Annotated in this window: 49 protein-coding genes and 1 riboswitch (1 of these 50 cut by a window edge); of the genes, 25 read left to right on the forward strand and 24 right to left on the reverse strand. The window is 63.3% G+C overall.

What is annotated here, in order from left to right; genetic code table 11:
- Both NEF64_RS08780 and NEF64_RS08785 read right to left on the reverse strand, forming a co-directional pair.
- Positions 1 to 1055, reverse strand: partial view of a PepSY domain-containing protein gene (locus NEF64_RS08780; RefSeq protein WP_235516310.1) — the 5' portion only. It extends 418 nt beyond the left edge of the window; the window shows 1055 of its 1473 coding nt (coding positions 1–1055); the start codon lies at positions 1053 to 1055; the stop codon falls past the left edge of the window.
- Positions 1027 to 3198 carry a TonB-dependent receptor gene (locus tag NEF64_RS08785; RefSeq protein ID WP_252574850.1) on the reverse strand — a complete coding sequence of 724 codons (2172 nt, stop codon included), beginning with the start codon at positions 3196 to 3198 and terminating at the stop codon, positions 1027 to 1029. The genes NEF64_RS08780 and NEF64_RS08785 overlap by 29 nt, the downstream gene beginning before the upstream one ends.
- A 168-nt stretch (positions 3199 to 3366) precedes the next feature.
- Positions 3367 to 3607, reverse strand: a riboswitch (cobalamin riboswitch).
- 507 nt (positions 3608 to 4114) lie between these two features.
- On the opposite strand from NEF64_RS08785, the gene NEF64_RS08790 reads away from it, so the two are divergent.
- The 3 genes from NEF64_RS08790 to NEF64_RS08800 all read left to right on the forward strand — a co-directional run bounded on the left by NEF64_RS08790 (position 4115) and on the right by NEF64_RS08800 (position 8344).
- Positions 4115 to 5509 carry a DUF4139 domain-containing protein gene (locus NEF64_RS08790; protein WP_252574924.1) on the forward strand — a complete coding sequence of 465 codons (1395 nt, stop codon included), beginning with the start codon at positions 4115 to 4117 and terminating at the stop codon, positions 5507 to 5509.
- Complete coding sequence (locus tag NEF64_RS08795) at positions 5509 to 7041, forward strand: DUF4139 domain-containing protein (protein ID WP_252574852.1); 1533 nt, start codon at positions 5509 to 5511, stop codon at positions 7039 to 7041. The genes NEF64_RS08790 and NEF64_RS08795 overlap by 1 nt, the downstream gene beginning before the upstream one ends.
- Positions 7042 to 7423: 382 nt before the next feature.
- Positions 7424 to 8344 (forward strand): VOC family protein, encoded by a 921-nt coding sequence (locus NEF64_RS08800; protein WP_056405987.1) that lies wholly within the window; start codon positions 7424 to 7426, stop codon positions 8342 to 8344.
- Positions 8345 to 8549: 205 nt separating this feature from the next.
- On the opposite strand, the gene NEF64_RS08805 is transcribed toward NEF64_RS08800, so the two are convergent.
- The 4 genes from NEF64_RS08805 to NEF64_RS08820 all read right to left on the reverse strand — a co-directional run bounded on the left by NEF64_RS08805 (position 8550) and on the right by NEF64_RS08820 (position 12474).
- On the reverse strand, positions 8550 to 9470 hold the full coding sequence (locus NEF64_RS08805) for a TonB family protein (protein WP_107045684.1): 921 nt from the start codon (positions 9468 to 9470) through the stop codon (positions 8550 to 8552).
- Positions 9471 to 9936: 466 nt separating this feature from the next.
- Entirely contained in the window at positions 9937 to 10776 is an 840-nt protein-coding gene (locus NEF64_RS08810) for a glycoside hydrolase family protein (protein WP_252574854.1), read from the reverse strand.
- Positions 10777 to 10829: 53 nt separating this feature from the next.
- Positions 10830 to 11597 carry an SDR family NAD(P)-dependent oxidoreductase gene (locus tag NEF64_RS08815; protein ID WP_056405991.1) on the reverse strand — a complete coding sequence of 256 codons (768 nt, stop codon included), beginning with the start codon at positions 11595 to 11597 and terminating at the stop codon, positions 10830 to 10832.
- 361 nt (positions 11598 to 11958) lie between these two features.
- Positions 11959 to 12474, reverse strand: a complete 516-nt coding sequence (locus tag NEF64_RS08820; protein ID WP_156360308.1) for a hypothetical protein — start codon at positions 12472 to 12474, stop codon at positions 11959 to 11961.
- A 549-nt stretch (positions 12475 to 13023) separates the two neighbouring features.
- On the opposite strand from NEF64_RS08820, the gene NEF64_RS08825 reads away from it, so the two are divergent.
- From NEF64_RS08825 to NEF64_RS08840, 4 genes are read left to right on the forward strand one after another with little or no spacing between them, the layout of a single operon-like run.
- Positions 13024 to 15174 carry a TonB-dependent siderophore receptor gene (locus tag NEF64_RS08825; protein WP_235516337.1) on the forward strand — a complete coding sequence of 717 codons (2151 nt, stop codon included), beginning with the start codon at positions 13024 to 13026 and terminating at the stop codon, positions 15172 to 15174.
- Positions 15171 to 15485 carry a hypothetical protein gene (locus tag NEF64_RS08830; protein ID WP_037531268.1) on the forward strand — a complete coding sequence of 105 codons (315 nt, stop codon included), beginning with the start codon at positions 15171 to 15173 and terminating at the stop codon, positions 15483 to 15485. Before NEF64_RS08825 ends, NEF64_RS08830 begins: the two co-directional genes overlap by 4 nt.
- Positions 15482 to 17077 (forward strand): PepSY-associated TM helix domain-containing protein, encoded by a 1596-nt coding sequence (locus tag NEF64_RS08835; RefSeq protein ID WP_056405982.1) that lies wholly within the window; start codon positions 15482 to 15484, stop codon positions 17075 to 17077. The genes NEF64_RS08830 and NEF64_RS08835 overlap by 4 nt, the downstream gene beginning before the upstream one ends.
- Positions 17074 to 17433, forward strand: a complete 360-nt coding sequence (locus NEF64_RS08840; protein WP_051916716.1) for a DUF3325 domain-containing protein — start codon at positions 17074 to 17076, stop codon at positions 17431 to 17433. The genes NEF64_RS08835 and NEF64_RS08840 overlap by 4 nt, the downstream gene beginning before the upstream one ends.
- 57 nt (positions 17434 to 17490) lie before the next feature.
- On the opposite strand, the gene NEF64_RS08845 is transcribed toward NEF64_RS08840, so the two are convergent.
- Positions 17491 to 19755: a WD40/YVTN/BNR-like repeat-containing protein gene (locus NEF64_RS08845; RefSeq protein WP_252574856.1), complete on the reverse strand. Its 2265-nt coding sequence runs from the start codon at positions 19753 to 19755 to the stop codon at positions 17491 to 17493.
- A 340-nt stretch (positions 19756 to 20095) separates the two neighbouring features.
- Between NEF64_RS08845 and NEF64_RS08850 the strand changes: the two genes are divergently transcribed.
- Positions 20096 to 20506 carry a hypothetical protein gene (locus tag NEF64_RS08850; protein ID WP_156360307.1) on the forward strand — a complete coding sequence of 137 codons (411 nt, stop codon included), beginning with the start codon at positions 20096 to 20098 and terminating at the stop codon, positions 20504 to 20506.
- 396 nt (positions 20507 to 20902) lie between these two features.
- On the opposite strand, the gene NEF64_RS08855 is transcribed toward NEF64_RS08850, so the two are convergent.
- From NEF64_RS08855 to NEF64_RS08865, 3 genes are read right to left on the reverse strand one after another with little or no spacing between them, the layout of a single operon-like run.
- Positions 20903 to 21808, reverse strand: coding sequence for an alpha/beta fold hydrolase (locus tag NEF64_RS08855; RefSeq protein WP_031393984.1), 906 nt, complete (start codon positions 21806 to 21808; stop codon positions 20903 to 20905).
- Position 21809: 1 nt separating this feature from the next.
- Positions 21810 to 22013, reverse strand: a complete 204-nt coding sequence (locus NEF64_RS08860) for a helix-turn-helix transcriptional regulator (protein ID WP_031393983.1) — start codon at positions 22011 to 22013, stop codon at positions 21810 to 21812.
- Positions 22010 to 22438 carry a hypothetical protein gene (locus NEF64_RS08865; RefSeq protein ID WP_043156791.1) on the reverse strand — a complete coding sequence of 143 codons (429 nt, stop codon included), beginning with the start codon at positions 22436 to 22438 and terminating at the stop codon, positions 22010 to 22012. The genes NEF64_RS08860 and NEF64_RS08865 overlap by 4 nt, the downstream gene beginning before the upstream one ends.
- Before the next feature lie 672 nt (positions 22439 to 23110).
- Here NEF64_RS08865 and NEF64_RS19365 point away from each other — a divergent pair.
- Positions 23111 to 23320: a chorismate mutase gene (locus NEF64_RS19365; protein ID WP_200912162.1), complete on the forward strand. Its 210-nt coding sequence runs from the start codon at positions 23111 to 23113 to the stop codon at positions 23318 to 23320.
- A 79-nt stretch (positions 23321 to 23399) separates the two neighbouring features.
- Here the strand turns inward: NEF64_RS19365 and NEF64_RS08875 are convergent, their stop codons facing one another.
- Both NEF64_RS08875 and NEF64_RS08880 read right to left on the reverse strand, forming a co-directional pair.
- A complete protein-coding gene (locus NEF64_RS08875) occupies positions 23400 to 23879 on the reverse strand; it encodes a DUF1203 domain-containing protein (protein ID WP_056405981.1) in 480 nt (159 codons plus the stop codon).
- 428 nt (positions 23880 to 24307) lie between these two features.
- Entirely contained in the window at positions 24308 to 25831 is a 1524-nt protein-coding gene (locus NEF64_RS08880) for a diguanylate cyclase domain-containing protein (RefSeq protein ID WP_252574860.1), read from the reverse strand.
- A gap of 351 nt (positions 25832 to 26182) precedes the next feature.
- On the opposite strand from NEF64_RS08880, the gene NEF64_RS08885 reads away from it, so the two are divergent.
- The 5 genes from NEF64_RS08885 (at position 26183) to NEF64_RS08905 (ending at position 29040) form a co-directional block, all read left to right on the forward strand.
- Complete coding sequence (locus NEF64_RS08885; RefSeq protein ID WP_338112129.1) at positions 26183 to 26485, forward strand: PadR family transcriptional regulator; 303 nt, start codon at positions 26183 to 26185, stop codon at positions 26483 to 26485.
- Positions 26486 to 26556: 71 nt separating this feature from the next.
- Positions 26557 to 27120: a hypothetical protein gene (locus NEF64_RS08890; RefSeq protein ID WP_252574861.1), complete on the forward strand. Its 564-nt coding sequence runs from the start codon at positions 26557 to 26559 to the stop codon at positions 27118 to 27120.
- Positions 27121 to 27316: 196 nt separating this feature from the next.
- Positions 27317 to 27706: a hypothetical protein gene (locus tag NEF64_RS08895; RefSeq protein ID WP_156360530.1), complete on the forward strand. Its 390-nt coding sequence runs from the start codon at positions 27317 to 27319 to the stop codon at positions 27704 to 27706.
- Positions 27707 to 27895: 189 nt separating this feature from the next.
- Complete coding sequence (locus NEF64_RS08900) at positions 27896 to 28405, forward strand: alpha/beta hydrolase family protein (RefSeq protein ID WP_156360529.1); 510 nt, start codon at positions 27896 to 27898, stop codon at positions 28403 to 28405.
- Positions 28402 to 29040, forward strand: coding sequence for an alpha/beta fold hydrolase (locus NEF64_RS08905; RefSeq protein ID WP_056409928.1), 639 nt, complete (start codon positions 28402 to 28404; stop codon positions 29038 to 29040). Before NEF64_RS08900 ends, NEF64_RS08905 begins: the two co-directional genes overlap by 4 nt.
- Before the next feature lie 306 nt (positions 29041 to 29346).
- On the opposite strand, the gene NEF64_RS08910 is transcribed toward NEF64_RS08905, so the two are convergent.
- Positions 29347 to 30183, reverse strand: a complete 837-nt coding sequence (locus tag NEF64_RS08910) for a helix-turn-helix transcriptional regulator (protein ID WP_056409925.1) — start codon at positions 30181 to 30183, stop codon at positions 29347 to 29349.
- 94 nt (positions 30184 to 30277) lie between these two features.
- Between NEF64_RS08910 and NEF64_RS08915 the strand changes: the two genes are divergently transcribed.
- A complete protein-coding gene (locus tag NEF64_RS08915) occupies positions 30278 to 31180 on the forward strand; it encodes an SDR family oxidoreductase (RefSeq protein WP_056409922.1) in 903 nt (300 codons plus the stop codon).
- Positions 31181 to 31337: 157 nt separating this feature from the next.
- Here the strand turns inward: NEF64_RS08915 and NEF64_RS08920 are convergent, their stop codons facing one another.
- Entirely contained in the window at positions 31338 to 31955 is a 618-nt protein-coding gene (locus NEF64_RS08920; protein WP_093401111.1) for a tyrosine-type recombinase/integrase, read from the reverse strand.
- A gap of 312 nt (positions 31956 to 32267) precedes the next feature.
- Here NEF64_RS08920 and NEF64_RS08925 point away from each other — a divergent pair, with 312 nt between their 5' ends.
- Positions 32268 to 33275 carry a hypothetical protein gene (locus NEF64_RS08925; RefSeq protein WP_156360528.1) on the forward strand — a complete coding sequence of 336 codons (1008 nt, stop codon included), beginning with the start codon at positions 32268 to 32270 and terminating at the stop codon, positions 33273 to 33275.
- Between the two features lie 204 nt (positions 33276 to 33479).
- A complete protein-coding gene (locus NEF64_RS08930; RefSeq protein ID WP_082447111.1) occupies positions 33480 to 34016 on the forward strand; it encodes a J domain-containing protein in 537 nt (178 codons plus the stop codon).
- A 152-nt stretch (positions 34017 to 34168) separates the two neighbouring features.
- Here NEF64_RS08930 and NEF64_RS08935 read toward each other — a convergent pair whose 3' ends face one another.
- Both NEF64_RS08935 and NEF64_RS08940 read right to left on the reverse strand, forming a co-directional pair.
- Positions 34169 to 35272: a sensor histidine kinase gene (locus NEF64_RS08935; RefSeq protein ID WP_082447110.1), complete on the reverse strand. Its 1104-nt coding sequence runs from the start codon at positions 35270 to 35272 to the stop codon at positions 34169 to 34171.
- Between the two features lie 103 nt (positions 35273 to 35375).
- A complete protein-coding gene (locus NEF64_RS08940; RefSeq protein ID WP_031395716.1) occupies positions 35376 to 36608 on the reverse strand; it encodes a sigma-54-dependent transcriptional regulator in 1233 nt (410 codons plus the stop codon).
- Between the two features lie 126 nt (positions 36609 to 36734).
- Here NEF64_RS08940 and NEF64_RS08945 point away from each other — a divergent pair, with 126 nt between their 5' ends.
- The 4 genes from NEF64_RS08945 (at position 36735) to NEF64_RS08960 (ending at position 43682) form a co-directional block, all read left to right on the forward strand.
- The gene (locus NEF64_RS08945; RefSeq protein WP_234387691.1) at positions 36735 to 38018 is read left to right on the forward strand and encodes an efflux RND transporter periplasmic adaptor subunit; all 1284 of its coding nucleotides are present in this window, start codon (positions 36735 to 36737) and stop codon (positions 38016 to 38018) included.
- Between the two features lie 8 nt (positions 38019 to 38026).
- On the forward strand, positions 38027 to 38707 hold the full coding sequence (locus NEF64_RS08950) for an ABC transporter ATP-binding protein (protein WP_031395714.1): 681 nt from the start codon (positions 38027 to 38029) through the stop codon (positions 38705 to 38707).
- Between the two features lie 126 nt (positions 38708 to 38833).
- Entirely contained in the window at positions 38834 to 41251 is a 2418-nt protein-coding gene (locus tag NEF64_RS08955; RefSeq protein ID WP_252574863.1) for an ABC transporter permease, read from the forward strand.
- A gap of 10 nt (positions 41252 to 41261) precedes the next feature.
- Complete coding sequence (locus tag NEF64_RS08960) at positions 41262 to 43682, forward strand: ABC transporter permease (protein ID WP_252574865.1); 2421 nt, start codon at positions 41262 to 41264, stop codon at positions 43680 to 43682.
- A gap of 198 nt (positions 43683 to 43880) precedes the next feature.
- Here the strand turns inward: NEF64_RS08960 and NEF64_RS08965 are convergent, their stop codons facing one another.
- The 4 genes from NEF64_RS08965 to NEF64_RS08980 form a co-directional block, all read right to left on the reverse strand.
- Entirely contained in the window at positions 43881 to 44033 is a 153-nt protein-coding gene (locus NEF64_RS08965) for a hypothetical protein (RefSeq protein ID WP_252574867.1), read from the reverse strand.
- Between the two features lie 314 nt (positions 44034 to 44347).
- On the reverse strand, positions 44348 to 45337 hold the full coding sequence (locus tag NEF64_RS08970; RefSeq protein WP_252574869.1) for a 2OG-Fe(II) oxygenase: 990 nt from the start codon (positions 45335 to 45337) through the stop codon (positions 44348 to 44350).
- Positions 45338 to 45386: 49 nt separating this feature from the next.
- Entirely contained in the window at positions 45387 to 45917 is a 531-nt protein-coding gene (locus NEF64_RS08975; RefSeq protein WP_252574871.1) for a hypothetical protein, read from the reverse strand.
- Positions 45918 to 46176: 259 nt separating this feature from the next.
- Positions 46177 to 46674, reverse strand: a complete 498-nt coding sequence (locus tag NEF64_RS08980) for an Lrp/AsnC family transcriptional regulator (RefSeq protein ID WP_320466417.1) — start codon at positions 46672 to 46674, stop codon at positions 46177 to 46179.
- Positions 46675 to 46790: 116 nt separating this feature from the next.
- Between NEF64_RS08980 and NEF64_RS08985 the strand changes: the two genes are divergently transcribed.
- The gene (locus NEF64_RS08985; RefSeq protein ID WP_056409914.1) at positions 46791 to 49256 is read left to right on the forward strand and encodes a zinc-dependent metalloprotease; all 2466 of its coding nucleotides are present in this window, start codon (positions 46791 to 46793) and stop codon (positions 49254 to 49256) included.
- A 135-nt stretch (positions 49257 to 49391) separates the two neighbouring features.
- Here NEF64_RS08985 and NEF64_RS08990 read toward each other — a convergent pair whose 3' ends face one another.
- Together NEF64_RS08990 and NEF64_RS08995 are read right to left on the reverse strand one after the other, a co-directional pair.
- Positions 49392 to 50489, reverse strand: a complete 1098-nt coding sequence (locus tag NEF64_RS08990) for an ATP-binding protein (RefSeq protein ID WP_252574873.1) — start codon at positions 50487 to 50489, stop codon at positions 49392 to 49394.
- Positions 50490 to 50641: 152 nt separating this feature from the next.
- On the reverse strand, positions 50642 to 51190 hold the full coding sequence (locus tag NEF64_RS08995) for a TetR/AcrR family transcriptional regulator (protein ID WP_056409909.1): 549 nt from the start codon (positions 51188 to 51190) through the stop codon (positions 50642 to 50644).
- A gap of 86 nt (positions 51191 to 51276) precedes the next feature.
- Here NEF64_RS08995 and NEF64_RS09000 point away from each other — a divergent pair, with 86 nt between their 5' ends.
- From NEF64_RS09000 to NEF64_RS09010, 3 genes are all read left to right on the forward strand, one after another.
- On the forward strand, positions 51277 to 51951 hold the full coding sequence (locus tag NEF64_RS09000) for a DUF1349 domain-containing protein (protein WP_200912237.1): 675 nt from the start codon (positions 51277 to 51279) through the stop codon (positions 51949 to 51951).
- Between the two features lie 231 nt (positions 51952 to 52182).
- Positions 52183 to 52650 carry an SRPBCC domain-containing protein gene (locus NEF64_RS09005; RefSeq protein ID WP_156360527.1) on the forward strand — a complete coding sequence of 156 codons (468 nt, stop codon included), beginning with the start codon at positions 52183 to 52185 and terminating at the stop codon, positions 52648 to 52650.
- The gene (locus NEF64_RS09010) at positions 52647 to 53009 is read left to right on the forward strand and encodes an ArsR/SmtB family transcription factor (protein WP_197984667.1); all 363 of its coding nucleotides are present in this window, start codon (positions 52647 to 52649) and stop codon (positions 53007 to 53009) included. Before NEF64_RS09005 ends, NEF64_RS09010 begins: the two co-directional genes overlap by 4 nt.
- Before the next feature lie 315 nt (positions 53010 to 53324).
- Here NEF64_RS09010 and NEF64_RS09015 read toward each other — a convergent pair whose 3' ends face one another.
- Entirely contained in the window at positions 53325 to 55172 is a 1848-nt protein-coding gene (locus NEF64_RS09015; protein WP_056409901.1) for a M61 family metallopeptidase, read from the reverse strand.
- A 386-nt stretch (positions 55173 to 55558) separates the two neighbouring features.
- Entirely contained in the window at positions 55559 to 56686 is a 1128-nt protein-coding gene (locus NEF64_RS09020; RefSeq protein WP_252574875.1) for an alpha-hydroxy acid oxidase, read from the reverse strand.
- Between the last annotated feature and the right edge of the window lie 362 nt (positions 56687 to 57048).

A 57048-nucleotide genomic window follows, 5' to 3' on the forward strand; every position in this document is an offset into this window, starting at 1 on the left:
CGCCGCCCGTTGCGATAGGACAGCACGATGAGCGGGGTTCGCGCATAATCAGTCAACGCCGCTACAACCGCACCCTCGCCTGCTATGCGGAGCCGGTCGAGTGCTAGGTCCGGCATCGGATCAGATGCCTGATAGATCCGCACAGCCGCATCGTCTGGCTTCGTCCCGCGAAACAGATGGCCGGGATCGACCGACAGCCATCCGCTGAAGATCCAGGCGATCAGGAAGATACCACCCACCAGCCCCGCGACATGATGCCACAGCATCCAGCCGTCGTAGGGCGTCATTCGCCCGCCTTTGAAGCGCCGTGCGCCAATGCGGGTCCGCAGGATGCCGATCCACATCCCCGCAACCGCCGCGGCGATGCAGGGACCAGACGCCCACAGCACGACCTGACGCCAGATCGTTTGATCCCGTCGCAGAACCGTCGGATAGAGCCAGTGCGGCACCGAACCGAGCCAGTTCCAGAACCGCTCGCGACGGGTGGTCACTTGAACCACGGCGCCCGTATTCGACGACACATAGGCCTCCGTGCCGGACGCGTTGGCAAGCGCAACTTTCCAAAGTGGACGGTGTCGATCGAAGCCGCCAGCAACCGTCCACTGATCCCGGGTCAGCCGTTCTACGTGCTTCGTCGGTACGTTGCCAAAGCGGCCAGCGACCCGACCGGCGTAAAGAGCATCGACCGGTCGCAGGACAGTACCGCGACTGGCCGCGGAAGTGGTGTGCGTTCCATCCCACCCGGTCACGCGCCAAACAGGCGCGCCGTCGCGCATCTCGAGCAACAGCTCCTGCGGTAGCCGTCCGCCGTCTAGCGGGGGCGGCACGTTCACTGCTGCCCAGTCGATCGCCTCGCTCCCAACCAGCTTCTCGGCTGGCGAGAGGGAGGGATAGGGCACGTAGAGCATCACCAGCCCGGACAGAAACCACATGGCGAAGAACAGGCAGCTGGCGATGCCGATCCAGCGATGAATGAGGTACAGCCAGCGCCGGGCAGTCCTGCCAAGCCCCGGCCGCCTGAGGGCGTTAAAAGCTGGCACGAAGTGAAACGTCAACCGAGCGGGGACGGCCAAGGACCCACTGCTGATTGTTGTACGTGCTTAGCGCGTAGGCGCGGTCAAACAGGTTGTAGCCGTGGATATCGACGGCGAGGCGTGGCGTCACCGCATAAGAAAGCGTGGCATCGACCGTGGTGTAGCTGGGGACGCGGAAGCTGTTGGCATTGTTCGAATAGCGACGTCCAACATAGCGCAATCCGGCGCGTGCCTGAACCGCGTGCGTGGCGTTCCAGCGCAGCCAGAAATTGGCGAGCGTCTCGGGCACGTCCGGCGGGGTATTGCCGTTGAAGCTCGAGCCGCCTGAGATGAAGTCGTCGAACGTCGCGTCGAGCACGCTGCCGTTTGCATCGATCCCGACACCGTAAGGCAGATCGAGTGACACTGCGGCTTCGATGCCCCTGGCCGATCGCTGTCCCACCTGCTCGACCGGGCTCGTCGGGGTCAGTTGCGCCAGCAGGCGTTTCTTGACGATCCGGTAGGCGGCGAGGGTGGCGGTGCCGCGACCGTCGAGGAAGACCGCCTTGGCGCCGATCTCGAGCTGGTCGCCCACCGCGTTGCTGAACTGCACCTGCCCGGTCGAATAGGTGGTCAGCGTCCCCAGAGGATCCACGCCGGTGGCATATTGCGCATAGAGCGACACCGTCGGGATCGGTTGATAGACACTCCCGATCCGCCAGGTCACGTTGTGCAGCCGCTTGTCGAGCACGAATGTCTCGATGCCAGCGCCGTCCGGAAAGTTGATCGACCAGCGGCGGATCTTGTCGCGCTCGTAGCGCACGCCACCGACGATCGAGACGTGCGTGCCGAGCTTCAGCCGGTCCTCGGCAAAGACCGCATATTCGGTGGTCCGCGTCCGATAGCGCGGTGCGATCCCCTGGGTGTCGACGATCAGACTGGGATCGAACGCGAAGGGATCGACCTCGGAGACCTGGGGATCAGACCCGAAATTGTGCAAATAGGTTAGTTTGATGAGGTTGACGTCGAAGCCCACGACAAGGTCGTTGCTGACGCCATCGGCGATGCCCGTCTTGAACGTCACGCTGCCCTGATCGCCCCACTGCGTCTGGTCGTGGACGATCCCGGTCATGTCCGTCCTCAGTATGCGGCCGGGCGTACCGGTGTTGGCGCTGCCGTTGGAGCAGATCCCGTCTGCGGCGATCCAGCAATAGCTTTCGAGGTTGAGCCACGAGCGTTTCGACGTGAGGCGATAGGCCTGGTTGCTGACGGTGACCGCGTCGCTTGGCGTCCAGTCGACCTGCAGGCTGGTGCGGTTGTCGCGGTAGCGGATAAAGCCGTCGCGTGTGTTGTAGTTGCGGTCCCGGATGCGGTCGTCGAGCCGTCCCTCGATCAGCGGCGTGCCGAAATAGCGCATCGGCTTCTGGTCGCCGTAATCGTCCCGTGCGGTGACGACGAGCGTGTCGGTCGGTGCCCAGCGCAGCGTGCCCGACACGGCATGGCTGCGCGACTGGCCACGATCGACATAGCCGTCCGATCGGCGATAGCTGCCGTCGATGCGATAGGAGAGGCGCTCGGTGATCGGCCCGCCTGCGCCCGCCGCGACATGGAAGCTGTCCTGCGAGCCGTAGCCGATCTCGCCCTCCACGTGCGTCCGCTGCGTATCGGGTTTACGCATCAGGACATTCACCGCACCGCCCAGCGCGCCCTGGCCGTAGAGCACCGAGGCTGGGCCGCTCAGGATGTCGATCCGCTCGACCATCCACGGATCGGTCGGAAAGGTTATCGTGCCGGCAGCCGGGAACAGCCTTATACCGTCGATCAGCTGAAGCACGGATCCCTGGCCGCTGAAGCCGCGCGCGGCGAGCGCGGTGCCGCCATTGCCGGGGTTTCCGGCGTTGCTGATGCCCGGTGCGCGGCTCGTCGCGTCGATCACCGACAGGTCGCCGCGCGCGCGGATCGTGGCGCCATCGATGACCGAGATCGTCGCGGGGGTCTCGAGCGGCGTGAGGCCCAGGCGGCTGCCGGTCGCGTTCGGCGTGGTGAGCGTGTCGCGCGCCTGCTGGCCGACAACCAGAATGTCCTCATTGTCCGAGACAGGCAAAGACTGAGCGTTGAGCGGTGCTGCGAAAACAGGTGACAGCAAAGCCCCCGCCACCGCGAGGCGAGACAATAGGAATGGCATTACGGTAATCCCCGGGGCGTCGAGCGAACCCGGCAGGGACCTCCCGCGAACGGCCGACATCCGCGCCAGCCGGACGCCATCGCGACCGGCACGCATGCCCGTGCGGTCCCCACCGCACACGTCGTCGCTCGACGGAGTACCGTGCCGCGGCCACCCCCTGGGCCAGGCAAGAGCGACCAGACGCCGGCAGGTCTCCTGGCTCACAGGTCATCACACGATGCACGGCCTTCCCAGGCCTTTATGACAGAACGTCCGGCCCAGTGGCTGCCCCTCCCTGTGAAGGAAGAAGCGATATGCATCGCGCTCGCCGCTTACAGTTGCAGGGACAGCCTCGGCTTCGGGTGGCGAACCACCCTTACCGCGTTCCCTATTAAGCCCCTCTCGGGGCACCGACGCGATCATGCCGACCGTCTCCAGCGGAGCAGGTCAGCGGGGACGGTGTATCCTGACGAAGACGATCCGGCAATTGGTCGACGCGACGATCGCAAAAGTCCAAACGGAGTGTCGGTGCCCATTAACGAATGTCGGAAGTTGGGAAGCGACAGATGCGTCGAGAACGACCGGAATTGGGTCTTTGCGGATTCGGTGGGAAGGCGTCGCCGAGCTCGGCGTCGACCGGATCGATATCTTGTTCGGGCGCTCCAAGGATTGGTGGCGTATCGGCACCCGCTACGACCAGTAACCGACGGACTTGCTCTCCGCCGTCGGTCTCGCGGACACCGTCAGTTTGGCTATGATCAACGTATCATAACCTTAATGGCGCATCGCACCGATCAGAGCGAACAAGCGCCGTTGTTTGGGTCAGAAAATCAGACCCACAATGTCGCGTTGCCCTTCTGATGCGGTCTCGCCATTATAGCAAGGACCGGGGGAGAGTAGCGTGCGCAAAAGCATCTCGAGAGCGTGTGGTTTGGTGATGCTGCTCGGGTCGATTTCGGCAGCCGCTCAGCAATTGCCGCCCCCTGCTGATTCCTCGACCGCCGGAACGGCGCAAGGCGACGTGTCGGTCACCATCTACACCAACGACGTCGCCTTGGTGCAGGACATCCGTCCGCTGAACCTGGCGAGCGGGCGGGTTCAACAGAATTTCCCCGACGTGAGCGCAGCGATCCGACCGGAAACGGTGTCGCTGACCGTGCCCGATGCCGCGATCGTCGAGCAGAATTTCGACTATGACCTGCTCAGCCCGTCGAGCCTGATGGAGAAAGCGGTCGGCGAGACGATCACGCTGGTGCGGACCAATCCGGCCACCGGCGCGGAAACCCGCGATCGCGCGAAAGTTCTGGCGGTGAACGGCGGCGTGGTCATCGAAGTGAACGGTCATGTCGAGGTACTGCGCGACGACGGCCTGCCGGTGCGCGCGGTGTTCGACCGGGTGCCCGACGCGCTGCGGGCGCGCCCGACGCTGTCGGTGACACTGACCAGCACGCGCGGAGGAACCCGCCCGGCGACGCTGTCCTACCTGAGCCGCGGGCTCGGCTGGAGCGCCGATTATGTCGCGCTGTTCGACGACAAGAGCGGCACGGTCGATATCCAGGGCTGGGTAACGCTTAAGAATAGCAGCGGGACGACGTTCGCCAACGCCAAAACGCTGCTGGTCGCCGGCGAGGTCGGCAGCGCCGACGATGACGGCAGCGGCGGCTATGCGCGGCGTCCGCGCCGCCGAACGACGACACGCCCCGGCACCGAGAGCGCCGCGCGCGAGCAGCTCGGCGACTTCTACCTCTATCCGCTGGCCGACCGCACCACGATCGCCGACAAGCAGACCAAGCAGGTCAGCTTCCTCGATGCCAAGGGCGTGGCGGCGGGCGCGGGCTATCGGTTCGAGAATGGCTGGCTCGGCGGTTCGAACGAACCACGCAGCGCGCAGTCGGTGCTGCGGTTCAGTAACTCGGGTGCAGCAGGCTTGGGCGACGCGCTGCCGGCGGGGGTGGTCCGGGTCTATGTCCGCGATGCCCGCGGGCAGCCGCAGTTCACCGGCGAAAACCGGATCGAGCATACCCCGCAAGGGTCGACCATCGCGCTTCCCACCGGCGACGCGTTCGACGTGAAGGTGCAGCCCGTCACCGTGTCGCGCACGCGGCAGGGCGACAGCCGCTGGCGCACGGCGATGCAGTACAAGCTGACTAACGCCCGCGCCCGTCCGGTCACGGTCGAGCTCATCCAGGGCGGGCTCGACTGGAACGACGTCCGGGTCGTCGAGGACAGCGCGAAGGGTGAACGTCGCACCGCCGGCACGCTGGCGTGGCAGGTATCGGTGCCGGCCAATGGCAGCACCACGGTGACGGCGACCTTCGACACGCGCTACTGATGCGCCATCTGCTGCTCCTGGCGGTCGCGCTGCTGGCGGGCAGGGCGGAGGCGCAGACGACCGTCACCTCGTCCGCGCCGGACCGCGTCTCGCTCACGGTGTACCGGGCACCTTATGGCCGCGGGGCGATGACCCTCCAGTATCTCGGTGGCTTTGCATTGGTGACGGAGACGCGTCGCGTCCGGCTGCCGCGCGGACCGGCGGTTCTGCGGTTCGAGGGCGTGGCGCAAGGGATCGTGCCGGTCAGCGCAGTTATCGACGGCCTGCCCGGCGGCACGATCGAGAAGAACCGCGACGCCCGCCTGTTGTCGCCGGCCTCGCTCGTCGACGGTACGCTGGGTCGTGACGTGACGCTGACCCGAACGGACAGGGCGACCGGACGACCGACCAGCGAGCCCGCGACCGTTGTCGCCGGCCCGGCACCGGGCGTCATCCTCCGCACGGTGACGGGGATCGAGGCTTTACGCTGTTCGGGTCTCGCGGAGCGGCTGGCGTTCGCCGGCGTCCCAGGCGGCCTGTCGAGCAAGCCGGTGCTGAGTGTAACGACCATCAGCCCGGCGGCGCGCACGGTCACGGTGCGTCTGTCCTATCTCGCGTCCGGGTTCGACTGGCGGGCGAGCTACGTCGCTGCGCTCGCCGCGAACGGGCGAACGGTCGACCTGTTTGCCTGGCTGACCCTCGCCAACAGCAACCCGGAAGTGTTCCCGAAGGCCGAGGTGCAGGCCGTCGCGGGCCGGCTCAACCGGGTGGCGTTGCCCGCGGTTCCGGCGGCGGCGGGCGGGCTGCGGCTGGTCTGCTATCCGCTCGGCACGACGACGTCGGATCTGCCCGAAACGGAGTTTGAGCCTGCCGACGAGATAGTGGTGACGGCGTCGCGCGCGATGGCGCCCCCCCCGCCGCCGATGATGGCGCCCCCGGCACCACCCCCGCCGCCGCCCCCTCCCGAAGATCTTGGCGATCTCAAGCTTTATCGCATACCGACGCCCACGACCGTCGCCGCACGCGCGCAAAAGCAAGTTGCTTTGCTCTTTCAAAAGGGCGTGCCGGTCGATCGTCGCTACCGACGCGCGGTGTATCCCGGCCAGCAGCTCGACGGCGTGCCGACGTCGATCGTGCTCGTGATGAAGAACGATATACCTGGCGGCCTGGGCGTGCCGCTGCCAGCCGGCAGCACCGCACTCTACGCCGAGCGGGCTGGCGGACGCCTGCTGCTGGGATTGGGCGCGGTCACCGACCGCACGGTTGGCGAGACGGTGCGCCTAGCGGCAGGTATCAGCAGCCAGGTTATGTTGACCCAGGCTATCGTTGCGTCGCGCGTGCCGGTGGCGGCTCCGGGGGAAGCATTGTCGCGAGAGGTCGTGCTGACGGCGACTAACGCCAACCCTTTTCCGGCGACGCTCGACGTCCCGATCGGAGCGGCGGGCCAGGCGATCGAGGCCGATGACAAGGCGCTCAACCGAACCGACGGGATCCTCACCTGGTCGCCGACCCTGCCGCCGGGCGGTCGCGCCATTTTGCGTTACCGTTACTGACCGGCCCGCTTCGACCTCCCAGGTCGGGCGATACCGCATACGCCTGATTTCAAGATCTAAATAGGGTCAGGAAGCGTGTACTGGTGGCAGCTACAATGCCTCGCCGTCCCCGCCAGTTGCGGCAGATGAATGGATGACAGGTTTCGGGGAGCGGAAGGGGCGTTCGGAACGTCGCCTTTTGGGTCCAAAAAGCGGCGGTGCGGGTCAGTGTTCGGCACCAAGACCGCTTCTTGTTCCTGCGCGGCACCGTAGCAGATAGCGGCATCAAACTCCTCGGCAACAGTATCGACGAGAACCAACACGTGAGCACGTGACAGTGCCGGCATCGCTGCGTACGCTGCCAGCCACGGCCCGAAACGCGGCCGGGTGAGGAGAGGCTGCCATGGCCCGTCGTATCGCAGTTCTTGCCTGTGCAGCTGCCGCTCTGCTCGGGGCCAAGGCGGCGCCGGGTCCGCGCCCAGGCATCACCGGCATTTCGCACCTCGCTATTTATGCTCGGGACATGGCAAAGTCCGAGCACTTCTACACGCATGTGCTGGGCGCCCGGAAGGGTGCGGACCCCGAGAACCCGGCCGGCGTCCGCTACTATCTAAGCTCGCGCCAGTTCGTGGAGGTGCTACCCGCACCCGCCGGACAGGGGCCCAGCATGCTGGCGCACGTCGCCTACTCGACAACGGACGCGGCGACGCTGCGGGCCTGGCTGGCCGCGTCAGACGTCTCTGGCCTCGGCGCGATGCAGCGCTCTACCGAAGGGGAGCGTTGGTTCGCCCTGCGCGATCCAGAAGGCAACGGGATCCAGTTCGTGCAATCCGCGAGCGCTGACGCCAACGCTGTTCCCAGCGCGATTAGCGGGCGCATCATCCACGCCGGCTACGCCGTCCACGACCGGGCCAAGCAGGATAGGATGTACCGTCGCCTGCTCGGCTTTCGGCCGTACTGGTATGGCGCATTCGAGCCCGACAAGGTCGACTGGGTGTCACAGCAGACGCCCGACGGTCGGGACTGGCTGGAATACATGATGATCGGTCCGGGCTCGAGCGTGCCGGTGACCAAGGTCGACGCCCGCCAGCTAGGCGTACTTAACCACCTATCCTTGGGCGTTCCTAATATGCAGGCCGCCGTCACGACGCTGTATCGGGAAGATCGCCTGAGCCCGCGTCACGACGGTCCACAAATGGGCCTGGACGGCAAGTGGCAGGCCAACCTCTACGACCCCGACGGCACGCGGATCGAGCTGATGGAGTTCCAGCCTGTGACCAAGCCGTGCTGCTCATCCTTCACGGCCGAGAGCCCGACCAGGTAGGTACTGGCGACGTTGAACGAAGGGCAGAAAGACGGAGTAAGGAAGCGGGGTTCGAGTGACCGCATCTGGATCATGGCGTAAGGTCAACCATTAGAGAGACATATGGGTCGGATATAGCAAATGGTTCTCGGGGCGGATCGGCATGCGGATTCTATGGATCAGGCATGGAAGAGCAAAGGGAAGTCTGCCGGCGATGTTGTTCGGCCTAATCGCTGATCGTCGCACCGTAAATCGGATCGCGGCCACGCACGGGCTGAACCGCCTTGCGTGCCTGTTCGAACCGCTCTGCCGTCGTCTGGCCGGGCGGCTCTTGGCGGGCGACGGGTCGGCCCACGGGCGCCGACGCCGCCTGCGTCTGGATCGCGGCAGGAACGGCTAACATGCCGTTCGTCGGGCCGGCGCGGCGTGTACCGCCGTCGGTCATAGCTGCGTTGGTATCTACGCTGCCGCCGCTGACCGGCGTGTGCATGACGCCCGCTTGGTCGATCGCCCACGACAGGCGTATTCGCTTCGTCGTCATCACCGGCTGTCCGCGTCGGTCCATCGCCGGCCGGAATTTCGCCTTAGCCAGCATGATCGCGCACGCCTTTTGATCGAGCGCGGCATTGCCGCTGCTTTCGGCGATCGTGCAGGCGGTGACCTTCCCCTCGTCGCTGATAGCCAGCGACAGCAATGTCGCGGGCGTTCGGACGGTCCCGGGCGGCGCGGACGCGGCCGGCCCCGTCGCCGCTAGGTCGCGGACTGACAATCCGAATATTTTGGTGAAATTGCCCCGCCACCAGATCGCCAGGCTGGCGACGTCGCCGCGCGTGCGCTTGAAGTACAGCCCGTCTCTCGGGCTGAGCGCGCCGGAACATTCGGGCGCCGATCGCGCGAGCGGCGCGCAACTCTGTCTGACGCGCGCGGCTAGAATGGTCGTTAGTCGTGCCGCATCGTCTACGCCGCTGTCCGCCACCGCGATCCGCCCGGTTGCGAACCGCACGACGACATCGAACGAGCCCTCGGCATTGCCGACGATGGACGCCGTGTCGGATCGGCCATCGCCGTCGAAGTCGCCCTGGACCGGGGCTGCGGACGGCACGGCTGCGGCGACGACAAGCACGGCCGAAACAAGATCGAAATGCATCGACAGTCTCCCTGTGACACCGCCCTTTGCAGAGAGGGGTGAACAAGCCGTTGCGGCGGCACGCAAATCTATAAGCGCCCGCCGATTCTAATGCCGTAAAAGCGCGGTTCGCAGACCGGCTAGCATGCGGCCTCAGACGCTTGGCACCGAAGTAACGAACATATTAGCGATCACTGCGCTCGCGGGAAGGCAGAGAAGCCGTCCGCCGCTGACGCAGTATTTCCCGGGGGGCAGACGTCCATACTTACGCTCACGTCTCGGCATACCTACGTCCGCTCTCGCCCAAAGCCGGACGGCTCATTCAAGCCATCAGCGGCCCTCATCGCTCGGCTTGGCTTCTGCTACTGCGGAGATCGACATGAATGAATGTTCGGAAGTCGAGAAGCGCGTAGGGGGCGTTCAACGACTGCTTCTGGGTCATTGCAGACGACGCAGACTCGCAATCTACACTTACGGCTTTCAATTTTTAACCGCCATATCGTCTGATCAACGCCCGCCGTAGCATCCGGTCTTCCAGCGAGTAGTACAGCGCGATCCGGTCGCCCTCCTCCACGCTCGACGCGGCAAACGCGATGTCGGTGGCCTCGCGGGTCAGCGCTGGTGGCGGCACGAGCAGCGGCTCAAGCCCACGCCCCGTCACCCGCGCGAAATCCGTACTGAAGCTGATCCAGCCGATCCGCCAGCGCGCGTCGTGCGTCGCGCCGTTGTAAAACATCACGGGATCTTGCCCCGCCGCCTGCCAGATAGGCCCGGTCGACAGATGCCAATTGTCCCAGCTGTCTTCGCGGATGCCGAAAGGGTCGGGGAGGACAGTCCAAGGACCCTTCGGGGTCGGCCCGCCTGCCACGCCGATCCGCGACGCGCCCTTGGCCGCATATTCGTAAAACAGGCGCCAATCTCCGGCCGCAGTCTGTGCGAGCGTCGCTTCCTTGATATTGCCTTCGCCGGGTGGTGCCTTCAGCACCAGATCTTCCTTAACCAGCGCGGTCAGGTCGGGCCCCGCAGCTAAAATCATGCATCCCTGCGCGCGCGCAGCGTCCACGCCAGTATAATAAACGAGATATTCGTCGCCGGCCACGAGCACGGTCGGATCCTCGCATCCGCCCCTGTCCTCGGCACCCGGCCCGGGTGTGATTGCGAGCCCCGGATCCATAGTGAAGGCCAGCCCATCGCGACTCACTCCGCGCGCAATGATCCCGGTCGGATCACTGGGCCCGAGCGGATGCGGCACGCCGCGAACCATGATCCGGTACAGATTTCCTTCCGTCCAGACGAACGGGCTCATCATGTCCATGCCGTCGATCACAGACGCAGCGGAGATAGTCACCGTGTCGAGCTGCTCGACCGCATAGGTGATCGTCATGCGCCTTGCGCCACAGTCAATGACAGCCCGCCGTCGATCGTTACCGTGGTGCCGGTGATATAGTCCGCGGCCGGCGACAGCAGGAAAGCGACTAGCGTCGCGACCTCATCGGGCCGACCGGCGCGCTTCCACGGGATTGCCGCCTCCTTCGCCGCCAGCTCGTCCGGATGGTTCAGTGCGGATTGATTCATCGGCGTAAGGATCATCCCAGGCGCGACGCCATTCACCGCGATGCCCTTCGGCGCCAGCTCTAGTGCAAGCGTGGCCGTCAACTGCGACAGGCCACCCTTAGCTGAGTCGTAATCGACGCCGCCCGGTCGCGGCGCGCGTTCGTGAATCGACGATATATTGACGATCCGCCCCGTCGCGTTCTTTGCCTCGAGCGCGCGCACCATTCGTCGGCAGGTGAGGAACGGACCGTAGAGATCGGAACGGATGACCCGGTCGAACTGCGTAAGTTCCATGTCAACGAGCATCACGCCGCTCATGTTCAATCCGGCCGAATTGACCAGCAGGCTGACCATGCCGAACGTTTTTTCGGCCTCCGCGAACAGTCGTTCGACCGCGGCTTCATCACTGACATCAACTTGCACCGCGATCGCGCGGTTGGACCCACCGATCGAGGTGCAGACCGCGTGCGCCGCGGCGGCATCCCTCAAATAGGTGATCACAACGCGGGCCCCGGCTTCGCCCAACACCTTGGCGCAGGCCGCGCCAATGCCGGATTCACCGCCGGTGACGATAGCAATCTGATTGTCGAACATGGTCATCACCGCTGAACCTGCGGCGTAACCTCAAGTTGCATGAATTCGCTGCCATAAAGTACCTTTCGCCTGCGCGGCTGGAGCGCGAGTATTTCAAACTGGGTAACTCGGGTTCTGGGCGCCCACTTATCGCCGATGAACGAACGTCCGGTTTCATGAAGGGGCGATTGACCTGTGACTGACCGGGACTGGGTCTGGCAGGAAGCCGTAGGGCAGGGGTAATCATCCATTTGCTGCCGTTCGATCATAGTCGTGGCGCGCCGAGAAGTAGAGGCTAGGCAGACCATCTCAACCGGCATCCGCATCTATGCGATGAAGACCGTTCAACGGCTTCTTGTCATAGGTCTGTTCGTAGATCAGGTCAGCTCGTCTTTTTAAAGACCTGCTTATAAACGATCGGCGTAGAAAGCAGTGGAATGATAATGGTGGAATTCTCCACTAAATCCTGGCCGACACTATGGTATTCTGAGGTTCGCTCGCTGTCGTCGCCGCGGAATGTCAGAGCGACGGTTCCACCATCAGCTTTTACCGATACATCGAAAACAAGCTCCGGGATGAGCTTCCACGTGATCGGATCTCCGCCTATCCAAACTACGATAGGTGTTTTGGCATCATAGGCGAGGCCGACTCGACCTCCTGCAGTGGAAATTCTAATCCTATTCACCGCGATGGACTTGCGGAGCCTCATCCGAACACGAGGGCGCTTGTCGTCGGAAATGGTGGCGGTAGCGCTATCGATCACTTTGAAAGCGTTTTCACTCTGCGCAGTGTCCAGTTCATAGATGCCCGAAACCACAGCTTGCGCCGGGCTCGCTGAGCCTGAGGTAGAACTTAACATGGTAACTGCGATCGCCGCCAATAAAGTATGATGACGCATCACACGCTCCTCGAATTTTCCTGCTCGTGGGTACGGGGGTAGCGACGATGCGGGTGAGCGCATAGGTGCTACCTTAACTATCGGATCGAAGGACTTACTTCCCCATCACGACATTCGGCAGTGGATAGCCGGGCTTCAAAATTGGTCATTCGCAAAGATGAACCAGCGTCTGAAGTTGAGAAGCGAGGGAAGGGGCGTGAACGTCTGGTTCTGGGTCGAATTGCTTTCCATCGCGCGCTGAAATCAACACGCGCGGCCGGCGAACCATAAGCCTCGTACGACATAATATTTTTTGCGAATCCCAATAGGTTAAGCGTGCGCCTGCGCGCGCCCGTCTCAACGATCATGACAAAACTGTTATATTGCTAGTGACTCGCAACAGCATATGACATAGGGCCCTTCCGATAACGGGGGTTCAGTATGAGTTTTTCGAGTATATTGCTGGCAAGCGCAGCGTTTGTCGGGGCGCCTTTGCCAGCTCCAGCTGAGGAGCCAACGACCGTAGAAACGTCCACCGGATCGGACGACGCGCAGAAGTCCGACGAAATCATGGTCATCGGCAAAAGCTATGGTCGTGCGGTCGGCAAGACCGTGACGCCGCTCAAGGACACGCCGAACACCGTTACCGTGATCGATCGCGATCAGATCGAGGCGCAGAACCTGTTCACGCTGGAAGACGCTCTGACCGCGACCAATGGCATCACCGTCAATGGCGTTGGCAGCGAGGATCCGTCGTTCTTCTCGCGCGGGTTCGCGATCACCAATTACCTGATCGACGGCGTCCCGAGTTTTGCGTTCAACTTCCCGTCCGCCGTGCCGGACTTGTTCTTCTACGACCGGCTGGAAGTACTGCGCGGCCCGGCAGGTTTGTTCAGCGGTTCGGGCAATCCGGCGGGCAGCATTAACATGGTGCGAAAGCGACCGCTCGACGCGTTCAAGATGCAGGCTAGCGCCGGTGCCGGCAGCTACGACAATCTACGCTTCGAGCTCGACGTCTCGACGCCAATCGGCACCAAGGCGGGGTTGCGGTTCGGTGCGATGGCACAGGACCAGGATCAGTTCTTCGCAACCGCGCACCGCAACCGCATTGGCGGGTTCGCGGTCGGTTCGCTCGAGATCGGCGAGCGCACAACGCTGACCGTCGGCGGCTATTACGATCGCTTCCGCCCGGCGGTGCAGTCGGGCCTGCCGGGCATCATCGGCAGCGCGGACGGCAGCGACGGCAAGTTGCTCGACGTGAAGCGATCGACCTATCTCGGTGCCGACTGGAACCGGTTCAACGCCGAGACCTGGACCGGGTTCGCCGAACTCGCGCACAAGATCAGCGATCGCTGGACGTTGCGCGCGACCGGCCTGTTCACCGACGTCGATCGCGTCGACATCTACAGCTATATCGGCAACCAGCCGGTCACCGCGACCAATGGCTCGACCAGCCACATCGCCTATCGCGGCGACAGCAAGCAGCAGACGCGATCGTTCGACTTCAACGGCATAGGCACTTTCCCGCTGTTCGGGCGCGACCAGACGCTGATCCTCGGCACAGATTATCAGGCGAGTTCGGGCACGTCCTATTTCACCCGGCTGTCCAATTATGCGCGGATCGACGTGTACAACCCTGTATCGCCTTTCGAGCCGCCGCTGAACCCGTATGGCGCGTCGCCGTATTATCCGGTGCAGGGGACGGGGGCGACCTGTCCCAATTCCAGCACCACGATCACGCCTGCCAATTGCGCGCTGCAGGTCTATGGCGGTTCCTCGACCGACGTCGAGCAGTACGGCATCTATGGGCAGATGCGAATGAGCCCGCTCGCCGGCCTGACGCTCATCGGTGGCGGCCGCGTGACATGGTGGGATACCACGACGACCACGTTGCTGACACCAAGCGGTGTCTTGCCACCGTCGACCCGCTACGGGATCGACAACCGCTTCACGCCCTATGCCGGAATCGTCTGGGACTTGACGTCGCAGCTCAACCTCTATGCGAGCTATGCCGACAGCTTCACACCGCAGGCGGCACCGGTCGGCCGGGCACGTCCCGACGGGCAGCAGATCGAGCCGCTGGTCGGTGCGCAATATGAGGCGGGCACCAAGCTTTCGCTGATGAACGATCGCCTGTTGCTGTCTGCGGCAGCGTATCAGATCATACAGACCAACAGGTTGTTCAACGATCCCGACATTCAGACCGTCGTGCTTCAGACCGGCAAGGTCCGCTCGCGCGGTATCGAGGCCGAGGCGACCGGCGAGATCCTACCTGGCTGGCGGATCAATGGCGGCTATACCTACACCAAGACTAAGTATCTGGAGGACCAGACCACTGCGTTCGAGGGGCTGCCACTGGTGCCGATCGTGCCGAAGCACATGGTTAAGGCGTTCACCAACTACGCCCCGGTCGATGGGCCACTGGCAGGCGCGAGCCTTGGCGGCAGCGTGACGTGGTTCAGTTCGAACTATGGCGGCAATGCGGCGGTGTTCAACGCCGACGGTACGCTGCGCACCCGGTCCACCATCGTCCGCCAGCCAAGCTATGCGGTGCTCGACCTGCGCGCAGGCTATAAGTTCAACGAGAGGGTGGGTGTCTCGGTCAACGTCGCGAACGTACTCGACAAGACCTATTACGCGCGCATCGCCGCCACCGGCCGCGGCAACTACTACGGCAGCCCGCGCACCGCGTTCGCGACGCTTCGGTACAGCTTCGAATGACGGCGGGCGATGCGCATGCCCGTGCGCGCTGGGCGCGGCGCGGCGACATCGCGCTGCGCGTCGTCGCCTCCGTGCCGCTCGCTTATGCAACTGCGAGCCTGTGGGCGATGGCGCTTGCGCGGCTGCTGCCGGGGGATCGTGCCGAGGCGACCGTCACCGCCGCGCTGATCGCGCTCGCCTTGTGCTCGCTTGCGGCGATGTGGGCGTTCGCGGCCCGTAGCGGTTGGCGCGCGATCTGGACACTCGGCCTCGCAGCGGCGGTTGCGGCCGCAATTACGTGGATATCGATCGGCGCGACGGGGCGGGTATGAGCAAGGGCTTCCGTCAGTCGCAGGCGTTCCTGCACACCTGGTCCGGATTGCTGCTTGGCTGGATCCTGTTCCTCGTCTTTGTCGCCGGCACGATCGCGTTCTGGCGCGAGGGGCTTAACCGCTGGATGCGGCCCGAGATCGCGCGCGTCGAACAGCCGATGCGCGTGCTGGCAGGGTCGCAAGCGTTCCTTGCTCGCAAAGCGCCCGATGCGAAGAGCTGGATTATCCCGGTAGCGACGGAACGATCGCCCGGTGCGCAAGTCTTCTGGGTGCCGCAACCCAAGCCCGGCGAAGAACGTGGCAGGCGAGGCAGGCGAGGGCGCGGCGACACGCAGGCACTGATCGGTGCCGACGGACAGGTCGCGCAGGCGCGCGAGACGCGGGGCGGGGAGTTCTTCTACCGCTTCCACTTCGATCTCCACTACATGCCGGTGATCTGGGCGCGGTGGCTGGTCGGGTTCGCGACCATGATGATGCTGGTGGCGGTCGTCAGCGGGATCGTCACGCACAAGAAGATCTTCAAGGACTTCTTCACGCTGCGACGCGCAAAGGGCCAGCGATCCTGGCTCGACGGTCACAATGCGACCGCGGTGCTGGCGCTGCCGTTCCACCTGATGATCACTTATACCGGGCTGGTCACGTTGATGACGCTTCTGATGCCGTGGGCGGTCGTCGCCAATTATAATGATCAGAATACCCTGTTCGCCGCGCTGTTCCCGGCCGCCAACGTGGTCGAGCGGACCGGCCGTCCCACGCCGTTGATCGATCTGCGACGGATCGCGACCGACGCCGAACGCCGACTCGGCGCGCCCGCCAGTTTCATCGAGGTCAGCGATCCCGGCGACGCCGCTGCACGGGTCACGATCAGCCAGAGCGCCAATTCGATGCTGTCCTCGCGGACGCCGCGACTGACCTATGACGGCGTGACCGGGCGCCTCGTCTGGCGTTCGCCGCCACCGGGCGCCGCTGCCGAGACCGCGGGCGCGATGATCGGGCTCCACGCCGGACGGTTTGCAGGCGACGGCGGCCGCTGGCTCTACTTCCTGTGCGGGATCGCGGGCACGCTGATGGTCGCGAGCGGTCTCGTGCTATGGACAGTCAAGCGTCGCGAGCGCCTGCTCGATCCGACCCGGCCGCATCTCGGGTTCCGCCTCGTCGAGCGGCTCAACGTCGCGGTGATCGGCGGTTTCCCGCTCGGGATCACGTGCTTTTTCTGGGCCAACCGCCTACTCCCGGTAGCACTTCGCGGACGCGCCGATTGGGAGATGCACATGCTGTTCATCGCTTGGGCTGCCGCGGCGCTGACGGCCTTCGTCGTCAGGCCGGCGCGCGTTTGGCCTTCGCTATTCGCGGTGACCGGGGTGCTGCTCGTTGCGTTGCCAATGTACGACGTCGTCGCGACCGATCGCGGGTTGTTCGCGTCGCTGGCGATAGGCGACCTGATGATCGCTGGCATCGATGCGGCGATCTCGGTCTTCGGAATAGGGTTTTTGCTGCTTGCCCGCCGCGTCGCGCACCATCGCCCCGCTGCAAAGCGCGTTCGCAGGGCTGAAGCCGCCACCGCCTCCACGGTTCCGGAGCCCGCCGAATGAGCATCCTGTCACTCCTGCTCGCCAGCGCCGCGTTCTTCCTGCTTGGCCTGGCGACCGAGGCGCATCATCGCCGTCGGTTCGGGGCATGTCCGCAGGCAGCGCGGTGTAAAATGTTGCGGACCGGCGGCTGGCTTTCGCTGGTTGTAAGCGTCGCGCCCGCGCTTCTTGCCCGAGGATGGATCTTCGGGCCGATCCTATGGGCAGGCGCGATCATGGCCGGCGCCGGGATCGCCTTCCTCGCGCTCAACTTCGTTCCCGCTCGTGCGATGCGCGATCCGGAAATCCCCAGCCCATCGGTGAGCGCTTCCAGCCGCCTGTGTAACGGATTGGCCTGCAGGTGCGGCGCATCGATCTGATGAATGATTGGCCGATATTGGGTAGCCGACAAGAGCCTACGAATGTCGGCTTGTGGGTCAATGCGCTCCGGCACGCACGGGTTGCGGCAAAGGATCTCCGTAGAAGATGCCTCGGCCATCGGTCGCCAAGTAGACGCGGCCGAAGAGGCGAGGATCGCCCGTGATGACTCGGTATCTAAGACCCCATTGATGCGCGTCGTCGTTAATCCGAAACCAGCGCGCGCCCGCGTCGGTCGAGCGCCACAGCCCGCCAAACGTCTTCGTGACCCCGAAGGCATAGAGAGTCGGCACGTGCCCGCCGGGCGCCGCCTTGCCGAGACCGAAGCTCACGAAATACATGTCACGCAACAGCGGATTGGCTGGCGTGGACGCCACGAACGTTCGGGCTCCGTCGCTAGTGTGGAAGAAGCGGCCGCCTAGGATCAGCCAGAGCTCGCTGGCCGTTCCCGGCGTTGCCGCCGCCATTGGTTGAAACTCCCGTGCCGCCGGGCGCGAGCTGGCAATGCCGGCCGGGAGTCCCTGCGCGGGTGCCTGCGTGAACGTCTTCGCCCCATCACGACTGACGAATATACGCGCACCAGTATAGTCGATCGCGTACCAGGCAAGGGGGGCGACCTTGTCGGCGACCGCATAGGTGCGTTCCGGTAAACCCTTGGGTCGCCACCAGATCCGCCCCCTATCGGCCGTGGCGAGCGTCACTAGCCCAGACACCAGGAAGGTGCTCCCATCCGCTGAAACAGTGATCGGTGCCTGGCCATCGGCGTCGATCCGCCGTGGCGCGGCGGGCCCGATCGCGATTGGCGACGCCAGCATCTTATGCCAGCTGCGGCCTCCGTCCTCCGACCAGCCGAGCGACGCCCCCTCAGGATCGGGAGAATAGCCTGATGCGCTCCGAACGATGATCTTGGGCACCACGCCGGCATAATCGACATTGTTAGTCTGCGGCAGGTCGGGATCGGCGAAGGCCCGCTCCGGCGCGCGGTCGAGCCGATCGTGGACGAAGCCGTGCGTGTCGCCGATGCCGGAGATCAAATGGGGCCCCTCGGGCGGACTGACGAGGCTGAGCGGCACCGCCTCTTCGATCCCGGTGACCCAGGGCCGCCAAACCATATCGGCCTTGTCCGCTTGCCTGGTCCGGAACACCGTCAGCCCCGTGGCATAGGCAAGCGTGGCACCGTCGAACGGATCGAACGCCAGACCCGCGATCCAGCCGCCAAACCCACCCTTGTCGAGCCGGAGCCAGGGGGCCGGCGAGAGATCGCGTGAACTCCGCTCCCGCAGGCTCGACCAGTGCGCGCCGCTGTCGGACGACAGCCAAACGGTATCGCGATGGTTCCAGCGATCGACCGTCGACACCGCCAGCCGGCCGGGATGGAGCCGATCGAGGCTGAGCCCCATGTAGCCGCCCTCGGCCTCGTCACCGCGCTCAGGCGTGATGTTCGTCCATCCGCCCGACCTCGGGTCGAGCTTCCAAACCTCACCTAGTGCGATCCCGTTCGGACCGATGTCGGAGCAGTAATCGATGTAGAGCATGCCCTGTTGGTCTACTGCCGCCTTGACGGGCAGCATGGTCGAGGCCGGACCTCCGGTGACGGCGCTCCAGCTTCGACCGGCGTCGGTCGAGCGGTACAGGTGTTGCACCGTTGCGTCTGCGACGCCGGCATACATGGCGCGCGACCGGCCAAGGGCAGTTTCGCCCGGCGGGCCGAAGACGACGAAGGAGACGCCGCCATGGGTGTGGTTCGCGGCGGGACGGCCAAGCCCCTTCCACGGGAAGCTCTCGACCTTGTGCCACGTCCGGCCGCTGTCCTCACTGTCCCAAAGACCGTCGTGCCGCGATCCGAAGAACAGGTGCGTCCGCCGATCCGGATCAATCGCTAGGCGTTCGCCCAGACCGCGACCGTCCTCGTTGCCGCCCATGCTGAAGGGAACCGGCGTTATTTGCCAGGAAGCGCCGCGATCGGCGCTCCGCATGATCGCCGCAGGTTGGTCGAAGTACATGCCCGCGGCGAGGTAAATGATGTCTGGGTCTACCGGGTCCGGCGCGATGCTTTCGACGCCCATGTAGCTGTTCTGCGCTTGGCCGTCCTGGAGCGCAATCCAGCGCTGCGTAAGGGCATCCCAGCGATAGGCGCCACCCACATCGGTGCGCAAATATGCAAGGTCCCTTTCGGCGACGCTGAACACGATGGCGGGCGAGAACCCGCCGCCACCAATCACGACGTTGTTCCATTTGTACGGCAGTTGGGAGGGAACATGCAAAGTGGGAGCGGCAGCGAGCGAAGCTGCCGCGAGTCCCAGAAGCGGGATAACGAGTTTCACGCGGTCACCCTCTCCGATGTGGCCATTTAGCGAAGCAGGATCGGGACGGATAGTCGAGTCGTCTCACATATCGGCCTAGCCCCCGCCAGAAACGCTACACTCGATTCAGGTGCTGATTCGTAGTTCGAAAACAAATTTGAACTGGTGCGTATCGTCGGATTAACGTCCGTCCGCTTTTGGGCGCGGTGCGATCGATCACGAACGGCCGTATGTGGGTTTGCCTGCCCTCCGATGCTTGGCAGTTCCGCCCAAACCTGGTCGTTCCCCTAGGGCTATCCCTCACCTGAAACCTGCCATAGGTTCATCTTCGAAGGCAGGGATCGAGATGCACTACCCCCTCATGGACATCACGGATCGTATCTCGGAGCCGCCGACTTGGTGGCTCGACGGTATCCCGCGGTATTGTGAATACGATCCAGATAAAGCGACCTTTGCCCGCACAAATATGTTGGTGCGGGTATGCTGCCAACAGTGCCGTCGCGCGTTCGACGTTGCCATCGGCACACAAGCCATCTTGCTACAGAACGTTGTGGAACCCGTCTTAGGCTATCCATTCGATAGCAAGACTGGTGAGACCATTAACGAAGCACACGATGATCCGCCATTTCATCTTCGAGATGACGGCTTCAATTGCCCCGGAAACCCGATGATTGCGGAATGGATCGCTATCCTGCAAGTTTGGGAGAGGTCTGGGGGGGTGTCAATCCGCCGGCCCGATCTGGAAGGCCCTTCGCCCGATAGTTTGGGCTGACACAACGGCAATTTCGCATCTTCTCCGCTCTAAAGCAGACGGACCGAAATCCACCACATTCAGCCGTTCCGACGCCGATCGCGCCCAATGACCGAAAGCGCCAAATTGGCGACGCTCAGACTGCCGATTTACAACACCGAAAGCAGACATTCGTTAAGTAAGATCGTTCCCGTCGTTCCATCGTCGATTGGTAATTTGGAAAATGAGCAAACGGGAACGGATTGGAGAATGGGGATGCCGGGACGGCTACCACACGCGGCCAAAGCGACCGCCCCGCGACGGGTTCGCCACAGAAAAAGGGCTAGGTCGAAGAGTGGCGCGCGACGTGGGTCAACCAGTGGTTGACCCACGAGCGGCAAGCTTTCGGCTTAGCTTTAGAGGACGCCACGCGATAACTCAGTGCGTCAGGAACGCACCAACCGCTTCCTGGAACAGTGCAGGTTGGTCGAGCATCACGAAATGCCGGGCCTCACCAATATCGACGAAGGTGACATGCGGCGCGTCCTTGTACGCTGCATGATACATCGCATCCGCCTGCGACTTGGTGGGCCCGTCGACCGACCAAGGATAGACCAGCGTGATCGGCGTCGCGATCATCTTCATTACCGGGCGCAGGTCGCTGGTCATGTCCTCGTACATCGCAGCGCCGGACACTCGTGGATCGGCAGCTTTCACCCAGCCCGACACCAGCGCGCGAGATGCCGGCTTCAATGCCAGCCGATCTGCAATCGCCTGCGCGGCCGCGTCGCTGACAGGTTTGCCATAGCTGGCCACCTGCACGTCTCGCATCGCCTTGGCCTGCGGCTCGACCATGGCGACGGTCGCGACGGGTGAAAATAGCGTGCCGATGAAAGGCAGTGCGTCGACGATCATTATGCGCCCGGGATCGGCGTGATGCGTTTCGGCCAGCTTCAGCGCAACGAGCCCTCCCATCGAATGACCAACCATCGCGGCACCTGCGATCTTCTCGCGTTCGATGAGCGCATGGAGGTCCTCGACTATGCCGTCGAGTATCCCAGGCGATAGGTTCGCACCCGGGGCATCGCCGGCAAAACCGTTGACCTGAACCACATAGACGCGGTGAGTCTTTGCAAGACCAGGTACCACGCCATCCCACACGGTTCGAGGACTCGACAGGCCGGGGATCAGGATGACTGGCGTGCCTTTGCCTATGGAAACCACCGAAATATGCGACATCTGCATGATCCGCGTGGATGCCTCGGCATGGGTTGCGACAGGATGGAAAGCGGGGCCAATAGTCATGGCTGATAGCGCGATACGCAAACCGAGGTGTCGGATCATGTTATTGCTCCTTTGAAGGGCTGACGAAGACGTCTTCGATGGCGAGGTCGAACAGCTCGGCGAGCTTGAATGCGAGTGGAAGCGATGGATCGTAGCGTCCGGTCTCGATCGCGTTCACACTCTGCCGGCTCACTTCCAGCAGCTCGGCGAGATGCTGTTGCGACCATCCGCGAGCAGCGCGTAGCGCACGCAGATGATTGATCATGACCTCTGTCGCTCGATCAGCATGTTGGCGCACTGTCCGATACCTAATGATCCGAACCACAGCACGGGAACGTAGAAGAGCGGCAGGTGCGGCGCGCCGCCCAGCATCTCGAGGAAACCCAGGATGGATACCAGCGTCATGCTCACGCCGGTCGCGATCAGCGCCTTGCGTACCTCAAGGAGCCGTAGATATTCGTCGCGCATGTCCAGGATCATGTCGCCGATCAGCCAGAAAACGGCTGCGACCGGCAGGCCCGGCAGTGCCGCCAGCACCCAGCGGGCAGGGCCGTGCATCGCGTCGAGGTCGAAGGCACGTTGCACGCCGAACAGCAACACGATGTAGCTGAGCATCGCGCCGATCATGCGCCGATTATAGCGCTTGGTTGCGGGGTCTCGGTAGCGGGTGTTGGCGACGTGGGTGGTCATATGAAAGCCCCTTCGATTTGTTGTGAAGGAAGCTTGTCATGGAAAGCAAGCTTTACGTCAAGTAAGCTTTCCATCGCAGAGAAGTTTTATAACCGAATGTCTCACCGTTTTTGAAGGCGACAGCCAACAAGCAACGTCCGCTAACCGCCGTTCCATTCCCAAAACCGGACGGTCTCTACTTCTTCCCGTTCCGGCCGTTCAGCGGTCGAATGTACGGGAAGCCCGGTTCCCGTCACGCGTGTTTGACAAACAGGTGATTTCGGACGGCAGCCTCTCATTCGTCGCAGAACGCCGTCGCCAACCCCGATTGGCGCCAATCATGTGTTTTGCGTCAGCTAAAAGAGCGTAACTGTCATTCCCATAACTCCTTCAAGATGACGCCATTTCGAGAAAACGTTTTGGGAGCGGTTTTCGGGAAAGCGGCTTACAGCGGGAGTGGTTCACTCTTAGCTTTTGCCCGTCGTTTCCGGGCCGGGTTCGTTTTTGGGAAGGCTGGCGGTTCGCCGGTGGACGCATTTCGACCAGCCCGGCATGAAGCGGACGCGCGGGGGAGTACGCGATTCGGCAACAGGCCGGAGCTAGCTATCAATATAAGTTCATTAGATGATGTTCGATAGAATATTGATCGGCTCGATAGAAAGATCATCACGCTGATGGCAGAGCGCGGCACCTATGTTCACGAAGCCGCCAAGTTTAAAAAATTCTTCGGCCGACGTCGAGGCACCGAAACGCGTCGAGCAGGTGATTGCGAAGGTACGCGCTATCTCTGACGAAGCTGGATTAGAACCCAGTGTCGCAGAGGCGGCATACCGCGCAATGATAGCGGCCTTCATCCAGGTCGAACACAAGGCTTTCGAGCGGCATCAGACCTCGACAGATTAACGGAGGCTATTGCATCCGAGCGCATGCCTTTCCCAAATCGAACCTTTTGGGAACGCTCCTCGCTTCTCAGCCACCCTTCCTAAATGGGAAGATCGGCGCGGACGATCCGTGCGGCGTAGCAGCCGCGTTTTGCGTAATGCGCCTGCAAGTAGGTGATAGCAGGATTCTCGAAGAACCGCTCGATGAGCGGCGCAAGGGCATCCCCGTCCACAAGGTCGGCATCCACCATCTCACCGTTCTCGCTGAACCCACGAAGCGAGATAGGGCGGATGCGAAGTACATCTGGAATTACGTCGATCGCATCCAGCGCGCGATGGGCGCCTTCGCGCACGAAGATGGCGTGCCGGGAACGGTACGGCGTGTCGGCCGGCTGATGCTCGTAATTCAGCAAGATCGCGTGCTCCCCGATGTTCATGTCGCGGACTTCAACGCGATCGGGAAAGCCTGGTTTGCTATCCACGACGTACCGCTTTGCTCCTTCAGCAGCGAGGTCGGCATCGGAAAGCCCGTAAAGGTGACTGAACTGGCCGGGGTCAATGCCCAGGACGCGAAAGGACATGAACGAATTCCTACAGGTCTTACGATCCTATGGCCTGCCGCATATTCGCAGGCGTCCTGTTTCTTGCCATCAAACCCCGTCATTCCCGTTTCAGCATCCTGACGGGAAGACCGGTTGGCGGGATCGCCCAATGGCGGAAATTTGCGGAAGCGTTGCATGATGCGAAACCCACAATTTTTGCATTGTATAAAGAACGGCGAAAAACAGACAGTTCCCCAATGCAAAAGACTGATGCATCTGAATCGCCCATTCAGTGGTCAGTTTCTTCAGGTGTGAACCCCAAAGCGGAGCGTCCGCTAACCACCAATCACGACATTCGCGAGTGAATAGCCGGGTTTAAAAATCGGTCATTCGCAAAGATGAACCAGCGTCCGAAGTTGGGAAGCGAAGGAAGGGGCATGAGCGTCCACTTGTGGGTCTTTTTAATTTTAAACCGAAAGATCGGTGCTATGTTGTAAAAGCTCCTGCTGCTTTCGATTATCAATATCGATGTTGATACCCAGCCACCTGACGATCTGTCCGTCCTTGGCGCGCAACGGGACGGCATGCACACTCATCCAACGGTACTGCCCGTCCTTCCCTCTTAGCCGGTACTCCGCGTCAACCGCTTGCCGATCGTGTACGGTCTCACGCCACTTCTGCATCGTAGCTATTCGGTCGTCGGGATGGATTGCGGTTAGCCAACCATATCCTTTCCAATCGTCATAGCTTTGACCGGTATAGGCTCGCCAGCTGGGGCTGTCGGTCTCAATAAGACCATCCGGCGCACTCTCCCAAGTTGTTGCGGCGATGCCGGTAGCGGCTAATCGTTCATACGCTTCGCCATCACTGAGCATGTCGTGCGCGACCGAATGGCTGTCTGTGCGTCCTTCCGCGACCGAGACGTAATCAATCGCATCACGTTGTTTGGGACCGCCGGTATCGACAGGCGGACTTCCAAGGCGGCTTTTTCGCTCTGCCTTTCTCCGCCTCAGCACTTCGTCCGCAGCCACCAGAAGGCAATTCATGCTCTGATTGTTACCAGTAGAGCGGCTTGATCCGACGCTGGCGGCACAGTTAACCGAATGGCCCTCTAACACATAGGAGCGGTTCAAGACCTGTTCGATGCGTAATCCTTGTTGCTCAACGTCAAAGTCAGACTCGGAGTCCATTTGCACGACGACAAATTCGTCGCCTCCAAGCCTAACAACCATGTCTTCAGGATTTATAGATGTCCGCAACCTATCGGCGACCAAGCATAGCAAGCTATCGCCTACCTGGTGACCAAGCCGGTCGTTGACCGGCTTGAAGTCGTCGAGGTCGACATAGTGAAACGCGATACGTCCGTGTCGCTCTGGCCGGGCGTTTGTCTCAAATGCCTCGGCGAGAGCCAGCCGGTTGCCAAGTCCAGTGAGGTGATCCGTTTTAACCTGACGAGCAAAGGCGTGTCGCGTTGTCGTCTTTGCCAACTGCGAACGATATCGTTGGCTAGCGCTACGAAGGCCGCCTGTGAGCAGCGCAAATAGGCAAAGAGCCGAAACGATCGCATTCGGATCTCCCCGCAGTAGAAGAACTAAAGCTGGCGGGATTACCGCGACAATCAGACTCGTAATCACGATGTAAGGGCGCATCGCGATCGTAGATGCTGCTCCTGCGGCGTATCCCACGACGAGAATGCCGATGGGCATCTGCCATTCTGCAAGCGGCAGCATGTACGATCGTGCGGCAAATAGACCGAAGACAGTCCCGAAGGCCCAATAGGTGAGTGCAAACCGGCGCTCAAAACGCTTGGCAGTGAGTAAGGGCATTTCGGGGTTATCGCACAGCCGTCTCCCGCGGATCAAAACGGCAAGGCGGGCTACGCTCGCGATCGTTCCTATAGCGACCAAGCTCGCTAGAGCGATATCCCGTGAGGCGTGAACGCTGAGCACACCAACCACGAGGAACAGCAACGTCATGATCGCTGCGGGCATGCGCGTGCCGCACAGACTGGCAACAAGCTCGACGTACGTTCCGTCAGGAATATCGCGAACGATTGGGCTCTCAGTGGCTTTCACACGTCTCTAATTAAACGCAAAAGGTGAAGGCATCCTATCCGAACGCTTCCCTCAGGACACGGGGGCTAGCTTAATTAATGCGAAACACATGAGCCCGTTTTCGAAGCTGGGAAGCGTACCGTCCGCCGCAGACGGCGGTTGATGGGTCCTATCAGCCCCACTCTGTCGGGCAGTCCCGCCGACAGTCGGCCATCCATCGGGTACTATAGTAGGTCCATACTTTCTGCGAACAGTTGACAGATAATTCTACTTAGGTTGAGTAAAAGCATGACCCGTAATCGTCGACCATCGAAGCAAATGCTCCTCTTGCTGGAGGCGCTGTCGGCGCACGCTCAGCAGTGTCGCCACGGCTACGATCTGATGAAAGAGACGGGGCTCCTGTCTGGAACGCTGTACCCGCTACTGATCCGCATGACCGACCAAGGGCTCGTCGAGGCCGAGTGGCTTGAACCGGAACACCCTGGCCGTCCTGCTCGGCATGCGTACCGTTTAACGAGTGCTGGAGTGGCATTTGCGCGTATGGCCGCACCTGCCGGCCCAATGACTTTCACCAAGGCCGCCTTCGCGTGAAATCAGCTGTGTCGCGAGCTCTGCTGTCATTGGCCGGTCGGTCTCTCGGCTCGGATCGCCGAACGTGGGCGATGGCCATGGAAGCGGAGTTCGAAGCTGCGGTGGAGGATCGACGTCCATTCCTGTTCGCTCTCGGCTGCCTGTTCGTAGCGTGGCGAGAGATCGGGAAGCACAGCGAAGGACGCCTGATCCTTGCGAGTTACACGCTTGCTCTGGGGTTACTCATTCCGATGGCAACTCTGCAGTTCCAGCAGGCGGTCGGCTTCCTGTCTTCGGCAGACGGTCCGCCTTTTGGTATCCCAAGCGCCGGCGACGGACCGAATCTTTATTTGATCTGGTCTCAGAACAGCGCAATCCCGATATTGCTTATCACGTGGCTTCTGCTCGGTATGGCGCACCTATGTCTCGCGTGGACGCTCGTAGAGGGGGATTGGCCGCGCACCGTGAAGTGCGGCACGCTGATTGGAGCAGCAATGATCACGTTGTCGCTGTTCATGGGCGTATTGATGATCGATCTGTCGTCATTGGGGGTGCAAGTCGCGGAGTTGGTGATCGAATTTGTGGCGGTGGTAGCCATTTCGCGGTGGCACATTCGGATTTCATCGGACACCTCATCCGAACTGCTCGCCCGGTAGCTTGTAGGTGCTTTTCTACGATCCGGGCGAACGACCGGAGCTCTGTGGAGTCACTTGACTCTTAAATCTACATATGTTGCTCTGCGCCTACAGCGAGGGTGGTGAGGTTCGACGCTTACGGCCGACAAAACGCTGCCTAGGTGTGGGCAGAACCGACGGGGGGCACAGTGTCCGACGCGGTGAAAGGGGAGCGAAGATGTGGCGAGTTATCAGTCTCGGTGTCGTCGCTGCCGGCACTGTCTTGCTCATCACTCTTCTCGTCTTCCCGCGTAAGCCTGTCGTTGATGCCGGTGAGGCCGGCCTTTTCGCCAACGACTGCTGCGGCACGGTAAAGCTGGCCGACGGCAAGATGCTGCTCAATGATCAGCGGACGGTATCCTACGTTGTCGCGAGAGATGCAGATGGGCCGTACATCCTGCCCCACGTCGACGTCGGCGTTGTAGCCGATCAGGGGCTCGACGTGGATGGAACACGCTCGGTGCGCAGGCTGCGCCTTGACCGGCTACCTACGCCGACCAGAATTACGCTGCATGAGGGTTTGACACCCTATGTTTTTAAACGGTCGACGCCACGTCTTCGCAAATAACTTCGAAGGGGCCGTTCATCAGCTTGAATGATTTGGTCAGAGCCGCCCTAGCACTACTCATAAATCTACATTTGTTTTTATAATGCGGAGCGATAGCTGCTGGATGTTGTGAGCGGTTGTTCAGCAGCGAACGGTGAAAAGACTTCGGCACGGCATACCGGCCGTGCTGCACGGTGAGGAAGTGGAGCAATGATAAAAACCATGACTAGTGCGTCCCGCGGCTCCCCCTATCGGGTGCTGACGGCCCTTCTTCCACTTCCCGCGACAGGCATCGCCGGCCGCGTAGAGGCGCAGCCACAGGCAGAGGTCGGCATCCCTTCGTTGAATCGCGCGCGCTTGGCCGTGCCCGGGTCGACCGCCACCGATGTTCGTATCTCATCTGAGCCGGGTGTTGTTCTGGCGGGAACGCTGTACCTGCCGGCAGGGCACAGCAAGGGTCCCTATCCTTTGGCCGTGCTGATTGAGGGGAATGGGCCCAATAAACGCGGTGGCTTTTCCGAGATAATCAAACGACTGTCCGCCGACGGCATCGCTGCCCTGGAATATGACAAGCGCGGTGTCGGGCAGTCGACGGGCACTTACGAGGAGCATGTCGAGCGGCTGACCGCGGATGCCCGCGCCGCGGTCGCGGCGATGCGCCATCGCTCGGATATTATCGGCAGCCGCATTGCGTTGGTCGGCCATAGCGGGGCGGTGTGATCGCGCCGTCGGCGGCGGCTGCCGATCCTGACATCGCGGCCGTGGTGACGCTGGCAGGCAATATTGGTGACGGGCTGCCCTATGTCAGGAAGGGGCTTTACAAGCAGATGATGAAGATGGTTGGCGGGGGCCGTGACACCCTCGTCGGGCCGGCGACGGATGCAGCCATGGCTTTGCTCCAGGCTCGTGTAGACAGCGGAGATGCGGCAATGATTGCACGCCTTTATGCCAACGCCGTAGACCGGTTCGAGGCAGCGGGGTTCCCGCGCGCTCAGGCGGAACAAGCGCTCGCCATGATCGACGTTCCAGAGGCCTGGGGCGCACGAAAGCTTCGCTCGGCCTCCGATCTCAGGGCCTTGCACATTCCCGTTCTAGCGATCTACGGGACCAAGGATACGCTGGTGGATGACGCACCTGCGGCGCGTGCCGCTTTGGCGAGCAACCGTCGCGCTCGAATTGTGATGCTGGACGGGCTCGGTCATTCGTTCCAGGAAGGCGCGGTTGCAGGCGAGCCGGATGAGGCGTCAAGGTTGGGCCCGTATCTCGGATCGCCTCGCCTCGTGGCAGTCGTTGGCGACTGGCTTCGAGATGCACTGTGGTCGAAAACTGGCACGGGGATGGGACAAGTGCGGTAACGCGCACCCTTTTGCCGCTCGACGACTAATAAACTGCTGCGTTTGAGCGCCGGTCTTTAGCCTCTAAAGGGCGTTTGACAGCGCTAAGTCGCCGTCCGCTACACATGAACCATAATCGGCTACGCGCCTGTCCTGGCTCGAAGCAGCTGTTCCGCTCTCCTCTCCATTCAAGACGTCCATGGCGGGGGATCATGCGCCAAGTTCAGTCAGCGCGGGGGATGAATGAATGTCTTAAGTTGGGGACCGCGGAAAGGCGCGCGAATGTCCGGGTATGGATCAAATGTGCCCCGGCGTCTTCACCCGAGATCAGCTCTCACGCTCATCCAGCAGCACCCGCAGCCGCTCGGCATCGTCAGGCGTGGCGGGGTTGTAGATAATCATCCCCAGTTCCGGCCTTCCTTCGACGGCGAACGACGAAAACTCCATCGCCAGCAGCCCCGCGTCGGGATGGTGGATACGTTTTATTCCTTCGCCGTGAGCGACCACGTCGTTGTCCTGCCACAGCGCTTCGAACTCAGGGCTTAGCCGAGACAACTCCATGACGAGCTTTATCACCTCGGCGCTGGTGCTAGCGCCGGCGCGCGCCACGTCGGCGCGGAAGGCGCCGACGACGAAGCGGGCGATGCTGTCGAAATCGGCATTGCGGGCGCGGACATGGTCGCTGCCGAACATCAGACGCAGAATGTTGCGTCCCTCGCGCGGCAGCTTGGAATAGTCGGTCAGCAAGACCGCAGCGGCACGGTTCCAGCCGACAACGTCCCACATCGCGGTCTTGATGATCGCGGGGCTGAGCACCATCCCGTCGAGTACCCGTTGCAGGCGAGGGGTGATGCCGTCGACCGGCTGATAGCGGGCCTCTGGCAGACGACCCAGTCCGAGCATGTAGATGTGCTCGCGCTCCGGCTCGGTCAGCATCAGCCCCTTCGCAATGCGATCGAGGACATCCGCAGATGGCGCGCCGCCACGGCCCTGCTCAAGCCAGGTGTACCAGGTGGGACTGATATTCGCGCGGCTCGCAACCTCTTCACGGCGCAAGCCGGGCGTACGGCGGCGACTGCCGCTGAGCCCGAAAGTCGCCGGGTCCAGGCGAGTGCGGCGGTCGCGCAGGTACGTGCCCAGCGAATTTGGTGCTTCAGTAGACAAGATGTATCCTGTTGCAGCTTATACCACGATAAGCTCACTACTTTAACAGGGTCGGGCGCAAGGCGATACATCCCTCGTCAACGAGGAGATTTCCATGCGCGTGTTCTTGACCGGTGCGACCGGCTTTATCGGCTCCCATGTCATTCCCGAACTACTCCACCGCGGTCACAATGTGCTCGGGCTCGCTCGCTCCGACGCGGGCGCGCAGCAGCTCGAAGCGGCTGGCGCCGATGTTCATCGGGGCGACCTGGAACGACCGGAGACCCTTGCGAGTGGTGTCGCTGCGGCTGACGCGGTCATTCACTGCGCATTCGATCACGACTTTGCCAACTTCGTCGAGAATACTCGAAAGGATGAACGCAACATCGCCGCGATGGGCGATGCGCTGGCGGGAACCAACAAGCCGATCCTGATAACCTCGGGCATCGGTATTGGAACGCCGCGCAACGGCGGTCCTGCGACCGAGGATGTGCTCAACCCGCTCCACGCCAATCCGCGCATCGTGACGGAGCTGGCCGCCGCAGCGCTGATCGCCCGCCGCATCGATGTCCGCACCATTCGCCTGCCGCAGGTGCACAATACTACCAAGGCCGGTCTGATCACGCCGCTGATCGCCGAGGCCCGCCGTGCCGGGGCGGTGGCGTATCTCGGCGAAGGGAAGACGCGCTGGGCTGCCGCGCATATCAGCGATGTCGCCAAGCTATACGTGCTGGCTCTCGAGCGCGGCGAGCCGGGCGCGCGATACCATGCGTCGGTCGAGGAGGGCGTCGATGCACGCACGATCGCAGAGGCCATCGGCGAGGGAACCGGATTGCCGGTACGTTCGATCGCAACCGAAGACATCGAGCGCTTCTTCGGCTGGATGACTCCCTTCGCCGCTCTCGACATGACCGCGTCGAGCGTCTTGACGCAGGAGCGGCTGGGATGGGAGCCTACAGGTCCCGATCTACTCACCGATCTCGCCGCGATGGATCATTCCGAGCCCATGATCGGATAACAGAGCGCCGTTGCACGCTGATGTGAGTAGATTCCGCTGGCGTGCAGCGGCGTGACTATAGCCTGAGGATCACACCATGGCCTCGGCCGGTTACGTGAACGAACGGCCGATTCTGGGATGCCGCTTTCGGGCACTGAACGACCGCTTGTTGGTCCGCTCAGACCTCGGTGCGTTCGGCCAATTCCAAAGCGTCCTCCACGTCAACGCCCAAGTAGCGCACCGTGCTGTCGATCTTGGCATGGCCGAGAAGGATCTGAACGGCGCGGAGGTTGCCAGTCGCCTTGTAGATGATCGACGCTTTCGTGCGCCGTAGCGAGTGCGTCCCATAATCCTGCGCCGGTAGGCCGATGCCGACCACCCACTCGCGCACGAGGCGGGCATATTGCCGCGTGCTCATGTGGTCCATGTAGTCGTTGCGGCTCGGGAAAACGAAGTCGTTCAGTGTCCCCCCACGTCGCTCCAACCATGCTCGCATCGTCTTTCGCGCCGTGTCCATTATCTCGAACTGAACCGGTCGTTTGGTTTTCTGCTGAACCACGACGGCGCGGTCCCGGACGCGCCCGCCGGAAACTACATCGCCAATCCGCACCCTGACCACGTCACAGCCACGGAGCTTGCTGTCGATGGCGAAGTCGAACAGCGCTCGGTCGCGCAGTCTCCTCTGCTGGTCGAGCCAGAAGCGAATGGCCCAGACCTGTTGCTGTTTCAGCGCCCGCTTCGCACCAATCAGCCGGCCTTCGTTCCAAGGCCGAAGTTCGTGAAAGGCGGGGTCCATTGACGAGTGACCCATCGATCATCTCCATCGGCCCAGATCGGTCAATCGAGGATGCGCATGCGCAGTAAACTGCCGGTTTAGAAATGTGGTTGATTAGCCGTCGATGATGCTGAACGAGCTGTCGGTTTCGGGCGGCGCCTGGCGGTCTCTGTGCAGCCGAAAGTGGATTTCACTTGCTCGGCGCCGTCAACGTCCGCTTTGGGAACGATGGTAACATCTGAACCAGAGCTCCAGCCAGGCTCGTCATGGGCGCTCGCCGAGGCTTTAGAATGTTTCGATGCCCACGTCCAAGAGCCTGCTATAGGCCGGCTCATGACAGACGTTCCGACGGAAGGACCGGCCTTCGAGGCAATGATGCGCGAGATCGATGCGAAGCTTAAGGCGGAGGGGGTGGAGATTCCAAGCCGACCCATCTCCGCCGTCGGCGAGGTCAGCATCCGTTACGGAGACATCCCGATTCCGCTCGGCGATGGGGCCATCAAGATGCCGCCGGCGCTCGAACGCCACCGACCGCTCGCGGCGGCGATACGCAAGTGGTACGACGACACCTACGGCGACCGGATCAAGATCGACATGTCTGCCGGAAGGATCGTCCTGCTGTTGGAGGGCGACCTCTACACCCTGCGGATCCCTCGCTTCTTCGGCAGCGTCAACTTCATCGTTGTCCGAGAATGGCTTCCCAAGGTGCCGATCGGCCGTGGTCCTGCAACCTGCAATGTCGTGCAGCTTGTGGACGACATGACGCCGGCGATGGCAAAGACCCTATCCGACGAGGCGCTGCTGGCGATTTGGTCCGCGTTCGAGATTGGCCTGCCTGCCTGCTACACGCTCGAGAGCACGCAGAGCGAGTTGATGGCCATCGCACGCAGCGACGTAAAGGTCGCGGTTTCGAACCTGATGGACCGAAGCGACCACTTCGGTGCCTCGAAATGGGCATCGTTGCAGTCAGCCGAGAAGGTTCTGAAGGCTGCGATCCTGCTGAGGGGGCGCTCGCTTCAAGTTCGTGCACGAACTGAAGCCGCTGTGCGATCAACTTGCCGGGCTCGGCGTCGTCTTCGACCATGCCCAGCTCATCGCCGACATCCAGTGCACGCCGAAGATCCGCTACGGCGAGGAGCCCTGCACGCGCGAACAGGCGCTGGCAGCGCATCAAGCCTCGCTGGTACTGGTCAACCGGCTGCGCGACGCAGGCGCAGGCTTCGAGCTCGGACTGGGCGGATGAAGGTTCCCGCGGGGAGCGCAGTATTTGGGGTAGGCGGTCGGTCGGTGCAGGTCGCCGTCGCTGATCGCTCGAATGAACGTGCGGCCGTTTTCAAGTAGCGCGCGACAGCCGCGAATGACCGACTATGGGTCAGCGCCGGGGGGCGGCGTGGTGTCGCCGAAAGCACGAAGTTGCGGATGGGAATGGTAGACATCTGACTATTGGCGCCTAAACCCACCCTTTGGATCACCGAGAAGGCCAGGTTAAGATCACGCGCCAGGCGGACTTTTCTTTTTCGCGTTTTAGCCGCAAGTAACAGCTAGATGGCTCTCTCACCCGACTATTATTCTGTTCTAGGGGTGCCCTCGACGGCAAGTCGCGAAGCTATCCACAGCGCGTGGAAAGCGCTGCTCCGTCAATATCACCCCGACGCCAATCATGGTGTGGATGTTTCTGCTCGTGCGAAAGAGATCAACGAGGCGTATTCCGTTTTGGGAAAGAAGGAAGCACGCGCCGCCTATGATCGGTCGCAGATCAGGCTGTCTGCCCACCGAGCGACCGCGGACCGCCCGTTTCACCCCAGGAAAGCCGGCAGGCGCCCGATGGGACCTAGTCCGTCGATGCAGCCCAGCGGTAGCTTCTCGCAGCCGCTAGAGACCAACGAATGGCTGATGGGCCTTTTCCTGCTGATCCTCACCGCCGCACCGATCGCTACAATCCTGGTTCTGTGGAATGAGGAATCCGGATTGGCGCCTACGGTTCGACGTAGCGTCGCCGCTAATCCCGCGCCTGAGCCCCCCGCAAAAGCCATCCGCGGCTCATTGGGCACAAAACTCGAACTTGGACAGCCTGCTTCCTAAACTATTGCCCAGTCGCGACTTTCGAGTTCGCAGGGCAGGCGCCAAAAGCGGTCGTAACGCGAAGATAAACGAGCGGCCGAAGTTGGGAAGCTGAGAAGGGGGCGGGGACGTCTGCTTCTAGGTCCTTCCGGTTTTATTGATGTGTCAACGCATTAGTATTTGCTGACGCCTGTTAAGCTGGTCGGACCGGAAGGGACGACGCCGTCGAACCGCGTTTTACCGGGGAGAGAAACTGCGAGGCTGAGATCGCCGTCGTGCCCCCGGAAGATTTGCCGGGCGAGCGCCAGACCCACGCCCGTGCCCTCGGTCTTGGTGGTGAAGAAGGGGCGGAAGATGTCAACCTGGTTTGCGGTTGGAATACCGGGGCCGGTGTCCGTCATCGTAAACTGCGTTTGGCCGACGAGGGCAGAGATGGCGAGCGTGACCCGCGCGTCGGAAGAGCCGTGCAACGCCTCGGCTGCGTTCTGCAACACCGCCCAAAGCGCCGCGGTCAGTTGATCCGGGTCGGCCAGCAGATGGGCCGGTGCATCCAGGAGGTCGGTCGTAAACGCGATTCCCGGCCATCTCGTCGTAAACAATGCCGCCAGATCGCTGACGAACCCGGCCAGAGGAATACGCTCTATCGAAGGGGCGGGCAGCTTCGCCAACCCACGGTAGCTTTCGCCGAACCGGTGCAGGCTGGCGGCGCGGCGTGCGACGGTCTCGACCGCGTCACGTACCTTGGGCAGCATCGGGTCCGGATCGTCGAGCATCGCCACCGCGGTCTCGGCTAGCGAGGCGATCGGGGTGAGGGCGTTGACGATCTCGTGGCTCAAGACCTGGACGAGCTCGCGCAACGCCGCGGCCTCGGCGGCCTTCAGTTCGGCGTCGATGTCGATCAGCGCGCCGATCCGCGTCATTCGCCCTGCCAGCGCGAGGTCGCCGGTGGCCAGCGCGAAGCTCCGGATGTCGGTGTCATACCCGATCTCGATCGTGGCGGTGCGGCCGGGGCGGGTGTCGGCGAGCGCGGAAACGAGCTGCTCAGGCGGATCGACGACCAGATCGCCTGCGCCGAGCAATCGCCGCGCGGCACGGTTGACGGCGCGCAACCGGCCGTCTTCGAGTGCGACCAAGGGCGCAGGCGACAAGTCAAGATAGGCGTTCAGACGGCGCCGTTCCTCTTCTCCAGCAGACGGGGTCGGGATTGGTGGCGCCGGTATCGGCGAGCGCTGACCAGCATCGACCAGGTCGAGTACGGCGATCCAGATCGCGATCATCGCCGCGAGGAGCGCGGTGGCGTACAGACCGCGTGTGGCCGCAACCGCACCACCGGCACCGGCCGCAGCTATTACCAGCGCGCGTACGACCGCGCGCGTCCGGTCAGAGGCCATAGCGTGCCATTCGGCGATAGAGCGCCGCGCGGGTCAGTCCGAGCTGTGCGGCGGCGCGGCTGACGTTGAAGGCGTGGCGCTCGAGTGCTGCGGTGATCAGCGTTTCCTCGTTACGCGCGAGCGACAGATCGGGGGTGAGCGATTGCGCCTCGGCGCTACCGGGTGGACGCAGCAGGTCGCCGATCGCGTAAGTCTCGCCATTGCCGAGCAGAACCGCGCGTTCCATCGTCTGGCGCAGACCGCGGACGTTGTCGGGCCAGCGATCCGCCGCGATCGCCTGCACAGCGTCCGCATCGAGTGGTCTGAGGGGCTTGCCGTGGCGGTAGGCGAACAGCGCGAGGAAATGGCGTGCGAGCAGCGCCGCATCGCCCGCGCGATCGACGAGCGGCGGGAGGGCGATTTCGATCGTTCCGACCCGGTCGAGCAAATCTTCGCCGATCGCCCCCCGAACGCCGTTGCGATCCAGTCGCGTGGTCGCGATGACGCGGATGCCGTCGAGCGCTGAGAGGAGAACGCCGTTGAGCGCACGAGGCAGGCGGTTGATATGGTCGATGACCAACAACCCGCCAGCGGCCGCCGCCATTTGCTGGGCGATGACGGCGGCGTCCGCGGCCTCGGCGTCCAACGTGATGAGCGGCAGGGCGGCGTGGGACGAGGCCTGATGAACCAGTCGGGCGACCAGCGTCTTGCCGGTGCCCGCAGCGCCGTGGATCAGGATCGGGGCCGCGGTCGGCGCGACGCGAGCGACCAAGTCGCGCGCGCGCGTAATCTCGGCGCTTTCGCCGAGCAGGATGCCGTCATGGACGGGCGGTGTCGCCGCTGTCTCCAGCTTCGCGCGGCGCAGCGCCAGCCCGCGCTCTACCGTGGTCAGCAGGCGCTCGTTGTTCCAGGGCTTAATCACGAAGTCGGTCGCGCCGCTGCGCATCGCCCGGACGGCGACCGCGATCCCGCTATGCCCGGTGACGACGATGACGACGGCGCGCGCGTCCGCTGCGATCAGCCGGTCGAGCATCGCGAACCCCTCCTCGCCGGTTGTCCGTCCCCGCGCGAAGTTGAGATCGAGCAGGATGACGTCGATTGGTTCGCCGGCGAGCAGCACCCAGGCCGCCTCCGGGTTCGCTGCGGTCGACACGCGCATGCCGTGCCGTTCGAGCAACAGCCGCGCTGCCTTGGCGATGTCGGGATCGTCGTCGATGACCAGGATGTGCGATTCGGTTGACATGGCCGTCATAGTGTCCGGAAACGGACAGTTGGTACAGTAGGGTGAGCGCTTCAGCTGCGGAGCACGGAATTATGCAGCTTTGGCAGTAGTTTAGGATCTGGTCGCTCCGTCCCGTACACTCTCTGCATGACGGAGACGACCTTGCCTGGAACGGGCGCCGCGATGGACCGGCGTATCGAGCGGCCGCACGCCAAGCGGCGCAAGCGGATCATGCGCAGTGCGCTTGCGATCGCGGTGGTGGCTGCGGCGGTGCTGCTATGGCTGCTGATGCCCGGCGCTAATGCACTGACCGTCGATGCCGCCGCGATCCGTACCGGCGATGTGGTGCGCGCGCCGTTCCGCGATTTCGTGCCGCTCCGCGCCGAGGTGGCGCCGTTGCGGACCGTGTTCGTGACCGCGATCTCCGGCGGGCAGGTCGCCGACCTTGCAACCAGCGATGGCGCGATGGTCGCCGCCGGCACACCGCTCGCACGTTTGTCCAATCCGTCGCTCGAACTCGACGTGGCCAGCCGCTCGGCGGAGATCGTCGGGCAGTTGAGCGCGATCAGCGGCCAGCGGCTGTCGGTCCAGAACACCCGGCAGGACGGCGCGCGCGATCTGGCCGAGGCACGCAACGCGCTGTCAAAGGCGCGGACGTTGCTCGCGCAGAAGCAGGTGCTGTTCGACCGGGGGATCATCACGCGCGCCGCGATCGATCCGGTGCGCGAGGATGTCGGGTATCAGCAGGCGCGGGTTGCTGCGCTTGATCGAGGGACCGCCGAAGCCGGCGCTACGCTGGCGGATCAGTCCTCCGGCATCGCCGCGACCGCGCGGCAGTTGCGCGAAAGCCTGGCGATGGTTCGGGCGAGTCTCTCCGCCTTGGTGCTGCGCGCGCCGGTTGCGGGACGTCTTACTGCCTTCACGTTGCAGCCCGGGCAGACGCTCAAGAGCGGCGACCCGGTCGGGCAGATCGATTCCGAGGGACAGTGGAAGCTGACTGCCGATGTCGACCAATTCTATCTCGGGCGCGTCCGCGTCGGGCTCGGCGCGTCGGCCGATATCGACGGTCGGAGCTATGCGATGTCGGTCATAAAAATCCTACCGCAGGTCACCGAAGGCCGGTTTCGCGTCGAACTCGGCTTTCGCGGCCGCCCACCCACGGGGCTGAACCGTGGCCAGACACTCGACGTGCGGCTCGTGCTTGGCGCGGACCGTCCGGCGGTGGTCGCACTGTCGGGCGGCTGGCTCGATGCGGGCGGTACCACCGCTTTCGTGCTCGATGGGAACGCGAAGGCCGTCAGGCGCGCGATCGTCACCGGCCGACGCAATCCCGATCAGGTCGAGATCGTCTCCGGCCTCGCCCCCGGCGACCGGATCGTGACCACCGCGCTCGGCACCTACACCCCCTTCCAGACCCTCCTCATCCGATAGGATTCGATATGATCCAGTTACAGGACCTCAGCCGCACCTATGCCTCGGACGAAATCGAAACGACTGCGCTCGGCGGCATCGACCTCGCAGTCGAGGCGGGCGAGTTCGTCGCGATCATGGGGCCCTCGGGGTGCGGCAAATCGACGCTGCTCAACATCATCGGCACGATCGACCGGCCCACGGACGGTCGGTATCTGTTCGAAGGGGCCGACATCGCGCGCGCGCCCGAAGCCGAGCTCGCCAAACTGCGGCGCGATCGGCTGGGCTTCGTCTTCCAGAGCTTCAACCTGATCGACGAGTTGACGATCGCCGAGAACGTCGCGCTGGGTCTCGCCTATCGGACGATGCCCGCGCGCGAGAAGAAGGACCGCGTCGCGGCGGCGATGGATAGGGTCGGCATCGCCCACCGTCAGCGCCATCACCCGCATCAATTGTCGGGCGGCCAGCAACAGCGCGCGGCGATCGCCCGCGCGATCGTCGGCGAGCCGCGGCTGATCCTCGCCGACGAGCCGACCGGCAACCTCGATACCGAGAACGGCGCGCAGGTGATGGACATCCTTGGCCAACTGAACGCCGAGGGCGCGACGATCGTGATGGTCACGCACAGCCCGTCGCACGCCGATATCGCCAAGCGGACGGTGCACATGCTCGATGGCCGCATCCTGTCGTCGGCACGGCGTGCCGCCTGATGCGACGCTCGCTCCAGATGCTCGTGCTGATGCTGCTCGTGGTGGTCCTCGTCCGCCATCTCGCCGCGACCAAGTCCGGCCCCAAGCCCGGCCCCGATGCTGCAAGCGACGCCTGAAGGAACCGCCATGTCCGCACTCACCAGTCTCTATCGCTCGCTCGCGCATCACCGACTGTTCGCCCTGCTCAACATCGGCGGTCTCGCACTGGGGATCGCGACGTTCCTCGTCTTGTTCCTCTTTGTCCGGTTCGAGACCGGGTACGACCGCGTATTGCCGCAGCAAGACCAATTGTGGGTGATGGAGGAGCGCTATGTAATGCCGGGCTATCCGGCGGACACCAATCCGAACACGATGGGCAGCGAACTCAAGATCCTGCAGGCGGATTACCCGCAGCTGGTCGGCACGCGCTACATGAACATGGCGGCGACGGTGCAGCAGGGCGGGCAGGCGACCGCTGAGGACTTGGGCACGGTCGACCCGAACTTCTTCGATCTCATGCGCTTTCCCGCGATCGAGGGGAATCCAGCGGCCACGCTCGCCGATCCGAACGGCCTGGTGGTCACGCAGAAAACCGCGCGGAAATATTTCGGGAGCCAGTCGGCGATCGGCCGGACGCTGCAACTGTCGATCGATGGGACGACCTATCCCTACAAGGTCGGGGCGGTGCTGCGCGACATGCCCGATGACGTCACCTTCAAGAGCGAGATGTTCGCGCAAATCTCACGGACTCGCTTCGGCAACGAATGGTGGGAGCATTGGGGCAGCGCGTCGCTGACCACGTTCCTGCGGTTTCCCAATGCGGTGGCAGCGCGGGCGTTCGAGGCGCAATTGCCAGCCTTTCTCGATCGCCACGCTTATGCCGGGGGCAATCTCAAGAAAGGCGAGTATTTCCAGTCGCTGAGGCCGCTCACCGCGATGCATCTGTATAGTCCCAGCGATCGTGCGATCGTCACGACGCTGGGTGCGGTCGGCTTGCTGACGCTGCTGATCGCGATCGTGAACTACGTCAACTTGGCGACCGCGCGTGCCGGGCTGCGTGCGCGCGAGGTGGCGATGCGCAAGGTGTTGGGCGGCACGCGGCGGTCGCTCGTCCGTCAGTTCCTGGGCGAGGCGCTGGCGACGGTCGCGGTGGCGGCGCTGATCGGGCTCGCGCTTGCCGAGATCGCGCTGCCTTTCATCAATGCGCTTGGCGGAACGACACTGGCGATCCGCTACGTCGGATGGGACGGCGTCGTCCTGCCGCTGGTCCTGCTGGTCCTGGGCATAGCACTGGTCGCGGGGCTGTATCCCGCGTTCGTACTATCGGGGTTTCGCCCCGCCGCGGTGCTCGCCTCGACGCGAGCACCTGGTGGTGGGCGTAGCGGGACCCGGCTGCGAAGCGCGTTGGTGGTCGTGCAGTTCGCGATCGCGATCGCATTCGCCATCGCTACCGGCGTCATGCTCAGCCAGACCGAGCATATTCGTGACGCCGATCTCGGGTTTCGTCGCGACGGTTTGATAATCGTCCGCTCGCTGATGACTGGCGGGATCGACTCCCCACAGCGCGCGGCGATCCTGCGCAGCCTCGCGGCGGCCCCCGGCGTCACCGGCGTCACCGTCGCCAACAATGCCCCGGGCGACCAGAGCACGACCAATTTCTCGGGATACAGCCGTGCAGGCGCGTCGGGCAGCAAGATATCGTTGATGGATGTCGGCACCGGTCGCGACTATTTCCGCGTGTACGGCGCACGTCTCGTCGCGGGGCGCCTGTTCAACGCCGCGCATGCCGACGACCGCGGCCTGTTGACGACGGCCGAACGCAAGCGGGCCGGGCCCAATGTGATGATCAACCGGACGGCGGTGACCGCATTGGGCTTCGCGTCGCCGGCCGCGGCACTGGGGCAGGCGATCAACGATGGCGAACGGGACTCGACGATTATCGGCATAGTCGACGACCTGCGCTTCAGGAGCCCGCGCGATGCCGTCACGCCGGTCGCCTACACCTACAACACCGTCGATATCCTCTCGCCGTTCGCGGGGGTACGCTATGCCGGCCGCGATGCGAAGACGATGATGGCGGCACTCGAGGCGGCGTGGAAGCGCGTCGTGCCGGGCGTTCCCTTCGAAGCGCGCTCGGTCGAGGACAATCTGTACCAGCGCTATTACAAGGCGGACGCGCAACGCTCTCGACTGTTCACGATCGGCGCGGTGCTGGCGGTCCTGATCGGCTGCATCGGGCTCTACGGCTTGGCGGCGTTCGACACCGCACGGCGGGTGAAGGAGATCGGCATCCGTAAGACGCTCGGCGCCTCGACCGCCGAGGTGTTGCGGCTGTTGATCGGGCAGTTCCTGCGACCCGTGATCCTCGCCAACCTCGTCGCGTGGCCGCTCGCCTATGTAGCGATGCAGCGCTGGCTCGGCGGGTTCGACGACCGGATCGCGCTGTCGCCGCTGTTCTTCGTCGGCGCCTCGCTTGCCGCGGTGCTGATCGCGAGCGGCACCGTCTTCGGCCAAGCGTGGCGTGTCGCCCGTGCCGAACCCGCCCGCGCGCTGCGCCACGAATAGGGGCCGATCGATGTCCTCAGCCTTCCTAACGTTGTACCGTTCGCTCACCCGGCATCGGCTCTACGCCATCCTCAACATCGGCGGGCTCGCGCTCGGAATCGCGGTGTTCCTGGTACTGATGTTGTTCGTCCGGTTCGAGACCAACTACGACCGCGTGCTGCCGGGATGGGAGCGGGTCTGGACGATCGAGCGCACGATCCAGTTTCCCGGCAACCCCGAGGTGCAGATCCCGTCTTCGCCTACACTTTCCGGTCAATTGGCGGCTGCGTTCCCCGATCTCGTCGCGGCGCGGATGACGCCCTACGACACCGCGACGGTGCTAACCGGGAATGCAAGCACCACGCACAAACTGGCCTTGGTCGACCGCGATTACTTTCGGATCTTTCCGTTTCCCGTCGTCGAGGGCGATACCGCGAGCACGATCGCTCGCCCGGATGGGATTGTCGTCACCCAAAGCGTCGCGAAGGGGTATTTCGGCAGGACAAGCGCTCTCGGGCGGACGCTGACGGTCGCGATTGACGGGAAGGCGCGTACCTACCGGGTCGGAGCGGTGATCGCCGACCTGCCGAAGAACCAGACGTACGCCAGTGTCCTGTTCGCGGCGATCCCGGCCGAACTCGGCGACGATTCCCGATCCAACAGCAATGGTGTCGTGACGTTTCTGGCTCTCCCTGACGCTGCGACGGCGGATCGGATCGGTGCATTCATGCGGCGCCATCCCGATCCCGGTTTCAATCCCGAAGCGCGTCAATTCTTGAAGGAAGGCATCGTGCCGCTCTCCGGGCGCCATCTTGCCGGCGACGGGGTCGGCACGGTCGTTGCCGTGCTGGGCGGGGTGGGGATCGTCGCGCTGTTGCTGGCGGTGGTCAATTACGTCAATCTCGCGACCGCGCGCGCAGGCCTCAGGGCGCGGGAAATCGCGATGCGCAAGGTCGTGGGTGCGACCCGGCGGATGCTGATCGGGCAATTGCTCGGCGAGGCACTCACCGCCGTGACGATAGCGGCGTTGATCGGGCTGGCGCTTGCCGAGATTGCACTGCCGTTCGTCAACGCGATCGGCGGCACCGATCTGTCCATTGTTTATTGGGAGGGTGCCTATTGGGGGTCGGGGTCTATCCTGCCGCCGATAGTGGCGATGACCGGGCTGGTGACGCTGTTCGCAGGGTTCTACCCGGCCTTCGTGATATCCCGGTTCCTGCCCGCGGGCGTGCTTGCCGCGGCCCGGACTCCCGGCGGTGATCGCGCGGGCGCACGACTGCGCAAGACACTGGTGGTCACCCAGTTCGGCATCGCCGTCGCGCTGATGATCGGGACGGCGGTGCTGTTCGCCCAGACCCGGCATGTCCAGCAGGCGGATATCGGCTTCGGGCGCGACGGCCTGATCATGATGAGCGGTTATGGCGATCCCGCGCTCGATCCGGGGCAACGTGCCCGGTTGGTCGATGCGATGGGCAAGACCCGCGGGGTTGCAGGCATCACGACGAGCGGCGTCGTGCCCGGCGGCGGTACGTTCGCGATCGCCAAAATGAAACGCCCCGGCGCGACAGGCGAGCCGCCTATGATCGTCCAGGCTACGGTCGGCGAGCATTTCTTCGACACCTACCGAGCCCGGCTGCTGGCAGGTCGAGCCTTCGATCCGGATCGTTTCGCACTGGACATCGGCAATGGCGGCGCCGGAAGCGGGTCCCTGGCGGGAAGAGTGGCGAACATCATGCTTAATCGTACTGCTGCTCGACGCTTGGGGTTCGCACGAGCCGGCGAAGCGATCGGCGAGATCGTTTCGCTCGACGGCGGCACGGTGAGGATCGTCGGTGTGATCGCCGATATGCGCTTCGGGACGCCGCGCGAGCCAGTCGAGGCGTTCGCCTATAGCTATCGGCCTGGCGGTGGCTATCGCGCCATCGTGGTGATCCGTACCTCGGCCGATGCCGCAACCGTCCTGGGGCGGCTGGAAACGACGTGGCGCCGCATCGCGCCGGCGGTTCCACCAGCAGCCACGACGGTCGACCAGAAACTGTACGACTCCTATTACCGCCAGGACGTGCAGCGGTCGCGGTTGTTTACAGCCGGTGCGGTGCTAGCGGTAGCGATCGGGTGCCTCGGGCTCTACGGTCTGGCAGCGTTCGATACCATGCGGCGGGTCAAGGAGATCGGTATCCGCAAGGTGCTGGGAGCTTCGACCAGCGACGTGATGCGGCTGCTGCTGGTCCAGTTCCTCAAGCCGGTCCTCCTGGCGAACGTGATCGGGTGGCCGATCGCGTGGTTCGCGATGTCGCATTGGCTGAGCGCGTTCGACGACCGTATCGACCTTTCACCCTACTATTTCGTCGGTGCCAGCGTGCTGGCGCTTGTCATCGCGGCGGCGACGGTTGCCAGCCAGGCATGGCGCGTCGCACGGGCCGAACCCGCGCGCGCGCTGCGCCAGTTCTAGGAGGCTGAGGCAGGCGGGTTTGCTGCCCGGTGCGCAATGGCATGCCCAATTAGCCGACCACCGTGACGCCAACGGTCCGATTAAGGTAAGCGACTGGACGAGGTGTAGGTCGAATGTGTCAAGCTCAGCGCAGCGTGAAGATGAATGAGTGTCTGAAGTTGAGAAGGCGGTAGGACACCTTGAATGTCGGCATATGGGTCATATCAGCCCCGCGCTGCCGGGCAGCTCCGCCCACAGCCGGACGTTGCGGTGGGAAATCTGCAATTCCCAAAGCGGACATCCGTTCATCACGATGATGCCGTCTCGACCGCCGTTATCGGTCCCCAGCAATCGTGCGTTTCCGTCGCGCATAAGTTTAGCATTTAGTGCCTGAGCTATCGGCCGAAATGCGCGCCAAATCCTCAAGCAGTTCAATGTAGCTTCGGGCTAAACAATCATTTTAGAACAACGAGATCGCTCTTTTTGGATGCCCTAACTTCCGCGCACTCTGTGAAATCGACGATGCCGCTGCCCTCGTAAGGCGTTCCGGGTAGGCAGAGCAACCGGCCGGACCAATTGTAGCAAGTTGTCGCACTTTGATGCACATAGTAGAGCGCGAGCGGCTTGGCGTAATTGCCTATTGCTGCTTCAGGCGGGGCATACGCAGTTGCGGGGATGCTAACTATTCACGAGCGGGAGGATATACTAGGCATCCAGGCGTTAAAGGGTGCTTGGCGGATCCAACGCGTTGCTATCCATTTAACACCGCCTGAAATTGGCAAACCAGCATGACGCGCTAGCGGATCTGGAGCCCCGTCTGCTCCGATGCTTGTGAATGCGATAATATCTCCAGCACGGGGAGTTATGCGGAGATTAGCGGAAGGAAACTCCGTCTCACCTCCACCGAAACCGTCATTCAAGTACGCGATCGCTGTTACAGTCCTTTGATTAGTTGCACCCGGCAGCGCGTCAGAATGCAATTTGTATTCTTGGCCAGCCGCGTACTTCAATATCTGCAAGGGTTCACCGTTCTGTAACGGTGTCTGCGTCAGCGCAGCAAAACGACGGTTTAATGCAGCCACTGGCAGCGTTTCCTGGGCCGGGCCTATCGTCGCGCTGACAGATGTACGGATAGGATGCGGAATCGCCCGATGTGTCACGGGATCAATGACGACGGAGGGTTCCAGAAGAGGATGCCCTGCACCTGCGATGTGGAGGCATTCAGCTTGGGTCAGTGCGCCGCGGAACCGAACCACATATGGAGATCGACAAAGCACCTCTGCTGGGGGCAGGTGCCGCGGATAGCCGTTCGCATCCAGCTTCATCGCATGGATGATCTCGATGTGCTGGTTCGCAACCGGATCTGTTTTCGCTGCGGTCTCCAATAAACCGACTGCGCGGCGCCAGTCACACGGCCCGCCCGTGCCATTGGCTGTCAAAGCCGCTTCGAGAAGAGCCGCATCAACATGCCCGATCTCTACCGTCCGGCGCAACGCCGCGCGCGCACGCGATAGATCACGCGGTATCAGGTCGCCTCGTAGTAGCCACGTGGACAGCTCGGCCATAGCAGAAGCATCGCCGAGCTGACCGGCCTTTTCGAACGTCGCGATGGCCCGCTCAGGTTGGCCGTTTTTGGCAAAGCGAAGAGCCGACGCGAATATATCGGCATGCGTCATATTGTCACCAGTCAGTGAGGGGCGGGGAAACTCCCGCCCCTCATAGTTATCAGAACGTTGCTCGGACGCCGGTGAAGAAGCTCCGCCCAATGACTTCGTAGATGGCGCTACCTGCCCCAGTCGCAGTCGTGCCCAACGGAGGCTTACGGTTCCCCAGATTGTCGATACCTACGAACCACTCCATGCCCTTGCGGTTTGTCGTATCCGAGCCGAGTTGCACCGAGGCGCGCACATTGTGGTACACGACGTCTGGATAGCGCCGGATGTCGTTTACATCGACGTTCTGCGCCGGATTGCCGTTGATCGGGTAAAGGTTGGCATAGGCCGTCGTAAACATCGGTCCGATGTAATGCGCGCCATAACCTACGGTGAACTGTCCAAGTGTCAGATCGGCGTTGAACGTGAACTCGTCCTTAGGATCGCCCAGCTGACCGAGAATACGCGTTTCAAAGTCTGGTCGCGTCGGGTCTGTGCACAGCGCCAGCACGCCCACGCTGACGAGGCTGGCGGTTTTCAAGCGGGCAGTCGGCCGGGCGCGAATCGAGAAGGCGCCGGCGTCGGCGCCATACAGAACAGTCATGGAGAGCCCCCTTCAGGTGATCGGGTGCCGTCCAGATATCCCCTCGTTTATGTTTTCGCTGGTTCCTGCCTGTTGGACTCGATGGCCGGGTATCCCGGTCCTGTTCCGACCCGGAGACTATCAGATGCCGCCTGCCGCTTCCTCGCAATCTGACGAAGAAATCTATGTTACTTTTGCGGAATCGGTGAGGTTCTGGGCAACCATTGATGGTTTACGGCGTGCTGGATATTATTAAGTTGTGATATCGGCGCGCTGAACGTTACCTTTGATCGTTGACCGCCGCCGGTGCGACCGAGCGCTGCGCGACCTCGCGCATCAGGAAGCTGCTGCGGATCCGGGCGACATGCGGCAGCATCGACAGTTCGCGGCGATAGACACGGTCGTAGTCCTCGAACGACCGGACATGCACGATCATGATGAAGTCGACCTCGCCCGACACGAAGCTGCAGAACGACATCGACGGACACAGGATCACCGCGGATTCGAATTCGTTCAGCACATGTTCGGCCTGCGAACTGAGCTCGATCGAGACCATCGCGGTAATGCTGAACCCCAGCTTCGCCATGTTCAGCTTCGCGGTGTAGCCCGCGACGACGCCGTTTTCCTCCAGGATCTTGCGACGCCGCGCGGTCGCGGTGCTCGAAAGATGAATGCGCTCGCCGAGCATCACGTCGGATGCGCGGCCATCGCGGATCAATTCGCGCAGAAGCCGGTAATCGGTAGGATCGACAAGATTGTTTTCGGTTTCGTGCATCATTCACCCCGATTATTGCCGAATTTCGTCACCCAGGCTTCGAAACTGCGCAATATCGCCGGATACCGCAACCTGGATCATGCTAGTTTGCTGCATGGCAGCAATTGGGGGACGAGGCGATGCGCAGGATCATCTGGGGTACGACGGTCGGGCTGGTGGCCGCAGCGAGCGGGGGCGGACCCGTCGCGGCGCAGCAGGTCGCGCGGGCGGCGACGCAGGCGGCGCTGCTGCCGGTGAGGGCGTTGCCAGCCGAGGGGCGGATCCTCGTCACGTTGCCCGCCGCCGATGCGGACGGAGCGTCGGGACGGTTCCTCTACGCGACCTCGCTCCGGACGGGTATCGGCTCGGCCAATCTGCGGCTCGACCGCGGGATGCTGGGGCCCGAACACATCGTCGCGTTCCGGCGGATCGGCAAGAAGGTCGCGGTGACGTTCGAAAACCACCAGTTCCGCGCGAGCGGTGACGACGGCGTCGCGGCAGGCGGGCGCACCAGCTTCCCGACAAGCATCATGGCGATGCTCGACATCGTCGCGACCGAAGCCGATGGCGGCGTGACGGTCGACATCGCCCCGTTCCTGACGCGCGACACGGTGGGGATCGCCCAGTCATTGAACGCGAGCTGGGCGATGGCCGGCGCGGGCGGCGGATCGGCGGCGGGCAAGGGGTTCCGCCTGATCGATGCGCTCAGCGTCGCGGATGCCGGGTCGGTCAAGGTCTTCCCCGACAATATCGAGGTCGATGCGCTGCAGACCTATCAGACCGATACGCCGGGCCGCGAGGTGGAACGCATCGCCGCGGAGCCGCGGCAGATCGGTTTCACCGTCCACCACAGCTTCGTCCGGCTGCCTGCGCCCGGCTTCGTCTCGCGCAAGTTCGACATCCGGTCGGCGGCGGGGGGTAACCAATATTACGACTATGGGACGCCGCTGGGCGAGGATGTCGTCCAGCAGTCCGCCAACCGGTTCCGGCTGGAAAAGGTCGATCCGGCCGCCGCCCGTTCCCGCGTCAAGAAGCCGATCATCTTCTACATCGACCGCGCCGCGCCCGAGCCGATCCGCGCCGCGTTGCTGGAGGGCGTCAATTACTGGGCGACGGCGTTCGACAAGGCCGGGCTGATCGACGCGTTCCGGGCGGAGATCCTGCCCGCCGGCGCCGATCCGCTCGACGTGCGGTACAGCATGGTCAACTGGTCGAACCGGCTGACGCGCGGCTGGTCCTATGGCGGCGGCATCGTCGATCCGCGGACCGGCGAGATCATCAAGGGCAATGTCGTGATCGGCGCGCTGCGCGTGCGGCAGGACATGGCGATTTTCGAGGGGCTGGTCGGCGCCGCGCAGACCAACAGCGGCAGCGGCAATGATCCGGTCAGGGCGTCGCTCGACAGGATCCGCCAGCTCGGCGCGCATGAGGTCGGCCATGCGATCGGCTTCATGCACAATTTCGCGGGCAGCACGCAGGACCGGACGACGGTGATGGATTACCCCGGACCGCGCATCAAGCTGACCGATGGCCGCATCGACCTGTCGGACGCCTATGCGAAGGGCGGGGGGGTGTGGGACGACTTCACCGTCGACTGGCTGTATGCCGATGCCGCACCCGGTACCAATCCGGACGTGGCCGCGCGGGCCAAGGCGCTCGCGATCCAGGCGAAGGGCGTCCGCTTCATCACCGACATCGACGGCCGCGCGTCGGATACGCCGAGCCCCTGGGGCAGCATGTGGGATGACGGCCCCGATCCGGTCGCCTCGCTCAACCACATGATGGCGGTTCGCCGCATCGCGATCGCGCAGTTCGGTCCCGGCGTGTTGCGCAGTGGCGAGGCGCTGTCCGATCTGCGGCGCAAGTTCGTGCCGGTATGGCTGCTGCATCGCTATGATATCGACGCGGTGGGCAAGCTGGTCGGCGGGATCGACTATGCCTATGCGGTCGCGGGCGACAATCATCCGGCCGCCGCGCCGGTCGCCGCCGGCACGCAGGACGCGGCGATCGCCGCCTTGCTCTCGACGCTTTCGACCGATGCGCTGACCGTGCCCGCGACGCTGGTGATGCCGCTGTCGTCGCCGATGAACGGACGCAGCGACGTGCAGTTCGATCAGGAGGTGTTCCGCAATGCGGGCGCCGCCGCGTTCGACCCGCTGGTCGCAGCCGATGTCGCCGCGCAGGTTACTCTGGATTCGCTGCTGGCGCCGGCGCGGCTGGCGCGGGTGTACGAACAGCATCGCCGCGACCCGGGAATGCCCGGCGTCGACACGCTGCTCGACCGGCTGATCGCCGCCACCGTCACGGCACGGCGTGACGCGGTTGGTCGCCGGGTGGCCTATCGGACGATCATGACGCTGGCCGCCACGGCCCGCGACGATGCGACGTCGCCCGACGTCGCGGCGCTGCTCGGCGATCGGCTGCGCGGGATCGCGACGCGACTGGCCAAGGCCGGCAGCGACGAGGATGGCGCCTGGAGCCGGCACGTCGCGCTGCTCCTGACCGACGAGGACCGGCTGACGCGCGAACTCGACAAGCGCCGCGCGGTGCCGACGATTCCGCCAGGCATGCCGATCGGTGGCGATACGGGCTGGTTCGACGACTAAGCGATCCGATCATGCCGGATTGAGATGAACGAATGTCGGAAGTCGGGAGGTGAAACGAACGCTTTGGACGACCGCTTGCGGGTCTGGCGGGAAGCATGGGCCGGTACTCCCGCGCCCCGTAGCCGACGTTCTTAGCTAAGCTCCCTCCAGCGGCTCGAGCCTCCATCTGGCAGCAAGCATCGCCTGCAAGAGATCGACGTAGCGCCAACCGTTGGCGCGGGCGGCGATCGCCGAGAGGCAATCCTGATCTTCGCGGCCCGCGCGGCCCGGCCCCGTCATGTTGGGTTTCATATTCAGGTCGAACAATTTGAACAGACCATCACGATCGGCCCGGCAATCGATCCGGATCGCGGTGCGCGCGTCGACCAGCGCGGCTGCCGAGACGCAGCTGTCGATCATCGCCACAATGGCCGGATCGAGTAGTCGCTCCGGGGCGATTGCGATGCTGTTGGCGGTGACCGGAACGTCGCCATTATAAGGTGCTACGCCGGCGCGCTGATCGAAGCGGTACACGGGCGGCAGGGCCCAGTGCGTTGGTGCCCACGAACCATCCGGGCGCGGGGACGCGGGCGGCATGAGGGTGACGGTCATCTCGTCACCATCGAGAAATTCTTCCACCATCAGCATGTCGCCGAAGGTGGCGGCTGCGATCAACGCAGTCGCCGCATCGCGCAGCTCACTGAGGCTCTCTACTAGGGTTACGCCCTGACTACCACGGCCACGCACCGGCTTGACGATCATCGGAAAGGACATGCCGCGGGACGCGCACGCGTGCTCGACATCGGCGAGCGCGCAGACGTTCTCCTTCGCCGTGCCAGACAGCAGAAACGATCGTGCTACCGGCAGGCCAGCTTTGGCAAGAAGGTGGTTGGTCTCGAACTTGTCGTCGAACGCCTGCATCGCCGCAGGAAGCTGCCCGACGATGTCGAAGTCGACCATCGCCGTCTCGAGCGGATGCCCTTCGAACAAGACCGTGTTCGCCCACAGGACCGATGCGCCGGCCGCGCCTGCGCTACGGATGCCCTCGGCCGTGTCCGGGAATACCCAGTCGAGTGCCTTTGAAGGGTCTGGCGCGGAGGCGGGTGTGACAACATCCACCCCAGCCGTCCGCAAGGCGAAAGCAATGTCGGCGCCGCCATCTGAATATCCGCCCGGCTTCGCGTCCTTTCGCAGTCCGTCGATCAGCGGTGGTGCAAGCGCTTGGTAGAGAAGGGCGACCGGTGCTGTTGTCATGAATAATCTCCTGCGCACCGCGCCTTAGCCCGGAGCGGCGCGCGCGTGAAAGGGGGCATCGATTGCGGTCATGCGGCAGTGATGCCTCATGCATCGGCTTGACCCTGACCGTCGCGCCATTTGCGCTGGGGTACCCGGATGGATCGGACCGGCTAACACCCGGCTATCCGCTCGACGATGGTCTTGATCGCATCGCGCTTTAGGGGGGCGCGATCGATCGAATTGTGGATGCCGATACCCTCGATCAGCGCGTCGAGCGCGCGCGCCGTGAGCGGGTCGAAGAAGCGGCCCAAGGCGCCTCGGCTGCTGTCCATCCAATGTTGCATGACCGCGCTGACCGGTGGGTGCCGGGCCGCGAAGGCGTAGAGTTCGTAGCTCAATAACAACGTGCGCGGTTCCGCCCAGACCTGGTTCGCGATGATGTCGATGACTGCCGTACACGCCTCTGCGCGGTCCGTCGCGGACGCCAGGCGCGCGCGGAACGCCGCAGAGGATTCCGCCGCCAGTTGCAGGAAGGCCGCCGTGAGCAGGTCCTCCAGCGTCGCAAAATAATAGGTGACCGAGCCGAGCGGCACCTGCGCCGCCTCGGCGATGCGGCGATGAGTCGTTGCCGCGGTTCCAAGATCGGCAATAACTCCTAGCGTCGCATCGACGATGCGCTGCCGCCGTGTCGGATCGTTGCGCCGGGACTGTTGGGTCATCGCCTCTTTACCTCGATCTCGGCATGTGTACATATGTACATAACATTGAGGGTGATTGGAAGGCAGCGGCTATGATGGAGGATCGGGTGAGCAGGCGAGCGGTGATCGGTGGTGCTGCGGCGCTGACGATCGCGGGAAATGCCGGCGTCGCGACCGCGCAGGGCCCGGCTACACCGGCGCTTGGGCGCCGTGACGGTCGCTGGCTGAATGCGCCCAAGGCCTGGAAGGCCGCACCCGGCGGAGACCTTACGCTCGTCACCGACAAGGGCAGCGATTTCTGGCGCGAGACGCATTACGGCTTCACCCGTGACAGCGGTCATTTTCTCGGCTTCACCGCGCCTGCCGCGTTCACCGCCCAATTGCGCATTCGCGGCCAGTATCAGAAACTCTACGATCAGGCCGGCATCATGGTGCGGGTCGACGAACGGCGCTGGGTCAAGGCGGGGATCGAATTGTCCGACGGGCGCGCCATGCTGAGCAGCGTGCTGACCGATGGCAAGTCCGACTGGGCGACCGGCCCCTACGAGCATGACGCGCAGGATTTCTGGATGCGCGCGACGGTCGCCAAGGGCGTTCTGCGGTTGCAGGTCTCAGCGGACGGCAAGACGTGGCCTTTGGTCAGACTGGCACCCTTTCCGATCGCCCCCGCCTATCAGGTTGGACCGATGGCCTGCACGCCGGAACGTGCCGGACTGGAAGTGCACTTCTCGGACCTGAGCATCACAGCCCCGTTGGGCAAGGACCTCCACGACCTGAGTTGATCGCGCGCCGCTGGGTGGCTCGACCGCTATAATCGCGCATCGACAGCGATCGTGATCGCGAAAAAGGCCTGCCCGCCTGAACGGTGCGTGACAACCATCGGTGCCGGTGACACCTCGGTCCTCCCGTGGCCATCGCCGATCCAACAGTCGCGGGCGCAATAGTGAAGTACAGACTTGACCAAAAGGCTCCTGAAAGTTAGTGAAGTCAAAGCTTCACTGAGGGGCGAGTCGATGACCATCACACACGATACCTTCGAAATCCGCAAAACCTGCGATGCCGCTCCGCCCGCGATTTTCGGCGCTTTCGCTTTTCAGGACCGCAAGAGCAGGTGGTACGCCGCCAGTCCCGGACACGAGCCACTGTCCTACAGCTTCGACTTTCGTCCGGGCGGTGAGGAGAAGCTCACCGCCAGGATGCTGCCAGGCACTCCTATCGCGGGAAAGCAGCTGTGCTGGACCTCAACCTATGCTGAGATCGTCGATAACGCTCGGATCGTGTTCTTCCAAACGCTCGACGTCGATCAGGCCCGCGTATCTGCTGCCGTGGTCACCGTGGAAATTGCGCCGCTCGACGACAAGAGCGAGGTCTTGCTGACGCACCAGGCGGTCTATTTCGAAGGCGCCGACGGCCCGGCAATGCGCCGGATGGGGTGGGACTTCCTGCTCGACACGATGGCTTCGGAACTGCAGCCCGCATGATGCAGCCTGCCGAAGAGTCTGTCCGCTCGCCGAGGGTCGACCTTCTGTTTCATGCGCTCAGTGACGCCAATCGCCGTCGGATGGTGAGTCATCTTGCGGAGCGGCCCGCGAGCGTTTCGGAACTCGCTGCGGTACTGGCGATCAGCAAGACGGCAATAGGCCAGCACCTCGCCGTGCTTGAGGAAGCCAAGCTCGCCCGCTCGACCAAGCTTGGACGGGTGCGCACCTGTCAATTCGATCCTGCCGGGCTCGCGCCGTTGCAGGATTGGATCGACTATCACCGTCAGGAATGGAACGAGCGGCTGAACCGCCTTGATGATTTGATCAGTGGCATCGTTTCCAACAAAGACTGCGCCTGAACGTCGGCTTCTGCCTAGAGCTGTCGTTCGGGTTATCACCGCGAATGGCGGCTTCGTCCCAAACCAAGCCGCTCGGATCGGCGCTTTTGCGACATGAACGAGCGGCCGAAGTTGAGAAGCCGAAAGAGCCCGCGAACGTCCGCAACTGGGTCTTCGCGGTCTCTAAGCCGCCCGACAGTTTTCTCCTCCGTCGTCGCCTCTATCGTCGTCTGACTATAATCTGAGTTTTCTTGCTCAAATGCATTCGCTGCCGATTCCCACAGACATCCATGGATCAGCCTTCAGCGCATTTGAAACCCTGAGTGTCGATCCTGCCTAGTTGGCCACTACATCCGGCCCGAGCCACGCGGCGCGAAACGCGAGTTGTTGGGCGGTTGGTTTAACCCCTGCGGTTTCGTAGCGGACCACCTCGACGGTGGGGTCGGCGAGGAACGTCAGCGTGGCGCGGCGGTCGAGGCCGCGTTGGCGGTAGGTGATGTCGGCGGTCTGGCCGGGTTTGTAACGGCCAAGCGCCGCAGCCGCGTCAGCATCGCTGGTGATCACCGTCCCGCCTAGGCTGACGATCTGGTCGCCGTTGTCGAGGCCGGCGGGGTAGAGCGGAGTATCGGGGGCGGGCGCGCCGTCGATGCGGACGTCGGTGCCGGTAGTCTTGAGGCGGACGTTGCCGAGCCACGCGGCGGTCGGGTTGGCGGGACGGAGCTTCAGACCCGCCTGGTCGAGCAGGGGAGCATAGTCGGGGAGCGCCTCGGCATCGACCGAGGTCCTGAAGAAGGCGTCCGCGAAGGCGGGATCCTTCGTCACCTCGCCCAGCGCGCGAGAAAGGTCGGCGCGGGTATAGGGGCGCTCGGGCTTGCCGAAGGTCTGCCACAGGTGGCGCATAAACGTGTCGAGCGTGATGCCCGGGTAACGCTGGCGCAATGTCAGGTCGAGGGCGAGCGCGAGGCCGGCGCCATAGGTGTAGTAAGACACGAAGATGTTGGGGTTCGTCGCGTCGATCGACTTTGCCGCATCGACGAACGGCGCCCGCAGGCTCATTTCCTGCGGACCGCCGTAACGGCGGGCGGTGCCAGTGGTTAGCGCGTTGACGGTAGAGCCGACCCCGCGCAGATACGCGTCGATCGCGGATTCGCCCGCTCGGCGGATCATCAGCGGCCCGTAATATTGGGTGAACCCTTCCGCAAGCCAGAGCGACGGGGTCGGGTTGGCGCGGGTGAAGTCGAACGGTTCGAGCTCGGCAGGGCGGATGCGCTCGACGTTCCAGCTGTGGAAGAATTCATGGCTGAGTGTGTCGATCTGCGCAAAATTCGCCGCGGTGAACGAACGCGGCTGCGATATGATCGTCGAGTTGCGATGCTCCATGCCGTCGCCGCTGATCTGCGGCACATAGTCGGCGATGAAGGTGTAGGTGCCGAAGTCGTAGGCGGGGTGTTCGCCCCACATCGCTATGTGCTGCGCGACGACCTTTTTGGCGCTGGCGGCGAAGCGATCGAGGTCGGCGGGCGAGCCGTCGTGATGGACCGCGAGCCGGATAGTGGCGCGCGTCGGTCCCTCTTCGACCTGCCATTCGCGCAGATCGAAATTGGACAGCTCGGTTGGGCTGTCCATGAAATATTGGAAGTTGGGCGCGGCGAAGGTGTAGGGGTCGCCGGTCGGCTGGAGCTGGGTCGCGACCTTCCACTTGGTGTCGAAGGGCACGAACCGGACGCTGATCGGGCGCGCGTCTTGCCCGACCGCCCACAAAAAGGTCGCGGGCATATTAAGATGCGCGTGGGTCGCGTCGATCTGCGCATATGTGCCGTCTCCGTGATCGCCGAACAGCGTGTAGGTGACGCTTACCGTCCCGTCGTGCCCGGAAATCGTCCAGCCATAGGGGTCGGTCCGCGTCATCGCGAGCGCGCGACCGCGGCCATCCTTGGCGGCGAGCGAATAGACGTTCTTGGCGAATTCGTGGATCGCGTAGCGGCCGGGTGAGGAGCGCGACATCTGGACGCGCAAGGGGGCCGGTCCGAGGTCGCGCCAGGTGACGGTCACCTGTGCCTCATGATGGACCGCGTTGGGGAAAGCGATCTCGTACCGGGTCACCGCTGGCGCCTTGGTCTGTGCAATCGCGGGGCCGGCGAGCAACGCCAGCGTGGCGGTGCAGGTCGCGAAAATCGTCTTCATGGCTGGTCCCCCGGATCGTCTATCGGCACCTAGGATCGATCGACATTCACCTTGTCAATGCTCCCGCCAGCCGAGGAGGAACGGCGGCAAAGACCTAAAGCCGAGATTATCGCGTAACTGTGTGACGGATATGAACGAGCGTCCGGAGTTGCGAGACGCTGAAAGCTGTCGGACCGACCGGTCTTGGGGGCGAATCTGACTTGGGAGCAAACTGGGGAAAGAGCCTCAACTTTGGTTGGTTACATCAAGGCGTTAGGGTGGTCTCTTGAGTATAGTTATGCAGAAACAGATCAGATCCGGCCAAGGCGGCAGGCGTCGGATACACACGCATCATTGAGCCTGCCCAGTAGCGCAAGCGAACATGGCGCTCTCATTCAAGTCGAGAGCTACGCCATATCACGCCGGTTCTCCCGAGTCCGAACATGGCCACGTGACAGGGCTGCTGCATCGTTCACGCCGGCGAGCATCAACGTGCGCTCGAACTCTTCTGTCAACAACGTCAGAGCGCGATCGACGCCTGCTTCTCCGCCGGCCGCGAGGCCGTACAGATAGGGGCGCCCGATCGAACAGGCGGTTGCCCCGAGCGCCAACGCCTTCGCCACGTCCGAGCCGCGTCGGATGCCGCCGTCGCAGATGACGTCCGGCCCACCGCCAACCGCGTCGCGTACCGCTGCGATCTGGTCGATCGGGGCGGGCGCTCCATCGAGCTGGCGTCCGCCGTGGTTCGATACCATCACGCCGGTCGCGCCCGACGCGATCGAACGTCGCGCGTCCTCGGGTGTCATCACGCCCTTGATCGCGAGCGGCCCGTTCCACTCGCGTGCGAGCCATTCGACGTCGCGCCAACCGACCGACCGATCGAACTGGCCGCCGATATAATCGAACAGGCTCATCGGTCCCGACGCGAGCGCGTCGATCCTGTGGCTCACGTTCGCGAGATCGAACTTGGACCCTGTCAGCGCAGGCAGCGACCATGACGGATGCCGCGCGAAACTCAGTAACGACTTCAGCGTCAGCTTGGGCGGCAGGGACAGTCCGCTACGTCTGTCTCGCTCGCGGTTGCCGGCGACCGGCGTGTCGACGGTCAGCGCCAGCCCGTGAAAGCCTGCATCCCGGCAACGCGCGACGAACTCTGCGGTCAGACCGCGGTCCTTGAAGATATAGATCTGGAAAACCTTCGGTCCGGCGAATGCCTGGGCAAGGTCTTCCAGCCGCGTCGTTCCCATCGTCGACAGACTGTACACTATGCCGTGACGCGCAGCAGCCCGAGCGACGGCCAGTTCGGCATGGCCGTGGAACATCCGGGTGAGCCCCGTCGGCGCCAGCATCAGTGGCCAGCGCGATGGTTGTCCGAACAGCGTCGTGCCGGTCCGGACTGCAGAAACGTCGTTCAGTATGTCCGGCACCAGCTCGTAGTTTGAAAATGCGGTGACGTTTCGGCGCAGCGACACTTCGTCGTCGGCGCCACCGTCAATATAGTCGAAGATCGGTCGCGGTAACCGTTTGCGTGCCATGAGGCGCAGGTCAGCAACATTGTTCGCCCGGTGAAGCTGCCTCATGGCCGTGCCCGCGTCTTTATCGCCAACAGCTGCGCACCCTGATTCACCATCACTCTCCCACGTCTTGGCCCCTCGCCGATGTCCGGGATGGCAAGCACGGCGAGCAGACGTGATCCCGACGCGTCGTCCCCGTGATCCGGATATCAGAAGAGCTGTCGCAGTCTGCGCGCATTCGGGGCAGGCGACGAAACCAATTACTGTGCAAGGCCGCTGCACGACTGTGCGCACCGAAGGCATTTGGAGCGCACGGCCCTGTTCTGGGATACCACTGCGAAGCGTCGACTACAGGCAGGGAAACGAGCGCGTGGGGATACATC

It is taken from the genome of Sphingomonas aerolata, from assembly GCF_023935825.1.
GTDB lineage: Bacteria > Pseudomonadota > Alphaproteobacteria > Sphingomonadales > Sphingomonadaceae > Sphingomonas > Sphingomonas aerolata.

Bases quoted from the DNA above. Each gene is read 5' to 3' on its own strand.
- NEF64_RS08965 (WP_252574867.1), bottom strand. From the start codon at position 44,033: ATGCGCGACGGAAACGCACGATTGCTGGGGACCGATAACGGCGGTCGA.
- NEF64_RS08960 (WP_252574865.1), top strand. From the start codon at position 41,262: ATGTCCTCAGCCTTCCTAACGTTGTACCGTTCGCTCACCCGGCATCGG.
- NEF64_RS08900 (WP_156360529.1), top strand. From the start codon at position 27,896: ATGATAAAAACCATGACTAGTGCGTCCCGCGGCTCCCCCTATCGGGTG.
- NEF64_RS08785 (WP_252574850.1), bottom strand. From the start codon at position 3,198: ATGCCATTCCTATTGTCTCGCCTCGCGGTGGCGGGGGCTTTGCTGTCA.
- NEF64_RS08980 (WP_320466417.1), bottom strand. From the start codon at position 46,674: ATGATGCACGAAACCGAAAACAATCTTGTCGATCCTACCGATTACCGG.
- NEF64_RS08875 (WP_056405981.1), bottom strand. From the start codon at position 23,879: ATGTCCTTTCGCGTCCTGGGCATTGACCCCGGCCAGTTCAGTCACCTT.
- NEF64_RS08950 (WP_031395714.1), top strand. From the start codon at position 38,027: ATGATCCAGTTACAGGACCTCAGCCGCACCTATGCCTCGGACGAAATC.
- NEF64_RS08895 (WP_156360530.1), top strand. From the start codon at position 27,317: ATGTGGCGAGTTATCAGTCTCGGTGTCGTCGCTGCCGGCACTGTCTTG.
- NEF64_RS08935 (WP_082447110.1), bottom strand. From the start codon at position 35,272: ATGATCGCGATCTGGATCGCCGTACTCGACCTGGTCGATGCTGGTCAG.
- NEF64_RS08840 (WP_051916716.1), top strand. From the start codon at position 17,074: ATGAGCATCCTGTCACTCCTGCTCGCCAGCGCCGCGTTCTTCCTGCTT.
- NEF64_RS08955 (WP_252574863.1), top strand. From the start codon at position 38,834: ATGTCCGCACTCACCAGTCTCTATCGCTCGCTCGCGCATCACCGACTG.
- NEF64_RS08945 (WP_234387691.1), top strand. From the start codon at position 36,735: ATGACGGAGACGACCTTGCCTGGAACGGGCGCCGCGATGGACCGGCGT.
- NEF64_RS08795 (WP_252574852.1), top strand. From the start codon at position 5,509: ATGCGCCATCTGCTGCTCCTGGCGGTCGCGCTGCTGGCGGGCAGGGCG.
- NEF64_RS08925 (WP_156360528.1), top strand. From the start codon at position 32,268: ATGACAGACGTTCCGACGGAAGGACCGGCCTTCGAGGCAATGATGCGC.
- NEF64_RS19365 (WP_200912162.1), top strand. From the start codon at position 23,111: ATGTTCACGAAGCCGCCAAGTTTAAAAAATTCTTCGGCCGACGTCGAG.
- NEF64_RS08800 (WP_056405987.1), top strand. From the start codon at position 7,424: ATGGCCCGTCGTATCGCAGTTCTTGCCTGTGCAGCTGCCGCTCTGCTC.
- NEF64_RS09010 (WP_197984667.1), top strand. From the start codon at position 52,647: ATGATGCAGCCTGCCGAAGAGTCTGTCCGCTCGCCGAGGGTCGACCTT.
- NEF64_RS08880 (WP_252574860.1), bottom strand. From the start codon at position 25,831: ATGCCCGCAGCGATCATGACGTTGCTGTTCCTCGTGGTTGGTGTGCTC.
- NEF64_RS08860 (WP_031393983.1), bottom strand. From the start codon at position 22,013: ATGATCAATCATCTGCGTGCGCTACGCGCTGCTCGCGGATGGTCGCAA.
- NEF64_RS08915 (WP_056409922.1), top strand. From the start codon at position 30,278: ATGCGCGTGTTCTTGACCGGTGCGACCGGCTTTATCGGCTCCCATGTC.
- NEF64_RS08930 (WP_082447111.1), top strand. From the start codon at position 33,480: ATGGCTCTCTCACCCGACTATTATTCTGTTCTAGGGGTGCCCTCGACG.
- NEF64_RS08835 (WP_056405982.1), top strand. From the start codon at position 15,482: ATGAGCAAGGGCTTCCGTCAGTCGCAGGCGTTCCTGCACACCTGGTCC.
- NEF64_RS09015 (WP_056409901.1), bottom strand. From the start codon at position 55,172: ATGAAGACGATTTTCGCGACCTGCACCGCCACGCTGGCGTTGCTCGCC.
- NEF64_RS08985 (WP_056409914.1), top strand. From the start codon at position 46,791: ATGCGCAGGATCATCTGGGGTACGACGGTCGGGCTGGTGGCCGCAGCG.
- NEF64_RS09005 (WP_156360527.1), top strand. From the start codon at position 52,183: ATGACCATCACACACGATACCTTCGAAATCCGCAAAACCTGCGATGCC.
- NEF64_RS08805 (WP_107045684.1), bottom strand. From the start codon at position 9,470: ATGCATTTCGATCTTGTTTCGGCCGTGCTTGTCGTCGCCGCAGCCGTG.
- NEF64_RS08865 (WP_043156791.1), bottom strand. From the start codon at position 22,438: ATGACCACCCACGTCGCCAACACCCGCTACCGAGACCCCGCAACCAAG.
- NEF64_RS08820 (WP_156360308.1), bottom strand. From the start codon at position 12,474: ATGCGTCATCATACTTTATTGGCGGCGATCGCAGTTACCATGTTAAGT.
- NEF64_RS08790 (WP_252574924.1), top strand. From the start codon at position 4,115: ATGCTGCTCGGGTCGATTTCGGCAGCCGCTCAGCAATTGCCGCCCCCT.
- NEF64_RS09020 (WP_252574875.1), bottom strand. From the start codon at position 56,686: ATGGCACGCAAACGGTTACCGCGACCGATCTTCGACTATATTGACGGT.
- NEF64_RS08890 (WP_252574861.1), top strand. From the start codon at position 26,557: ATGGCCATGGAAGCGGAGTTCGAAGCTGCGGTGGAGGATCGACGTCCA.
- NEF64_RS08825 (WP_235516337.1), top strand. From the start codon at position 13,024: ATGGTCATCGGCAAAAGCTATGGTCGTGCGGTCGGCAAGACCGTGACG.
- NEF64_RS08990 (WP_252574873.1), bottom strand. From the start codon at position 50,489: ATGACAACAGCACCGGTCGCCCTTCTCTACCAAGCGCTTGCACCACCG.
- NEF64_RS08850 (WP_156360307.1), top strand. From the start codon at position 20,096: ATGGACATCACGGATCGTATCTCGGAGCCGCCGACTTGGTGGCTCGAC.
- NEF64_RS08830 (WP_037531268.1), top strand. From the start codon at position 15,171: ATGACGGCGGGCGATGCGCATGCCCGTGCGCGCTGGGCGCGGCGCGGC.
- NEF64_RS08995 (WP_056409909.1), bottom strand. From the start codon at position 51,190: ATGACCCAACAGTCCCGGCGCAACGATCCGACACGGCGGCAGCGCATC.
- NEF64_RS08940 (WP_031395716.1), bottom strand. From the start codon at position 36,608: ATGTCAACCGAATCGCACATCCTGGTCATCGACGACGATCCCGACATC.
- NEF64_RS08975 (WP_252574871.1), bottom strand. From the start codon at position 45,917: ATGACTGTTCTGTATGGCGCCGACGCCGGCGCCTTCTCGATTCGCGCC.
- NEF64_RS08970 (WP_252574869.1), bottom strand. From the start codon at position 45,337: ATGACGCATGCCGATATATTCGCGTCGGCTCTTCGCTTTGCCAAAAAC.
- NEF64_RS08855 (WP_031393984.1), bottom strand. From the start codon at position 21,808: ATGATCCGACACCTCGGTTTGCGTATCGCGCTATCAGCCATGACTATT.
- NEF64_RS08885 (WP_338112129.1), top strand. From the start codon at position 26,183: ATGACCCGTAATCGTCGACCATCGAAGCAAATGCTCCTCTTGCTGGAG.
- NEF64_RS08815 (WP_056405991.1), bottom strand. From the start codon at position 11,597: ATGTTCGACAATCAGATTGCTATCGTCACCGGCGGTGAATCCGGCATT.
- NEF64_RS08920 (WP_093401111.1), bottom strand. From the start codon at position 31,955: ATGGACCCCGCCTTTCACGAACTTCGGCCTTGGAACGAAGGCCGGCTG.